We start from the raw sequence: 45,932 nt of genomic DNA on the forward strand, positions 1-45,932 counted from the left end.
CGCTGGGTTATCCGGCCGTGCTGCTGATAGGGCATCCGTCGTATTATCCGAAGTTCGGCTTCAAGCCGGCAAGGGCGTTCGGACTGGAGCTTCATCAGTATCAGGTGCCGGACCCGGTGTTTATGGTGTGCGAGCTGAATGAAGGGGCGCTTCAGAATTTGCGAGGGGAGCTGCGGTATCCGGCCGCTTTTTCGGAGTGAGCGGGAATTTCGCGCGTTTTGGATAGCGTCGTCCCGAAAAGGAGTGGAAGGGAAATGACCTTGCTTGGAATGGCTGCAGCCGTTGCTGCAGCTGTACTTATCTCATTATTCTTAGGTCCCTACGGTATGCTTGTTATTGTCTCGGTTACCTTCGGGTTGGCATTAAGCGCACATAGGAGAAACATAGAGATTCATTCCGATTTGCAGAGAATTAAGGAGAAATTGGGCATTAGCGATCAAGACGATTTCAATATGCCGGACGAGGAGATCGAAGAGGAACTGGAGAAGGAGATGCAGGAGGCGCAAAACAGTACGAAACGTTAAGAAGGGAGGGCCGGAGCTATCCCGTGAAGCCTGAAGAGATGGAGGAAGTTGCCGCTCAGCGTTATAACGCTACCGTCATTACATGCGGAGCCGAAGTTGTCGGGTACGGCAATCTGTATAATGTAACGGAAGGAAAGCATTGTTATCTGGGCAACGTCATCATTGCGCCGACCTATAGGGGGAAAGGGGCGGCAGCTTATTTCATTAACGTCATGAAGCAACTGGCCAAGCAAGAGCGTCAAGTGAAGCAGCTTCGTCTCATGTGCCATAACATCAATACGCGAGCGCTGCTTTTTTACCGCAGTATGGGCTTCAAGCCTTTCGATTTCAATGAGCTTCGGGATCGGGCGGGAAACAAGCTTGTTTTGTTGGAGCTGGCTATCGCGCTAGATTGATTTTTAGGAGGAGGATTGCAGTGAAACCTATTCGATTAGGTATGATTGGCAGCGGTCATGTCAGCAGCAGGTATTTTGAGCAGGCCGCCCTGATAGAAGGAGTAAGCTTTGTCGCTACGTACTCCAGACACTTAACCAATGCGGAGAACAAGGCTGCCGCCTACGGCATCCCAAGATGGTATGACGATTACCGGGTGATGATGGACAAAGAAGAACTTGATGCCGTCATCGTTACCACGCCTCATTCGCTGCATGCGGAGCCGGTTCTGGCGGCGCTGGAGCGCGGGCTGCACGTTCTGAACGAGAAGCCAATGGCTACAACGTTTGAGGATTGTCAGCGGATGGTATCGCTAGCGGAGGCACACAACGCCATCTTCATGAGCTTGCCGTTCGATTTGAACCCCGCGCTCCTCGCTGCCTCCGAATATGTGAATGAGCGATATATCGGCAAGATTACCGGCGCCGAGGCGCAGCTCTCGCTTCCCGGGCCATGGCGCGACAATTGGTATTATAATAAATCTATAGCCCATGGCGGTGCGGTGCTGGACTGCCTGGTTTATCCGGTCAGCAGACTGGTTGCTTTGCTGGGGCCTGCCGTCAGCGTGATGGCGGAAGTCAACACATTGATACCTAATCGGATCGTTGGCGACGGCAAGCGAGTCCAGAGCGATGTTGACGACAACGTGACGCTGATCGTCCAATTTGCCGGAGGGCAGCATGCCGTGATCCGCGTGCTATGGGGGATGTCGTTCAAGCAAAATAACACGATCATTTACGGCCGAAACGGCACACTGGCTTTGAATGACAGCGGGTATCCGTTCGTTATCCAAACGCTGGGGCAGCCTGTCCCGGAGGCGGAGCGGGTGGTCTGGCGCGGGTTAGAGCACTGTTATGTGCCCCATGAGAAAATAAACCGATACCCGCATGAAAGCGTGATCGCCCATTTTGTCCGCTGCCTTCGGAACGGCGAACAGCCTGTGCAATCAGGCCGTCAGCAGCTTCATGTACATGAGATTATGTTTGCCGCGTACCGGTCCGCGGAATCGGGGCAGCGTTATTCCTTAACGACAACGTTTACCCCTTGGTCCAAGTTGGATACGGGGATATTCGATACCCGAAGCGACTATATATGATGATTTTGATTAGGTACGATACGTCAAAAAGGAGCTGAGCGCTATAGAAACCTTTGTATATTTCGTGAGACATGCGGAGTCGATATATACTCCGGGGACGGAGAGAGCTAGAGGACTCACCGGGAAGGGGGAACGGGATGCCGCTCTTGTCCGGCAGCTACTCAAGGATGTGCCCGTCGATCTCGTCCTCTCCAGTCCTTACTACAGAGCCGTGCGGACCGTACAAGATGTGGCGGAAGCCGCCGGACTGGAAATTATTAGCGTAGAGGACTTGCGGGAACGGCAGCTGTCGGGCGAAGAGTTTATCGCTAGCCAAGAGCAGTTCCGCAGCGCGAAGAGACGCGTATACGAGGACAAAAGCTTCGCTTTTCCGGGTGGCGAATCAAGCGAGGCGGCGCAGCGGCGGGCTATCCGGGCTCTGCTGCCGTGGATCGGTCATGCCGATTACCGCCATATTGTCGTCGGCACGCACGGGGATATTATGACGCTGATGCTGAATGATTGGGATGCGTCGTACGATTGCGATTTCTGGGCATCGACGACGATGCCGGATATGTATAAGCTGCATTTCGAGGGGCAGCAATTAAACTCGGTGACAAGACTGTGGGCGGAAGAGACCGTTTCGCTGCCGGAGTAAACAAGCAACCCGTTTCGTACAACCGACTGCCAAGGAGATAACGTATGCTCATTATCGTAATTGTCTTGTTGCTCGTCATATTTATAACGTTAATTAGCATGGAAAACAAGCTGAGATTGAAGCTGAAAAACGATGAACGAATCATTGAGCGATTGGATGTATTGATCAACCGGACGCTGGAGAAGAAGAAAGAATCGTGAACCGGACCGGTTAGGCGAGGTCATTCATCCGGGTCCGGGGATTTCGATATGTCCGCGCCGTTTCTTATGGAATTATGGGATGTTTACGGCGTTGTTCAAGTTATTCGGAAAGGCGAAGTGCTTTTTGAAAACGCATACGGCTATGCGAGCATCGAATTTGGAATACAAAACGATATCCATTCGCGCTTCTCCATCGCCTCCATATCCAAACAGTTCACGGCTTTCGCCATTATGCTCCTGCACGATAGGAACATGCTGGACATCGATGCATCTGCGCAGTTATACCTGCCTGCCGATATGAAGCTGGATGAGTCGATCACTGTCCATTATTTACTGTCGCATACTTCCGGACTAACTAATTTTTATCGGTTTGAAGATGATTTTTTCGCCGGTTACAACCGATTGGATTATTCGCGGAGCGAGTTCTTCCGGCGCTATATCGATAGAAAGCCGGCCAATCCGCCCGGAACGGCATACGATTACAATAACGCGAACTATAACGTGCTTGCATGGATCATTGAGCATGTTTCAGGGGAAAGGTACGAAGATTATATTCGCAACCATATATTCCTGCCGCTCGGCATGGTAAATAGCGACGTCGATGACGGCTGCAAGCCTATTCGAAACCGGTCGTCCAATTATTCCCGAGATTTTGGTACGACCGTCAAAAGTCCGTATCATAACGAAAAATTTAGCGTCGGCGCCGGGGCCGTCGTTTCCAACTGCGCCGATTTGTACAAATGGTACCGCTGTTTGCGGGATCGCCTCATGCTGTCGCCCATGACGTATACCCGATTTTTCCAAGAGAACCAAAACCGTTACTGCTATGGTCTGGAGCATCATCATATTTACGGCACGGACAGGTATTCCCATGGGGGAGATCATTTAGGGATAAGCGCCTACATGCAAAATTATTTTGACGAAGATATTTGTATTATTATTCTTTCAAATAATGAATCGATCAATCAATACCGGCTAGGCAATGCCATTTCGGATATTTTGCATGATGTTGACGTAAAGGCTCCGGCCCGATACGAAGAGCTTCCCATGGACGAAAGCGAACTCAGAGAGTACTGCGGAACTTATTTGAGAGATAAAATTCAAATCGAGCTGATTAACGGAAAGTTATATTTCACGAGATTTTCCGGCAATCTTCATATTGAAATTTACCCGATCGGCGAAGGGCGATTTGCCCGCAGATTTTCCGATCAAATTGAGCCTTACATAATAGCCAGGAGCGAAGACGGCAAAATGACGTTTTTTGGGTTTGTTAAGGAAGAGGCATGCTAGCAAAGGAACTGCGTAATCGGAACTGAAGAAAATGGGAGGGGACCGTGAACAGGATCGTTTATGCCCTTGGTTGGCTGTGGATATATGGTTTTGTCATTGCAGCGAGGGTTGCGGATTCATTCGGCGGATTCCGGTATGAGCAGCTTTCTTTCGTGCTTATCGTGATACAGCTGCTGTTATGGGTTAGCGGCCGGGTTGCGACGACGAAGGTAAGCCCTCGTGACCTCTGCCTAATGTCGTGTGTACGCCGCATTACGCATTTTATACGGATCATACCCTAGCCATGATGAACGAAGCTCTGATCATTAATGTCATTAACTATTTCCGGGATCGGGAACAAGATGGAGAAGCCGAAGCTTGATTGAGGATGGATAAAGGACGCTGCTTTCCGACAAGAATGGCTCTGGAAGCGTGGTGAAAAAGTGGCCGAAGAGCCGATAGATAGTTGGAACAGCGTCAGCGGTCGCCCTTGTAGACGGATGTTCCCCGCTTAAGCGGTTCGAAATAAAAAAATCCGGCTACAAGAGCGAGTGGAAACCACTATCGACCGCAGGACACGACGAAATCACTACACTTCTAGCGTTCTGTCTGATTTCATGATAAAATGTTACCTCTAATTCAAAATATTGGATACCATTATAAGAGTATAAGAGGTGAACAAATGCTGTACCATTTCAGCGAAGAGCCGAATATTACCCGGTTCATCCCTCGCGAGAAACAGAATCGCGGTGATTTTCCGGCCGTTGTGTGGGCAATCGACGAGGAGAATGAGTTTACGTATTATTTTCCGCGGGATTGCCCGAGGATCGTCATTCGACCGTCGTCTTGCTTGAGCGAGGAAGATAGAAGATTGTTTTTCGGGCTTACGACGGCGGATTGCATCGTAGCGATAGAGAGCCGCTGGTACCGGGCGATGAAGGAGACGACGCTGTACCGCTACTCCTTCGACGAGGCGGGCTTTGAATTGTTCGATAAAACAGCCGGCTACTATATTTCCCGCGAGACGACATTTCCCGTAGAAGTGGAGCGCATCGACGGATTGCTGGACCGGCTTGTCGGCAAAGGGGTGGAGTTGAGGTTGATGCCGAATCTGCATCCTCTGAGGACGGCCATTCTGCAATCTTCGCTGGATCGCTTCGGTATTCACCGCTTTCGGAACGCCGCTCCTCTATAATGTTTTTTTGCGGCAGCAATCTCCGGTTTACGCCAAAGAAAGGAGCGGGGGCTATGAAAATTCGCATTATCGGCTGCTGCGGCAGCGGGAAGACGTATGCCGCCAAGCGGCTCTCGCTTATGTACGGATTGCCGTATCATGAGCTGGACAACGTCGTATGGGATCGAACCGTTCCTAACCGCAGACATACTACGGAAGAACGGGACGCCATTCTGCAGGCCCTCGTAGCGCAGGACGACTGGATTATCGAGGGCGTTCATTATAAATGGGCCGAGGAAACGTTCCGTCATGCCGATTACATTTTTATGATCAATCCTAACCGGCTGCTTCGTAATTACAGGGTAACGAGCCGATTCGTGAAGACGAGACTTGGCATGGAAAGCGGCAACTACAAGCAGACGTTCAAGGGACTGCTCCAAATGTACAAGTGGAACCGCAAATTTGACCGCGAGCATTGGAACGGGATTTTGTCGATGACCGAGCCGTTTGCGAACAAACGCTATAATGTCAGGAGCAACCGGGACATCATTGCGATGATCGGGCAGCGTATCGAACGTCCGCTTGCCCGGGATATCGACGGCACACGACACAATGGTTGAAGAAATGTCTACTGCTCGTTCATCTTAGCGATTTTTGCGCTTACCCGGGAAATGGAGCGTCATTGCGGGGAAATAATGAATGGGAAATGTGTGCGACAAAAAGCGCTTGTGCGCGGCAAAGAGCCCGGCGTCCTGACGGATACCGGGCTCTTTGGTGTGCCGCAGCTTGGGCTTGTAGGCCTCTCGATTCCCCGGGCAATTAGCCGTTCTCGGGATCGTCGCCGATCAGCCTGAGAAGCGCCTCCGGGATCTGATAATGCTGGTTGTTGATGCTGATTCGTTTCATCGTCTCGGCCAGCTCCAGCGGCTGGGCTTCCTTCACTTCGGCGATCTCATTGTGCAGCCGCTCCATCTTTCGGTCCAGCGCGGACGCCGAATCCGACGCTTCCTTCAATTCCTGCAGCAGTCTTGGCGGGACGGCTTTATCGTATTTATAATAGATTTTATGCTCCAGGCTGGCCCAGAAATCCATGGCGATCGTCCGTATTTGAACTTCGACGCATACATTCTCCTGCCGGTCGGACATAAATACGGGAATGGCGGCGAGCAGATGAAGACTGCGGTATCCGTTCGGTTTGGGATGCTGTATGTAGTCCTTTACTTCGAGAATCGTCAGGTCGCTTTGATTTTGCAGCATTTCGCTGATCCGATAAATATCTGAAATGAACGAGCACGTAATGCGTATCCCGGCAATATCTTTAATATGTTCGCGGATGCTGGGCAGCGAAATTTCGTGGCCTTTTTTATGCAGCTTGTTCAGTATGCTCTCAGGCGATTTCAGCCGGGATTTGGTATGCTCGATCGGATTGTAATCGTGAAGGAATTGGAATTCCTCCTTCAGAATTTCAATCTTGGTTTCGAAGGCGTCCAAGGCGAATTTATATGCCATCATGAAGCGGGTAATTTCATTTTTGAATTTACGGAATTGTTCGATTTGCAATGTGTTCATGAGTGTTTCTCCTTCCTGGCCCAAGAGTGCCTGGCTTAACTAAAGCCGACTATATGAAAAGCATAATATAAGTAGCGTACACAAAGCAAATATAGCGAAAGAGAAGCTCAACGGGCGGTGAAATGTTCGGCCGCTTTCTGCATGAACGCTTTGGCCGCGTGGCCCAAAAACCGGTCCGTACGGTAGATGATCCCGATGTTGCGTGTCGGAGGGTCATCGGCAATGCGGATCGTTCGCAGCGCGGGATCGTTCAGCGAGCGGATCAGCGGCAGCGGCTGAACGGTAGCGCCGATGTTGGCTTTGACCAAATGGATGACCGAAGTGATGGAGGTCGTCTCCATAATGGTGTTCATCGTAAAGCCGTATTTACGGCAGCAATCGTCCACAAGCTCGCGGCCGATCAAGCCGGAAGGAAACATGACGGTATCCAGACCGCGCAGTTCTTCAATTCCGATGGAATCTCGTCCGGCCCAGGCATGCCGTTCCGAGACGACCAGCACATATTCCTCGCGGCATAGCGGAATCCGGACGAGACGGTCGTCCGGGAAGGGCATGATGCCGATGCCGATATCGACTTCGTTCTCCAGCACTTGGGCCGCGATCTCGACAGAGGATACGATCTTAAGCCAGATCTTGGGGAACTCCTTATGATAGTCTATAAGAAGATTGGATATGCGGTAATCCAGATCGGACGGAAGCGCCCCTACAACAAACGATCCTTTCTTATAATTATGCAGCTCGGCAATGGAGTCTTTAACATTTTGCAGATTGCGGACGATTTGCAGGCTTTGCTCCAGCAGGATGGAGCCGGCTTCGGTGATCGCGATTTTTTTGCCGATCCGGTCGAACAGCGGGATATCCAGCTCGTCCTCCAGCGCCCGGATCTGCTGGCTTAGGGTGGGTTGCGAGATGCCCAGCTTCTCGGCGGCGCGGGTAAAATGAAGCTCTTCGCTGACCGCAATGAAATATTCCAGTTGACGCAGCTCCAAATCAGGAACCTCCTTAGATCATAGGATATACCAATGATAATAATAGAAATAATTGTATTGATCAATTGTTTGATTCCCTTTACACTACTATAATCGACCGGTGCCGAAGCTTCATTTAATACAAGTTAGGGGGAATTTTGCTATATGCAGTTTAAGTTCGGTTACTTATTATTAGCGCTATTTTTGGCGGCGCTGAACTTGCGCCCCGCCATTTCTTCTATTTCTCCTTTGCTGGAGACCGTGCGCGGGGAACTCGACATGAGCGGCTCCGTTGCAAGCCTGCTGACTTCCATTCCGGTGCTTTGTATGGGACTATTTTCGCCCATGGCGGTCAAGATCAGTCACAGGTGGGGGATGGAGAGGACGATTACGCTCGCTCTGCTGGTCATCGGATTAGGGACGATCATCCGCTATTTTGCGGCTTCGTCATTGTTGATGGTCGTCACGTCGTTTCTTGCCGGAATCGGCATCGCGGTGGCGGGTCCGTTATTATCGGGATTTATCAAGCGGCATTTCGCGGAGCGAGCCTCCTCGATGGTAGGCATCTATTCGTCGGCAATGGTCGTCGGCGCCGCGCTGAGCGCGGGATTATCGGTGCCGCTGCAGCATTGGTACGGCAGCTCGTGGCAGAGCTCGCTCGCCAGTTGGGCCGTGTTTGCTCTGCTTGCGCTGCCGGTATGGATACATCTGGCGAAGCGCGCGGCGCGTCCGGCAGGCGGTACCGCTTCGCAAGGCTCCGCGGCGGCGAAGCTTCCGTGGGGAAACAAGAGAGCATGGCTGCTTACACTATTCTTCGGGTCGATGGCGATGATGTTCTATTCGTTGACGGCGTGGCTCGCTCCCGCAGTGGAAAGCATGGGGTACAGCAAGACGGTCGCGGGCGGCATACTGACCTTGTTCACGTTCATTCAGGTTCCGGTGAGCTTTGTGCTGCCTATACTGATTGCGCGTTTTCCGAAAAGACGCTATTGGCTGATGGGCTGCGCGCTGCTCGAGCTGGTCGGCATGTTTCTGTTCATGCTTCATGCCAGCCCGTGGCTTGTGGCGGTATTGCTCGGCATCGGGGCCGGCGGTCTGTTCCCGATGGCGCTGATGCTGCCGATTGAAGAGACCGGCAATGCCGAGGCGGCAAGCGCATGGTCGGCGATGAATCAATCGGGAGGCTATATTATCGGCGCGTTCGGACCGATCTTCGTCGGATGGGCGCATGACAAGGCCGGAAGCTTCATCCCGGCCTTCGGCGGTCTGTCGATCGTCATCGTTCTGATGCTCGTTATGCAGTGGCGCATCGGCAATGCCGTACGGCAGCCTAAGCAGGCAGCCGTGCCGCGGCAAGCGGCCGTCGTCGTGCAAGGCGAACGCTCTTAATTAAAAGGCGGTGAAAAAGTGGCCGGAGAGACTGCTGCCTTCAGAAGAAGCATATTTTCGTAAATAGAGGCAATATTCTAAAAAAAGGTCAATTTCACAAGCGGTTCTTATGGGATATCATGGGGCTAAATCCAATGAAAGGAGAGGGATGAAGCCGCATGGATCGTCTCAATAGGAACCGTTTGTCGTTATCAGCCATTGTCATACTTTTGCTCGCCTGGGGGTTCGCCGCGTCCGATTCGAGCCAAGTCAGAGCAGGGGAGGAGGGATGGTCAATGCCGTTAACTATTATGACCTTTAACCTGCGGACCGCGGCAGCCAAGGACGATCATCCGTGGGAACAGCGGCGGCCGGTCATTAAGCAGATGTTGGCAAGCGAGAAGCCCGATCTGATCGGTACGCAGGAAGGAATCGCGGCGCAGCTGGCCGATCTGCAGGAAGATTTGCCCGGTTACGGCCGGATCGGCGTCGGCCGCGAAGGCGGAGATTTGGGGGAGTATATGGCGATCTTTTACAACCAGGAGCGATTGAAGCCGCTGGAGCAGGACCACTTCTGGCTGTCCGCTACTCCCGACGTCATCAGCTCCGCAACCTGGGGCAACCGGATTCCCCGTATGGTTAGTTGGGTCCGCTTTCAGGACACGGAGAGCCTGAACACATTTTATATGGTAGATACTCACTTGGACCATGAATTGGAGACGGCCCGGCTGGAGAGCGCGCAGCTGATTCTGGACGCCATGCAATCGTTCGCTCCGAATATTCCGGTGATCTTAACCGGGGACTTCAATTCGAATAGCGGCGGAGGAGTTTACCGGGTCCTGACCGGGCCGGAGGGCTTGAAGGACGCGTTTGCGGACGCCGCGGAGAAGGTGAACGGGGATATCGGCACGTTCCATAATTACACGGACCCGACCGCGGGAGGCAGCGGCAAGCGTATCGATTGGATTTTATACAGGGGGCAGGCGGACGTCTCCCGCGGCGAAACGGTGACGTACCATACTTCTGAACAATATCCCAGCGATCATTATCCGGTTACCGTACGGTTGACCTTGCATGACCCCGACCGGACGGCAGGAGAGACTACAGTAAAACGGCAGCATAGGACAAAGCTGCTGCTGACGGAGCTCGTTGCGAATTCGGCCAGCAGCGGCAACTACAATTATGTGGAAGTCTACAATCCGGGCGATGAGCCGATCGATCTGGAAGGCTACAAGCTGTATTATTACTACGATCCGGCCGCTCCGTTCGATAAAGCGAAGGCCAACAAATGGACGATCGCCAAAGACGCGTTCAGCACGAGCAGTGTGATCGAGCCGCACGGCACGAAAGCGGTATGGATCAAGAAGCAGCCTTGCTGCTATCAGCTGGGGATCGACGACTTCAGAAGCAATTACGGGTTGACGGAAGAAGAGCTGCCGAGCGACCGTCTGCTCGCCGTATTTACTCCCGGAGAGAATCAGGGCTTCAACGGAACGGCGACGACGGGCCGCTCGGTCAGCATCGTTTCCCCGGATGGGGCGCATCTGGTCGGCGCTTCCTATAACCAAGGCGTGCTGGATGTGAAGAGCAACGAATCGGTCGTCTTCTCTCCGCCTGCACCGTTGTCCAGCATCATGAAGAAGGAGGCGGCCCATCAGAAGCCGTCGCCGGGCATGCCGCCGTCCGGCATGTGACGGGGAGCGGCGGCGTACCCGGATCATCTTGACTTGACGGCGTGAATGGGGGAGTTCAACCATCGACTCGAACTCTCCCGGGCAGGAGACCGGAGCATCGCAGCGAAGCGGATGAACGTCCTCGCTCCTTTTTCGGTAAGCACCCGCGCTATCAGGTAGGAAATCGGGGGGATCGTGTCGAAAGTAATGGCATTCCCGTTATGGTGGTGATGCCTTATTTTCAAAGGACGTTTTTTTCGATACAGCCTCGTTTTAATATTGATCATCTCCAGCATTCCGGGCATTATTGTCGGCGCACTCGTTTATTGGATGGGAGGAAGCTGGCTGGAGAATGCGCTGCTCCAATTGCATACGAACCAGATTGTGCAAAGAGCGGCCAACATTGACGATCAGTTCTCCTATATGGAAACGTCGATCGCCCATTGGGCTTTCGATACGAAGTTCAACAGCAATTTGTACACGACCGACTTTTACCGCGATTTTGAAATTGCCCGTGACATTACCAAAACATTGGGCGTTATGCAGGGCTCCACTCCGTTAGCCAGACAGGTTGAGCTGTATTTGAACAGCCCTCAGCCGATTCGCTTTTATCCGGAATACGATCTGCCGGTCGACCGGCAAACCATCGACAGCTACAATCGGATTTTTTCGCAAAACAATTTGGCCTTCTGGACCCGCCTGGAGAACGATTCCGCGGTTTCCGGCAAACAGGATTTGGCGCTGGTCCATAAAATCCCCGGCGTGGATATTCATCCGTTCGGAGCCTTGATCGTCCGCGTGAATGATGAGAAGGCGGCCAATCTGATCAAGACGCTGACTCCGTACAACGTAGGGGAAACCTTCATCATGCAAAGCGGAGGCGACGTGCTGGTTTCCAGCGCCAAAGGTCCCAAATCGTCCGTTTTCGACGAGACGCTAAAGGCGGAGGTGGACCGGAGAGGGCAGGAGTCGGGCTCGTTCCTGTACGATTTTCACGACAGTACGTACACCGTGTCTTACGGCGTTCTTCAGCGCGTCGGGACGCAGTGGACCTACGTATCGGCATCGCCGATCGATGTAATTACGAAGCCTGTCGATTTCATCTCCAAGCTGATTTTGACGGTGAGCTTAGCCGCTCTGCTGCTCGCCTGCGCGCTCTCCTGGTTCGCTTCGCGCAAAATTTATTCCCCTGTCGGACGGCTCATTAAGACGCTTGCCTCGGCCCGTTCGATCACGCCCGGACTCGCCGAGCATAACGACGAGTTCAAGCTGATCGAGAAGGAATGGCTGCAGCTGTCGCGGGAGAGCGATTCGCTGCAAACCAAGCTGGAGCAGCAGCTGACTCATGTGCGCGAAGGCTTTCTGCTGCAGCTGGTCCAAGGTTTTCTGTATGCGTACAAGGAGGAAGACCTGCTGGAGAGGATGCGCAGCTACGGATGGGAAGTGGACGAGCGGCAATTTGTGATGATGCACATTCATTTGACCGGATTTACGAACTTGGAGGGCCGATTCTCGCAGGGAGACGAAGGGCTCGTTACTTTCGCCGCGGCCAATATGATCGAGGAGCTGACGCTGGCGCGGCTGGAGCAGGCGGACGTCATCAATTTTCACGATTTATCGATCGGTCTTATGATCATCCTGCCTTCCGGCGAGCCTTACAAGGAGAAGCTGCGCGCATTAAGCGATGAAATTATTCAGGCGGTCAACCGCATTCTGAAGCTGCAGGTTTCGATCGCGATCGGCAAGGCATCGGGCGATGTCGAGCAAATTCCGTCGCATTACGAGGATGCGAAGCAGGCGCTGAGCTACCGCAATTTCGAGAATGAGAACCAGATTATCGATCTGGAGTCGCTGGAGACGGAAGAGGGGGCGAGCGAGCCGCAGTATCCGTTCCTTCTGGAGCGCGAGGTCATTCAAATGATCCGCACAGGCCAGCGCCAGGAGACAGAGCAGCGAATCGCCTCGTTCCTTGACGCGCTGCTGGAGCGGGGAGCCAAGGAAATCGACGTTCAGCAGGGCATGCTGCAGCTGCTTGGCAGCATTCTTCACGCCATCCGCCAATTAGGCATGGACCCGAGCCGCGTATTCAAATCCGCGAATTTGTACGAGCAGCTGACGCAAATCCGCGAGCCGGCAAAAATGCTGAAATGGTTCAACGAACGAATTGTAGAACCGTTCATGAAGGAGCTTGAAGCGCGTTCGGACGCTCATCTCAAGAAGGTTGTCGAGTCGGCCATGATCTATTTGCAAAACCATTATATGAAAGAGGTTTCCCTCGATACGTGCGCCGATTTTACCGGAATGAACGCCGTCGCGCTGAGCAAAGCGTTCAAGCTCATTACCGGCAAAAATTTTATCGATTATTTGACCGAGCTGCGCATGGAAAAAGCAAAGGAGCTGCTTAGGGATACCGAGCTGAAAATTAATGACGTCGCCGTCAGCGTCGGCTACCAACACAGCTACTTCAATCGGATTTTCAAAAAGCATGTCGGCTATACGCCGAGCCATTACCGGGAAATTAGCCGGGGGCAGTAGAACAAGCTATACGCTTTTCATAACACGGTTGTCCGCAAGCGGCGGGCAGCCGTTTTTTGTGTTGGAGGCAAACGGCTCGAATCAGGCGGCCCAAGCCGTCTAAACCCGCGCTATATAAGCGATTCAAAAAAGTATAAACGCGGAAAAAAAAGTACAAACCGCAAAAAAGCGCTTCCAAAAAAGTGTTGTTGCCGGAAAATAGGGCGCCGTATATGTTGAATACAGGAAGCGTTTTCAACATACCAGAAGATCGATTGCGAGGAGTGAGACCATGGTCAAAACATCACAAACCGAGCAGCTCCCGGCACAGGCGACATCAGTGAGAGCCCGTAAGCCGGGCACGCTCATGAAGCGAATCATTCAGGATAAATACTTGCTGCTCTTGCTGCTTCCCGGTTTGGCCTACTTCATTATTTTTAAGTACATTCCGATGTGGGGCGTACTGCTGGCCTTCAAAAACTATCAGCCTTTTCTCGGTTTTTTTCAAAGCGAATGGGTCGGCATGGATAATTTCAAGCAGTTTTTCGGAGATCCGATCTTTTTCCGCTTAATGAAAAATACGCTGCTGCTCGGATTGTACGATATGATCTTTTTCTTCCCTGCTCCCATTATTTTGGCTTTGCTGCTCAACGAGGTTCGCATCGCCTTCTACAAACGATTTATCCAGACGTTGATTTACATTCCGCATTTCATCTCCATGGTCATTGTCGCCAGTATTACGTACCTGATGCTGACGACAGAGGGAGGGATCATCAACCAGATGCTGGGTGAGGCGATCGGCCGCAAGATTGAGTTTCTGACGAGCGAGGATTGGTTCAGGCCGTTAATTATTACCCAGAGCTTATGGAAAGAGATGGGCTGGGGGACGATTATTTTCCTTGCCGCCCTGGCCGGCGTCGATCAGGAGCAATATGAAGCGGCGATTGTGGACGGGGCGAACCGGCTGCGCCAGCTATGGCATATTACGCTGCCGGCGATCCGCGGCACGATTATCGTGCTGCTTATCCTCCGGATGGGCAATTTCCTCGACCGCGGCTTCGAGCAGGTACTATTGATGAGCAACGCGCTGAACCGCAGCGTGGCCGAGGTATTCGACACGTACGTGTATACGATCGGGATTACGCAGGGGGCGTTCAGCTACAGCACCGCCGTAGGCTTGTTCAAGTCGGTGATCGGCATCGTCTTAGTGCTCGGCTCCAACTATTTGGCCAAGCGCGCCGGGCATTCGGGCATATTTTAATTCGGGTTATCGCGAAAAAGGAGGCGGCCGATTTGAGGCATACCACGATAGGCGGCAAAATATTTGACGCCGCTAATTATATTTTCCTTGCGCTTGTCGCGCTCAGTATGATTTTGCCCATCATGTATATCGTCGCAGGCTCCTTCGCTACGGAGATCGAGCTGAGCAACCGGGCCTTCTTCATTATCCCGAAGACGGTGACCTTAAACGCTTACGAATACGTGTTCAAGGATAACGCCCTGCCGCGCAGTCTGCTCGTTTCGGTCTTTGTCACCGTTGCCGGAACGATCGTAAATCTGTTCTTCACGTTTACGATGGCGTATGCGTTATCGCGCCGCAATATGATCGGCCGCAATATGGTGATGAACCTGGTCGTCTTCTCGATGCTGTTCAGCGGCGGCATTATTCCGACCTTTCTTGTCGTCAAAAGCATGGGGCTGCTGAATTCCTATTTGTCCGTCATGATTCCTACCGCGATCAGCGCCTTCAATCTGATTGTCATCAAATCGTTTTTTCAGGAAATTCCGAACGAGCTGATGGAGGCGTCGAGAATCGACGGCTGCACCGATCTGGGCGTGCTCTGGCGCATCGTGCTGCCGCTGTCCAAGCCGGTAATCGCAACGTTCGCCCTGTTCTATGCGGTCGGTCATTGGAACGATTTCTTCAACGCGCTGCTCTATCTCAGCGATACGAAGATGTGGCCGATGCAGGTGCTGCTGCGGCAAATTATTTTGCTCGCTTCCGGCTCGCTCGACATGTCCACGATGGACCCGCAGTATGTCAAGCCTCCGGATCAGTCGATCAAAATGGCGGTTATCGTCGTAGGCACGCTGCCGATTTTGCTGGTCTATCCGTTCCTTCAAAAGCATTTTGCCAAAGGCGTTATGATCGGGGCCGTCAAAGGATGAGCAGAGGCTCCCGCAAGAAGCTGATTGCCGCATGAGCCTGCCTTCTTCCGTACGGCTGCCGAAGCCGGGCGGAGGGCGCCGGGAGCTTGCGAATATCATAGTAAGTTAATTCGTATTCCGATGAGAAAAGGGAGGAATAGAAACATGATGAAGATGAAGAAAAAAAGAGCGGCCGCGGCCGCAATAGGTATCGCTATGCTGGCAACGGCATTTGCAGGCTGCAGCTCGTCGGGTAGCAAGCCTGAGGCGGCGGGAACGGGGAGCGGCGGCGGGGCGCAAAAAGAAGAGCCCTACAAATTTTCCGTGATGATGAAAAGCTTCCAGAACGATGCGATCACGTCGGAGAGCAAGATTTGGAAGCAGGTCGAAGAATATACGAATACGAAGCTGGAGGTGCTGTTTACCCCCGATGCCGCATATGGCGACAAGCTGAACATTACGCTGGCCTCCGGCTCGATGCCGTCCGTTATTTTTACCGCGAACGCGAAGCTGCCTTCGATCGTTAATGCCATTAAAGGCGGCGCCTTCTGGGAAATCGGCCCTTACTTGAAGGATTATCCGAACCTGCGGCAGATGAACGAGACGATTCTGAACAATACGTCGGTTAACGGCAAGACATACGGCTTGTATACCGCAAGGCCGCTCGGCCGGTTCGCCATTTCTTACCGCAAAGACTGGCTGCAGGCCGTCGGCATGAGCGAGCCGAAGACGACCGACGATTTCTACAACATGCTCAAGGCGTTCAAGGAGAAGGACCCGGACAAGAACGGCAAGGACGATACGTACGGCATGGTCGTAACCAAATACTCGGGGCCGTGGGATATTATGTCCACCTGGTTCGGCGCGCCGAACAAATGGGGCATCGACAAGGACGGCAAGCTGGTTCCGGCTCACTTGACTCCGGAATATATGGATTCGCTGAAATATTTCAAAAAGCTGTATGACGAAAAGCTCATTAACCAGGATTTCGCCGTCTACGACTCCGCCAAGTGGAACGATCCGATTATTAACGGACAGGCCGGCGTAGCGGTGGACGTGGTCGACCGTTCGTATCAGATCGACGAGAAGATGAAGGCGGGCAACGTTAAAGGGGAAATGGACGTGATCGCCGCGATCAACGGGCCTAAGGGCGCTCCGGTTACCCCGGCAACGACGGGCTACGGCGGTATATTCCTGATTTCCAAATCGGCGGTAAAAACCGAAGCGGATCTGCGCAAGGTGCTGAACTTCTTCGATAAGATCGACGACAAAGACATGCAAATTCTGATTACGTACGGCATCGAAGGCACGCACTACAAAGTGGAGGACGGCAAGCTGGTGACGATTTTGAGCTCCGACTCCCCGCAAGCGCCGGACATTAACATCAAGAGCTTTAACCAGCTGCTGATCGGCGTACCGAACGTGCTGGATACCGCGTTCAAAGCGGGAACGCCGCTTCGCGCCAAAGCCAACGAAGTGAAAGCCGCCAACGAGAAGATCGCTCTGCCGAATCCGGGCGAGCCGTTAATTTCCCAGACCTACACGCAAAAAGGCGCGCAATTGGATCAGCAAGTGGAGGATGCCCGCGTGAAATTCATCGTCGGCAAGATCGACGAAGCCGGCTTCCAAGCCGAGATGGAGCTGTGGAAGAAAAACGGCGGCAACGAATACATTAAAGAAATGAACGACGCTTACGCGGAGAGCAAAAAGAAATAAGACGGCAAGAGCCCGGTCCGGCAGACGGATCGGGCTCTTATGCTTGCTCGGGTAAGCCGGCTTAGATCATGTAATCGTCGTAATCGCGGTCGCTGGGCGGTTTCCGCTTGCGGATCAACAGGGCGACCAGCAGAAGCGCGGCAAATAGCGCATAATAAACGGCGCACTCGATCCCGCTATTCGAGTTGATATAGTAGACGAAGGCAAATGGAAGCGGGAAAAGCAAGGAGAACCAAACGATCTTTTTCAATAAACCACCTGCCGATGTGTTGTTGCCATCATCATACCACTAAATGTTCACGAAATGAAGCAGGGCCAGCCGCCTAAAAGTGAAGCGGAAGGGATTACAAAGCCCTCTTTTTGCACGATTTTACAAGGTTTTACGCTTGCGATACAATGAAATCGAGGTGAGGGTATTGCAAAAGCGTTGGATCTGCTGGATCGCAGTGATACTATGGTGTGTTATGATCTTCTGTATAACTTCATCACCGGCGGCAACCAGCACAAGCACCAGCTCCGTCATTCGCTCCGAGATTCAAGCGAAGCCCGCCACGATTCATAAGATCGATTTTGGCGTCCGCAAGGCTGCCCATGTCACGTTATTCGGTGTTTTGGCCGTACTGCTCTACACTGCAATCGGCGAGCGGAAAGTCGCGGCGGTGACCGCCTGGATCGGGGCGACGCTGTATGGAGCGACGGACGAGATTCACCAAATGTTCGCTCCGGGCCGGACTCCCTCGGTCACAGACGTAGGGATCGATTCCGCCGGTGCGCTTGCCGCACTGATCTTGTTTTACCTGCTCCGACTGATCGCGAGCAGAAGCGGGCTGCTTCGGCGGCAGGGGCTTTGACCCCGGCCCGCGATTTCAACGGGCAGCAGGCCCGATTACGGCTGAGATGCGGCCGCTTGCAGCAAAAGTTTCCTCCTTCGAGTATATCTGCTATTATTTTAAATATTGCAGCATATCAAAGGAGCGATTATGTACAAGCGGATTATTGTTATCGGACTTATTATCGTGATTTGCGCTTTTTTCTTATTGAATCGCAGCGGCTCGGGCGACGATCATTTTCGGAATCAGGTCGCCGTGCTGACGTATCACCACATCGATCCCGTGGAATCCGAATATACGATCTCGCCGGAGCGGTTCCGCGAGCACTTGCTGGCGCTTACGGCCAGCCATTATGAAGTGATTTCCGCAGAAGAGCTGGTCCGGTTCATTAACGAAGGCACGCCGGTTCCGCCCAATGCGGTGGTTATCACCTTCGACGACGGGTATGAGTCGTATTACCGGTACGCTTATCCGGAGCTGAAGCAGCAGGGGATGACGGCGACGAACTTCCTGATCGTCCGTTCGGTCGGCGACCGCGAGGCCGAGACTCCGTTTCTAACGTGGGATGAAATTAAACTAATGCATAAGGATGGTTTCAGCTTTTATTCCCATACATACGATTCTCACGGCTTCAACGTCAACGAGAAGGGCAAGCAGGTATCTCCGCTGACGAATCGGATCTGGCTGGAAGGCGAGCAGCGGATGGAGACGCAGGAGGAATACGAGACGAGGGTGAAAGCGGACTTGTCCCAAGCCGAGAACGCGCTGCGCGAGCAGCTCGGCAACACGCTGTCGATGCTCTGCCTGCCGCACGGCCGCTATAGTCAGACGCTGGTCAAGCTCAGCAGCCAGGTCGGTATCGATACGATCTTTACCGGGGATTACGGGCTGAACTCGGTCGGAGACCATCTGGTGAAGCGGGTGACCGCCGGAGTGCCGACCTTATCCGGACAAGGGCTCATAGACAAAATCAATAAAGAAACGACTCTGCTCGGCAAAGGCGAAGACCTGCTGAAAAATTTGATTTTACAAATCCGGTATCGCTTTTTCTAAAGCGAACGTTATAGCAGCTGCAATGATTTCGAACCGCGCGAAGGCGCGGTTTTTTCGTATACCGCTTCCGCAGAAGCCGATTCCGGCACTTAGGCCGCACGCAATCCGGTCAAATCAAAAAAGTCCAAAAGAAGAAAGAAAGTGCAATCCCCTCCGGGCACCGAAACAAAAAAGTGGCGTTGTCCGAAAAGAGACGATCCTATAATCTGGTTGTAGCAAGATCAGACTAATGAATGGGGTGGCACGATGAGTTCTAACGGAAAAGGGAAAACATGGCCTGCAGAATGGCGGGAGACCAAGGATCTGATTACAGGGCTTCCGATGAAACAGCTGACGAATTATATGGCGCACAGCTTCCATCTTTACTTTACGAATGACGGCTGGTACGACAACGGCACGAAGCTGCTGTTCGGGTCGGACCGGCTCAATGCCACGAATTTGTACAGTTTGGATTTGACGAACGGAGAGATTACCCAATTGACCGATTTTCCCGCCGGGACGGCCGTCGGGCTGCAAAACGCCTTTATTAATCCGAACGGCACGGAAGCGTATTTTACGAAAGACAAGCAGCTGCTCTCCATCCATCTGACGACGCTCGAAGAGAAGGTGCTGTATACGGCGCCGGATGGATTCAATCTCGGCAATCTGAGCTGTACCGCCGACGGGGCATGGGTATGCACCTGCATCAAAGAAGATTTGTCGGACCGGATTCCGACTTCGCTCGGCGCCGGATATATCGGCTTCGAAGAGACCGCGAGGGCCAAGCCTCATTGCAAAATCGTCAAAATTCCCGCTGCCGGCGGTGAATCGCAGATTATCCATGAAGATAAAGTCTGGATCGGGCACGTCAACACGTCGCCGACGCAGCCGCATCTGCTCAGCTTCTGTCACGAAGGCCCGTGGGATTTGGTCGACCACCGCATTTGGTGCCTGAATATCGAGACCGGCGAATATTGGAAAATCCGCCCATCGGAGGATAACGTCTTCGTAGGGCATGAATATTGGCATGCGGACGGAGTGACGATCGGCTATCACGGATATACCGAATCGCTCAGCAATAAGGACGGCAAGTTTATCGGCTCGACCAAATACGATAATACGGACAAGGTCGAAAGCGCCTTCCCGTTCCAAAACATGCACGTACACTCCAACGACGCTTCGCTGATCGTAGGGGACGGGCAGCAGACGAGCGCCTATCACGGAGATCAATTCCAGGATACGATCTGCCTGTGGAAAAACAATCAAGGCGTTCTGGAAGGTCCGCGCATTTTGTGCAGGCATCGCGGCAGCTTTCAAGCGCAGAAGCTGCATGTGCATCCGCGGTTCAGCCCCGACGGCAAGCAGGTGCTGTTTACGAGCGATATGACCGGATACGGGAATTTGTACTTGATCGACGTTCCGGATTTCGACAGCTTGCCGAAGCAGCCTTTACTGCCCGGCAGCCATTAACGCAGGCATCAGACAGCGCTTGCAAATCCCGTTATGGGACCGGCAGGACTGGACAACGGACGCAGGCTCCTTTACAGTAAAGAGTATAAACATCATATGACTAAAGGAGATTTGCAATGAAGAACAAACTGAAGGCGGCCGTTATGCCTGCGATAGCTCTCAGCCTTATGTTCCTGCTGCCTGCTGCGGCGGTAGAACCTTCGGCGAGCGAGCGTCAGCAGCTTGCGCTGCCCAGCGAGATGGCCTTTTCCATTCCTATGAACAATTTCTGCAGCACCGAACAAAATATGGACTTCGCGCTGCAGCTGTCCAACACTTCCGCATCGCCTGCGCAAATTACGCTGCATTTGTATCAGCAGGACGGCAGCGAATTCAAAGAAGAGGGCTCGTCTTACCGCGATATCGGTTCGACGCTGGTCCCGGGGAAAGCCGCGAGCTTACCAGGCCATGCGACAGGGCTGTACCATATTAATTTCGGTAATCACAAACAGTGCAACGAACGCGTCTATATGGGCACGGTGGAAGTGAATACCGGAACGGCGTCCCTCTTGGCAAGCGGTTGGGTCAGCAATAACGGTGCGTTCCAGAACATCGTCGTTAACGAGAATAAAACATTCGACCTGTCGGCTCCGGCCGTGAAGACCGAGACGACAACTTCTCCGTAAACGATGCCGAAATTACATAAAATGTAAATATATGATATACTTGAACCCGGAAGCATCGATAGCGTCCTTAACAGACCCTATCATGCTTCTTTTTTTCGCCGAATCCCCTGTCGAAAAAGGAAATGTCAAGTCGCGATTCCAAATCGGCGTTTGCTCAAGAAAATTCATGCGATGATCCATGTCAATGAAGCTGGCGGCAGGCTGTCAGATTTTTTGACTTATAATCGCGCAATTCGGCAGTTTCAATTCATTTACTTAAGGAAATAAAAGAAGTATCATACGATTCATGAAAAAAATTTAACGCTGAGTTTTCTTAGGAAAAACGGGGGAACCAACCGATTTTGGGGTGAATCTATCGTTCGACGATGGAAGAGCGCTCTTCTCACGCTCTAACCCGCCAGCTAACCTCGTAGGCGCTTCTGGGAAGGAAAAATGCACAGGCGTTTATCCTTGTGTATTTTTTTGTTTTTGGGCATAGTAAGAACGCCTTATTTTTCTTGAAGATGAACTTTCAGCCAAATTGAGGGTGTAATCATGACATCGGATTCTATCAAGAGAATCGTATTTGGACGACCGCTCAAATCCAATGAGCTGGAGCAGGAGAAAATGCCGGTATGGAAAGCGCTGCCGATTCTTTCTTCCGACGCGCTATCCTCCGTAGCCTACGGCACCGAGCAAATTCTGCTTGCCTTGGCCGTATTCGGAGCCGCAGCTTTTGCGTATTCGCTGCCCATTGCCGTCGGAATTATCATCCTGATCACGCTGCTGGTCGTCAGCTATCGTCAAGTGATCGACGCATATCCCGGCGGGGGCGGGGCCTATATGGTGTCGAAGGAAAATCTCGGGGTCCCGTTCGGGCGGCTGACGGGCGTGTCGTTGTTAATCGATTATACGTTAACGGTAGCGGTATCCGTATCGGCCGGCGTTCAGGCGATCACCTCCGCTTTTCCGGTCACTATCCCATATATCGTGCCGATCGCGCTGCTCCTTGTCTGGATTATGGTCTGGCTCAACTTGCGGGGAACTTCCGAATCCGGCACGGTGTTCGCTTTCCCGACGTATTTCTTTATTCTGTGCGTACTGGTGCTGATCGGAAAAGGCGCCTTTGATCTTATTACCGGCTCCGAGCATGTCAGGGAATCCCAGCTGATTCCTACATCGATGCCGGCGGGCTTAACGCTGTTCGTACTGCTTAAGGCGTTCTCGTCAGGCTGTTCGGCGGTGACGGGCATCGAGGCGATCTCCGATGCGGTGCCGCATTTCAAAACCCCGTCCCAGGCGAATGCCAAACGAACGCTCGTATCGCTCGGCACGCTGCTGGCCATTATATTTGGCGGGATTACCGTTCTAACGATCGCTTACGGCATCGCTCCCGACCCGAAGGGGCATACTTCCGTTCTGTCGATGGTCACGGAGCATGCTTTCGGCCGCGGATGGATGTATTACGCCACGCAAATCGCGACGATGATGATTTTGACGTTGGCGGCCAACACCAGCTTCAACGGTTTTCCGATATTGGCCTCCATTATGGCTGTCGATAAAAATTTTCCGAGAATGTTCGCCAACCGCGGGGACCGCTTATCGTTCCATTTCGGCATCGTCACTCTGGGCGTGCTGGCCAGTCTGCTGCTGATCATCTTCAAGGGAAAGACCGATGCGCTGATTCCGCTGTATGCGATCGGAGTATTTCTTTCGTTTACGCTGGCGCAAAGCGGGCTCGTTCGCAAATGGCTGCGCGAGAAGCAGAAGGGCTGGCAGGGGAAGCTGGCGATCAACGGGCTCGGCGCTATCGTCTCCTTCGCGGTGCTGATTATTTTTTGCGTGACCAAATTTGCCCAAGGCGCCTGGATCGTGATCGTGCTTACTCCTGTGCTGCTGTGGTTTATTACCCAAATTTACGAGCACTATGAAGATGTGGCCAAACAGCTGCGCTTCGATCTGGGAGAACCGCTGCCGCATAAAGAATCGATCATCATCGTTCCTATCGCGGGCATTCACCGGGTCGTGGCCTCGACCATCTCCTATGCGAAGACGCTGTCGCCCAATGTGATCGCATTCTATGTGTCCTACTCGGACGAGGACGAAGACCGGATGGAGGAAAAATGGGAGCAGTGGAACCCGGGAGTGCGGCTCGTCATCTTCAAATCGCGCTACCGGACGCTGATCAAGCCCTTGGTCGATTTCATCGCCCGCATCGATGCGCATGTGCAGGAGAAGCAGACGATTATGGTGCTGCTGCCGGAGTTCGTTCCGAAGCGCTGGTGGCATCGGCTGCTGCATAACCAGTCCGCCTACCGCATCCGTTCCAGATTATTGCGGGAAAAAGATATTGTCGTCGCCACATTGCCGTTTCATTTAAGCGAATAACTCGAAATCATGAAGGCCATTCTCCGGCGGGGAGGATGGCTTCATGCGCCTTTCGGCGCTTTGATCGCATGAGGGGAGTGCGGCGCTTCGAGAGGTGCGGCGAGCAGGCGCAAGGAAAATAGCGGAAAAGGCGCATCTCCCGGTGAAACGGGAAATGCGCCATTTTCCGCGCGGTCTTAACGGGATTGCTGGCCGTCAAGCGAGCGGGGCAATTAGGAACGAAGCAGGGCAAGGTCGAACTCGGGAACGAGGCCTTCCTGCGCGGCCCGGTGCAGCAGCGACGTAATCGCCGCATAGCCGTCCTCGCCGAGATCGGCCGTAAACTTGTTGACGTATAAGTCGATATGCGCCTGAGCGACCTCGGGAGCGAGCTCCTGGGCATGGCTCATAATATAGTCGCGGGACGCTTCCGGGTGGGCCCACGCGTATTCGACGGATTGGCGGGTCCACTTGGCCAAGGAAGCGATATCCATCGATCGGCGGGCGATAATGGCGCCGAGCGGGATCGGCAGTCCGGTGTCGCTTTCCCACCAGCTGCCCATATCGGCAAGCAGCGTAAGCCCGTAGGACGGATAGGTGAAGCGGGCTTCGTGAATGACGAGCCCGGCGTCGATCTGCCCGTCGCGTACGGCCGGCATAATCTCATGGAACGGCATGACGACGATCTCGCCGACGCCGCCGGGAACGTTCTTGGCGGCCCAGAGCCGGAACAGCAAATAAGCGGTGGAGCGCTCGCTCGGCACCGCTACGCGGCGTCCGCTCAGCACGGACGGGTCGCTTGTCGTCGTCAAGCGGCCCGAAGTGAGAACCAGCGGCCCGCAGCCGCGGCCCAAAGCGCCTCCGCACGGGAGCAGCGCGTAGTCGGACAATACCCATGGCAGCGCCGCGTACGAAATTTTGAGCACCTCGGGGCCTTGGCGTTCGGCGGCGAGATGGTTCGTTATATCGATATCGGCATAAGTCACTTGAAGCTGCGGTGCATCCGGCAGAAGCCCGTGCACCCATGCATGAAAGACGAACGTGTCGTTGGGACAAGGCGAAAATGCGATATTCATTATAATACCTCCTGAAGTACTTTGCTGGCGGATTGCAGGGCTTGCAGCGCATCGCCGATGCGCCAGGCGGCGCGGTCGCGCGGACCGACCGCGTTCGAGACGGCGCGCAGCTCCAGCACCGGCACGCCGCGGTCCAATGCGGCTGCGGCGATGCCGAAGCCTTCCATCGCTTCGGCGGCGGCGCCCGGCACCCGCTTGGCCAGCGCGGCGGCCGTCTCCGCCGTGCCCGTCACGGTGGACAGCGTCAGCACCGGGCCGAGCCGGGCGGAGAGACCCGCTGCGGCCAGCGCCTCGGCCAGCCGTTCGGCGCGCGCCAGGTCGACCGCGATGCGTGCCGAGCCGAAGCCGAGCTCGTCCAGGCTGCAGAAGCCGTCCGGCGTCTCGGCTCCGAGGTCGGCGGCGATGATCTCGCTGGCGACGACGAGCGAGCCGATCGCGGCCTGCTCCGCGAAGCCGCCGGCGATCCCGGCGATAACGACGAGGCCGTACGGAGCCGCGGCCAGCGCCTTCGTAGCTCCTACGGCGGCCGCCACCGGCCCGACGCCCGCGGCGATCACATCGAATCTGGGGTCGTTGCCGAGTCCGCGCAGTACCGCCTCTTTCTCCGCTTCGACGGCCGTTGCTACGAGCACCCGAAATTGCGTTTGCGTATTCATGGTCAAAAACTCCTTTACTAGCCCTTCATACGGGCTGGGCTTCCGACAAGAAAAGACATAGAAAATTATAGTACACTTTGTTTAAAAAGCAAAGTTGTTCGGCTCTTAAAGGGGCCGATGCTCCTGCCCGTACACTTCGTTACGAAAGGGGATTGCCGCCCTCGCCGCCTTGTGATACCATAGTGCAAATTCCCTTATAATGGCGCTTGCTTGGAGTTGGGACATCGGGGGAGAGACGGAGGAGGAAGGCGGAATGAAGCTTTGGTATGGCGAGAAGCCGGAGGCGTTTCTGCGGCGGGTCGAATCGTTTCTGGAAAACAATGAAGCCGTGAACAATTTGCTGCTCGGTCTGCTGCACATGCTGGTGAAGCGGGAGAACCTGGGGATGGCGGCGGGAAGCCGCGATACGCATCTGTTGGCCGTGGAAGACGATCACGGCTTGGCGCTTGTCGTGCTGCTGAACGATAAGAACGCCGTTCTGTACGCCGATGGGGAGCGGTGGCGGGAAGCGGTCCTGACCGCCGCAGCTGATCTGTTTGAACGCGGGCTGGATGTGCCCGGAGTCGTGGGGCCTCCGGAGGCGGCGAAGTTATTCGCCGAGGAGTGGGCCCGGCTTCACCGGTATGAGCCGGTGCTCAAGATGAATCAGCGCATCTACCGGCTCGACCGGGTCGTGCCGCCGGCTTATTGCCCGGGGCGGCTGAAGGCGGCGACGATGAAGGAGCATGAGCTTGTAGCCGGATGGATTCGGGAATTCGTCGAATCCATCGGCGAACGAATCCGGCCGGAGGAAGCTTCGAATAAGGCGCTGGAATTTATTCGCGACGGCTCGCTGCATCTGTGGCACGACGGGGAGCCGGTCAGTATGGCGAAGTCGGCCAGACCGACCAAGCGCGGCATCGTCTTGAGCTATGTCTATACGCCGCCGCAATACCGGAGGAGGGGTTATGCATCCTCTTGCGTAGCCGCTTTGAGCGGGCTGCTCCTGGAGCAAGGCTATTCCTTCTGCAGTCTGTACACGGATCTCGCCAACCCGACCTCCAATCACATTTATTCGCAGATCGGGTACAGGCCCGTTCAGGATTCGGTCATGTACCGTTTCCGGTAAGAGCCTGCAAGGAACAAATCCCCCAAAGGTGACGCGATGCTCTGAAGCTTATTTCGTCCGCATCCAGCTTTCGGGGGAGCCCCGCAGCCTGCAGCCGGCCGGAGTCTCCTTGCCGGAATCGGAGCATTTGAACGTGAGCGAGGCGGCTGTTGCGGTCGGCTACAGCAATATGAGCAAATTTACGGCCGCCTTCCGCAAGCAGTACGGCTGCACCCCGAACGACTATAGAAAAAATAGGCTGCAAGAACATAGCTTCCGTAACCCGATTTCTTAAGGTACGGAAGCTTTTTTAGTCCATTCGATCTTTTCTCCTTCTACAGGCAGGAAAGCTCCCCCGGCAGGTAGCGGCGCCGCAAGCTTTGCATGATAATGATGATCATATCAAGCGCTGATCCGGCGAGAGGAGTAGATCGATTTGAAGCAAAAATTCATCATGATTTTTTTAACCGTATTGTTCGCGATGATATCTATCGCCACATTCAACCCGATACTCGGACCATTGTCCAGAAACATGGGGCTGAGCGAAATCCAAACCGGCAGTCTGGTGACGGTTACGGGCATCTGCTGGATACTCGGAAGCTTCGTCTGGGGAAGGAAGCCGCAGCTCAACCGCAAACGGGTCATGGCCTTCTCTTTGCTGGCCTATACGGTCACCGTGTTTCTATTTGCTTATATGGCGGACCAAGCTCAATCCGCGAAGTCGGCTTCTCTGGGGCTGTATTGGGGGTTATTCGGGCTCAGGGCGATAGCGGGCTTTTGCTTCGGCGCCGTGCCGGCGATGGCTCAAGGTTATTTGATGGAATGGACGACGGCGGATAATCGCACGTCGGGGATGGCTTTGTTCGGCGCGGCCAACGGGCTCGGCTTCGTGCTCGGTCCCGCCATGGGAGCAGGGCTCGCATCCGTCGGCTTGACGGCCCCGATGTACGTTTCAGCCGCGCTGATTGTGCTCATTACGGCCGCTTTCTGGCTTGTTATTCCCGCCGAACGATCGGCCGGAGGGGCGAAACGGGCGAGCCGCCTGTCGCCTCTGGACCCTCGCGTCCGCTTATATTTATCCGTCGGGCTGCTGCTGTCTACGGTCATGATCATTTTTCAGGTGACGGCGGGCTTTTATATGCAGGACAATCTGGCCGTCAATACGAAGCAGGCCGCCCAAATGGTCGGCATCGGCCTGACGCTGGGCGGCGTCATCGTCGTCCTGGCGCAGCTGATCATCAGCCGTTATATGAACCGCAAGCCCGCCGGCTTGTTAAAGCTCGGACTGCCGTTTCTCGCGCTCGGCTTCCTGTTCTTCCTTCTTTATCCCGCGTCTTATTTGCTCGCGTTCGCCTTGTTCGGGCTCGGCATCGGCTTCACGATGCCGGGGTATGCCGCTGCGGCGTCGCTGGCCGTAGAGGAACGGGAGCAATCCGGCGTCGCGTCGTTCGTTGCCGCCGCCCAAGGCGTCGGCTCCGTCATCGGACCGATCGTCGGAACGAGCTTGTATTCCATGTACAAGGGGCTGCCTTACATGCTGTGCATTTTGCTGGCCGCGCTGTTCACGGTTCTGGTGCTTTGGCATGTCAGAGGCGGCAGAATGAAGCAGGCTGATAGCCTGAATCGGCCTTGATTCGTTCCAAGACGTTATTCGAACATTTCTCCGGCCAGCCTCGAATTAATATATTCGATGGCTTCTTCATGCCCCATCATTCGGTTGATGACATTTCTGACGCCGAGGCCGATAATTTTTTCCACTTTACGCAAATTGAGATTATGACCCGGCCCGAACGAGGACTCGCGGATGCCCTGGTCATCCAAATCTTTGGCGAATTTGAGCCAAGGGTACTGCTCCATAATATTTTGGTTGCCGTAAATGACGTTATGGACGGAGCTGCCGCCTAACAAGGCGATTTGCTCGGCGATTTCGTTATGGTAGAACCACTTAAAGAAGGCCGCCGCTTCGCGGTCTTTTTGGCTATGCCTGGAAACTCCGAGCGATCCTCCGCCGAGCAGCGGAGAATGCCCCGGCACCTGCGAGAAACCGATCAGCGGAGCTATAGGACTATGCGCCACATGAGAAAATAAATTCATATAGACGATCAGCATGGCCAAATCGCCGCGTTCGAATAAGGAAATGGATTCGTCCCACCATTTGGCGTGCAGCTCTTTGGCGATGGACAAATGGTCCATATAGCTCTGCAAAGCTTTTACCGCCATCTCGCCCGACAAAGCCAGCTTATGATCGGCCTGGATCAACGAGCCGCCTTCGGCATAGTACCTTAGCAGAAACTCCGAGGCGATAATTTCCGCATTGCCCGTTGTGACAGCCGAACCGAAGAAATGCGGAGCCTGCTGGGTTCGGATGGAGGAGAAAAATTCGGATATCAAATTGAATTCGTGAAAGGTGTTCGGCGGGTTAAGCTCCAGCTTGTACCTCTCGTAAAACATTCTCCGTATTTTCGTATCCTCAAATAAATCTTTTCTGTAAAAAAGCAGCTGAACGCTCGGATCGAAAGGAACGGCGTAAGGCGTGTCGTCCACATAGGAATAGCGGTCTGCGAGCTGCCGCGGATAATAAGCGAGCAGCTCCGTCAGTTCGGGCGGCAAAGGCTTTAAAGCCTGCCGGGCAACCCAAGATAAGCCGGCCAGATCGACCCGGATAATATCGTAATGCCGGTGATTATCAATATCGAGCAAAATATCGTAAATCTCTTCGAACGAATAGACGGCCAGTCTGAATTCAATGCCCGTCGTTTTTTTGAAATGGGGCAGCAGCTTTCTTAAGGCTTCCGTGGTCGGGCTCGGTATCGTCAAAATGTTCAAGGTCGTATCGGACGGCGAAGGAGAGTGAGCCGCATCCTCAAACAAAAATCCGCGGTCTTGAACCATTATAGGCGAGACAGGAGGAAGGTCTTGGCCCGCAGCCGTCCGTTGTACGATATGCTCGGCAATTTCCTTGCCCAGCAATTGATAGTTCAAATGATATTTGACGATCCCATCCTCTGCCAGAAACTCGGAGTCCGCCAAGCTGTAAATAGTGGGGCAAGATCCTGTATTGCCTAAATAATGGGCGTTTTTAATATACCGGGCCCGCTCCATATCGGTCGTTACGATGCAGTCGAATCGTTCTTCGGAGAAGAAATCGAAGGCATGGGAGTAAGCGGTCGAATGAGAGGAGGCGACGTGACGGAATCTTGGATTCAAATGGGCGACTCCGTGCAGCAAGGCGTCCTTGAACTGCACCGTGCACGAATATTCCGCAGAATCGGTGAACAGGCCGATGCTGGGATGTTTTTTTTCGGCGATTTTACGCGCTATCGCTTGTCCCGCTTGGGCGAAATCGAAGCTTGCGAACTGGTTGGAATGATCCAAACGGCGGTATACGAAAAAGATATTATCCGCATCGGCGCCGAGCGCGTCGTAATAGCTCCGGGCGTCGGGGAGACAGGATACCGCGATGACGGCGCAGTCGCGGTTAGCGGCGATGCTCTGCAGGATCGAAAGCTCGATTTCCTGTTGATCCTGGGTCAAGTACAGGCTTGTGTGGTATCCGGCCTGCCGGAAGAAATGATAGACGGCCAGGTAAAGCTTGTTATATTGTTCAAGCGCAATATTCGGCAGGATGACCGAAACGGTGGTCGTGCTGCCTTCGCGCAATGATTTGGCTTGGGCATGAATTTGGTAGCCCATTTTTTTGGCCGCTTCTTCGACCAGTTTGATTTTCTCCAAACTTACGTTTCCCCGGCCGTTCAAAACGTTGGACACCGTTCCGTGAGAAACTCCCGCCGCTTTGGCGATATCTTTAATTGTGGGCATTGTCGTTTCTGCCTCCATTTATTATGCAGCAAATTATCTTTATTATATAAGGTCTTGAAGCGAGAATCCACACGGCCGGAATTAACAGGAAATTATTGAAACGTTCCAATTTATAAAATGGGGTATTTCCGCTTTTACCATAGGATAGACGCAACTTTTAAGTGTTTTATAAAATATAACGCCAAAATAATTATTGACACGTTCCAATAATATGATACAATCCTATTGTAGTAAGCGTTGTCAAAGAAGAATGAATGGACTCTATTGGTTAATGGCGGAAAGGCGACTTCAAAGAGAAAGGAGAGACGAGCATCATTCTATGGACTCATTAATGATCAGCCAGGCTGTTGGAGATCTGCAGATGTACGTTAAGATCACGGTTAGCGCCGTGCTGGGCCTGTTTATCGGTTGGGACCGATCGTATAACCATAAACCCGCGGGTTTAAAAACATACACATATACTTGCGTAGCCTGCACGTTAATTACAATTGTATCCATATACACGGCACACACTTACAACATCCCGGGGCAGCAGTCTACGGCAGATCCGCTGCGCTTGACTGCGCAAATCGTATCCGGACTTGGCTTTATCGGGGCCGGCGTTATATTGAAGGACGGCGAGAAGGTGAAGGGACTGACCTCTGCCGCGATGATTTTTTTCTCCGGAGGAGCAGGCATCGGCATCGGAGCCGGGTATTACGGCATCGTGATTTTTTCCGTGATGATCACGTTTTTGCTTGCCAAATGCAGCCGGTTTCTTCAAGCGAAGCATTCGACCGACGCTGCCAAAATGGAATCGACGGACGTTCAGTAACGACAACGAGAGGGACTGGTCCTAAGTCCCGCATACTGGTGTTTTAGACAAAGGAGACATGCATGATGAAAGTTCATTTCTTAGGGTCCGCCGCTTCGGAAGGCGTGCCGAATCCGTTTTGCCGGTGCGGCGTTTGCGAGAAGGCGAGAGCGGCGAAAGGGAAAGATATACGAACCCGCTCGGCCGTTATCGTCGACGATACGATGCAAATCGATCTGGCGCCCGAATTCAGCTGGCAAATGATGCGGGATCAAGCGGATGCGACCCGGATTACCGATCTGCTGTTCACCCATACTCACCCCGATCATTTCAATGTCGGTGACTTATTCAGCAGGATGGAAGGCTACGGGCATCGCATCGAGCATCCGCTGCGCGTGTACGGCAACGATCTGGCGATCGGCGGCTGCCGGGACGTACTGCCCGGTTACAGTAAGGAGCGTTTCGCATTTACGCGGCTGATTCCGTTCGTCACGGAGTGTGCGGGCTCCGCGAAAGTCACTCCTTTATTGGCCAATCATGCCGAATGGGAGATGTGCCTGCTCTATTTTATCGAGAAGGACGGAAAAACGCTGCTGTACGGGCACGATTCCGGCTGGTTTCCGGAGTCTACCTGGGAGTGGCTGGCCGGCCGGCGCATCGATTTGACGATTTTGGAATGCACTTATGGCTATACTAATAATCCTCGTTCCAATAATCATATGAGCATCGAAACCGTTTTGGAGACGCAACAAAGGCTGATCAAAGACGGTATGCACGACGCATCGAGTCAGCTGGTCTTATCGCATTTATCGCATAATATGGGACTTATGCACGATGAATTGGTGGAGCTGTTCGAGCCTTACCGTATCGAAGTCGCCTATGACGGATTAATCAAGTTCATTTGATGAGGAGAATGTGAGTATGAAAACAATCGTCGTTCCAAGACTGCTGGTCATGATGTTTCTTCAATATTTCGTTCAAGGGGCATGGAACATGACCTTGGGGCTTGTATTAAGCACATTCGGGCTGTCGTCCATCATCGGCACCACGTACGCTTTGCTCGGCATAGCTACCATCTTGTCTCCGCTGTTCATCGGAATGATCGCCGACAGATTCATCGCATCGCAAAAAATTATGGGCATCCTTCACATCTTGAATGCATGCGTTCTTCTTACGATTCCGGCCCAGATCGCAGCCGGGCATTCGACGACGTTTCTGATCCTTATTTTTGTCGTAGCCATTCTGTTTTATCCTACTACGGGTCTATCCAACAGCATCAGCTTCCGGCATATTAACGGGGCGAAGACCTTCCCTTTAATTCGCGTGTTCGGTACGTTCGGCTTTATGATCATCGGATTTTTGCTGGGCCAGCTCGGCTTTTCCGGTAGCATCATGACCTTCAAGATCGCAGCCGTGTCGGCTATCGTGCTGGGCTTGTACTGCTTTACGCTTCCTAACACGCCTGCGGCGGGCAAAGGGAAGAAGTTCCTCGTCCGCGATCTGCTTTGTCTGGACGCGCTGTCGCTGTTCAAGGACAAAAACTTCTCCATCTTCATGGCTTGCACCATTTTTCTGATGATTCCGAAGACGGCTTACAGCGCGTATTTACCGGTATTTCTAGGGGCGCTCGGCTTTAAGAACGCTGCGACGATCATGCAGATCGGGATTGCGACGGAAGTTATTTTCATGTTCCTGCTCTCGTTCTTCCTATTAAAATTCGGGTTTAAGCGAATTATATTGTGGGGAGCGCTGACCTGGATCGCTCGTTGTCTGCTGTTCTCGTTTGCGGTGAACGACACCGGAATGATCGTCATCGTCATTGCGCTCGCTTTGCAGGGAATATGCTGGGACTTCTTCTTTACGGCCGGAGACATTTATGTGGACAACAAAGCGGATATTACGATAAAAGCGCAAGCGCAAAGCTTGAAATTTATGATCTCCAACGGTTTGGGCCTGCTGTTCGCTTCATCGGTCACCGGATATTTGTTCAATCATACGGTAACGGCTCAAGGGGCTGAGGCTTTAAGACAATGGCAAAGCTTCTGGATGTATCCGGCGGCCGTAGCTGCGGTCGTGTCCGTCGTATTCTTCATCAGCTTCAAGGACAAAGGCATTTTGTTCCAAAAGAAAGCGGCAGACAAAGAGGCGCTTCAAGAACCGAGTTCGGTTTGAGTCCGGCAAGTCAACAAGCTGCGGCTTGCAAAAGAGAACGCATACAATGCGAAAAATTAGTTGACATCGCCCGTCATCCCTCTATAATTACTACTAAGTTATGAGTCTGTCCGATACTTATGGGGAGGAGCGGTATGACGATGTCGATAGAAAGCAGATTGCATGAGCTGCAAATCGTACTTCCCGAGGCGAGCGAGCCTGCGGCCAAGTACGCCAATTATGTTATCGTTAACGGACTGATGTTCGTGTCCGGGAAAGGTCCTTCGGGCAATCCGAAAGGGAAGGTTGGAGAGGAGTTCTCTACAGAAGAAGGGTATCGCTTCGCGAGAAACACCGGGATCGAGGTGCTGGCGGTAGTCAAGTCGGCGCTCGGTTCCCTCGATAAGGTGAAGCGCGTCGTGAAGGTTCAAGGCTTTGTTAACGCGCATCCCGATTTCGAAGAGCCGCATAAAGTATTGAACGGTTTTTCCGATCTGATGCTGGACGTCTTCGGCGAACGGGGCATTCATGCCCGGTCGGTCCTCGGCGCCAGCGCCTTAAGAGACAATTTGCCGATTGTCGTCGACTCCATCTTTCAAGTGGAGGAATAATCCGAATGCAGACTGGCCTTTCGCAGGGAGGCCAGTCTGTTTCTTTGTTGTTTACTCGATAGGTACGCCGTCCAGTTTCTCATTCGGCTTGCCGTAATTGCGAAGCTTAGTAGTGTCATCGGCCCTGAAGCCGATGCGTTCGTGGGATTTCGTATCCTCATAGATCGTTTCGGGGTTGCCGTCGGTTTCTATCTCAATCCGTTCATTGGGCATCGCGATACCTCCGTCGCTCTTTTTTCACGCTTCTATCGTCTTCCTCCGTCAAATACGGCCGTTCTGCCTTGCGATCGAACCAAGGGTCAAGTTTTTGTCAAGACTCCAGTCGGTGTCCGAGTGCTCTTCCGCATGGTTCACCACAGGCGTATTTTTAATTTCGGCGGCCTCGCCCTCGGTAAGCTCCCGGTCAAATTGATCTTCAAGCCGTTGAATCTCTTCCGAATCCATAGCTTCTCCTCCTCGTATAGTATTTCTAGAACCAAGTTTTAAGCCGATTTCCAGTTCCCATGGGAACTGGCCGCAAACTTTTCGATTTCCAGTAAATCGCACCTTGAAAATTGCAAAAGGGACTGGACTTTCCCGCATGCCTCTGGACAATAGATCATAGGGATCTATCGGGGAAATTCTTTCTCCTCCTGTAGCACGTCTACATTTCTAAGTCTGTTTCTCCGGTACGTGTCTGAGCTTCTGACCCGCTGGCCGTTCCCTTCGGCACCCCATGCCTGGCCTAGCAAGCCAGGGCAGCTCATGGACCGAAGCGTGTTCTTATAGGCGAGGGTGATTGATCTGCGCGTGCGCCGGAGGCATCCCGGAGAGTCTATTCCCTGCATCCCTCATCGAAAGGAGGAAATTCCATTTGACGCTTTTTGTCGGTATTGACGTCAGTTCGAAAGAACTGGAAACGTGTTTCATGAACACAGACGGGGATAAGCTCGAGACCCTCACAGTGAAAAACAATCTGGAGGGGGCTGCTCATCTGCGAGATCGCATCGTTGCCCTAGCGGACAAGCACGCGGTCTCCGAGATTCACATTGGGCTTGAATCGACCTCGGTCTACAGCTGGCATCCCGCCATGTACCTGCATAGTGACCCTACACTCCAGGAGCGCCATACCAAGGTCTTTACCATGAATCCAAAGTTGGTCAGCAAGTTCCGAGAAACCTATCCCGACCTGAATAAAACCGACCGGCTTGATGCCTGGGTGATTGCGGACCGTCTGCGCTTCGGGCGGCTGACAACCACCATTGTCATGCAGGAGCAGTATGTTGCGCTCCAGCGTTTAACGCGCATGCGGTTTCACTTGATCCATAACCTGACGCGCGAGAAACAGTACTTCTTGCAAAACCTGTTCTACAAGTGCAATGCCTTCACGACCGAAGTCGAGAGCTCGGTGTTCGGCCATGCCATCCTTGAGATGCTCTCCGAAAAGTACAGTCTGGACGACATCGCGACGATGGATGTCGGCGATCTGGCCGACTACTTGCGGGACAAGGGGCGCAATCGCTTCCCGGATCCCGAGAACGTCGCGCGCTGCATTCAGAAAGCGGCCAGAGCCTCTTACCGGCTGTCCAAAGTCGTCGAGGATTCCATTGATCTTGTGCTGGGTACATCCATTCAAGCAATCCGGAGCATCCAGGCTCAGCTCAAGGATTTGGACAAGGCGATTGAGCAAATTCTCGAGACGATCCCTGGCTCCCTGTGCCTGCGTTCTGTTCCCGGCATTGATCGCGTCTATGCCGCTGGCATCCTTGCCGAGATCGGTGACATCGAACGCTTTAGCGACCAAGCCGCTGTCGCCAAGTATGCTGGCCTCACCTGGCGCAAGAGCCAGTCTGGCGCCTTTGAAGCCGAAGACACCAAACGGATTAAATCCGGCAACCGATTCCTTCGCTATTACCTCGTTGAAGCTGCCAACTCGGTAAAGAACCGCGATGAAGAATTCGGCGAGTACTACCGGAAGAAATACAAGGAAGTGCCCAAGCACCAACATAAACGCGCCCTCGTCTTAACCGCAAGAAAGCTTGTGCGTCTGGTCGATGTGCTGCTACGCAACGGCCAACTCTATACGCCACGGAAGAAGGTGACGCCTGCGAAGGATTAACGCCTCCTTTGCTAAAGTCCCTGGCATAATTCCCAGTTAAAATCTGGATATTATCTCGATTTTTCGCTGGGTTCAGTTTGAGCTGTCCTTTTTTCGGCACTCCCAGCTGTTACAGCCAAGAAAATTTCCAATTCGACCGATTCGGGGACTTGACATCATACCGCTGGACTTTCCTTTATATAGTGGACTAACGCGGAACTTTTATACCGGTTTTCACCGGCCGTTTCGTCTTCATGAAACCTTCATTCGGTCTTCATCAAATCTTCATGCAATAGGGTAGTCTGAATGGTATGATTTGTTACAAGAAATATTTATACTTAGTTTAAATATAAAGAAACAGGAGGTATATATACGATGTATAAAACAGTGATTATCGGAACGGGTCCGGGAGGATTGACCGCCGCTATTTATTTGGCCAGAGCGAATTTAAATCCGTTGGTGATCGAAGGTCAAGAACCCGGGGGACAGCTTACGACAACGACGGAGGTGGAGAACTTCCCCGGATTTCCCGAAGGCATTATGGGACCGGAATTAATGGATAATATGCGCAAGCAGGCGGAGCGTTTCGGAGCGCAGTTCAAATCCGGCTGGGTCAACCAGGTCGATTTGTCCAAACGTCCGTTCACTCTGCAGGTTGAAGACTTGGGCGAAATTCAAGCTGAATCCGTTATCGTATCTACCGGAGCTTCCGCCAAATATTTGGGCATTCCCGGGGAAAAAGAAAACGTCGGCCGCGGCGTCAGCACCTGCGCTACTTGCGACGGATTTTTCTTCCGCAACAAGAAGATTATCGTGATCGGGGGAGGCGACTCCGCGATGGAGGAAGCGAATTATTTGACCCGCTTTGCCTCCGAGGTCGTGCTGGTCAACCGCCGCAGCGAGCTGCGCGCATCCAAGATTATGCAGGACAGGGCGCGCGCGAACGGCAAAATCAGCTGGAGCCTGAACCGGACGCCGCTGGAAGTCGTTAGCGGCGAGCAAGGCGTTACCGGGTTGAAGGTACGCAACAATGACACCGGAGAAGACGAAATTATTGAGACGAACGGCGTGTTCGTGGCCATCGGCCATACGCCGAATACCGGCTTTCTGGGCGGCCAGCTGACGACGGACGACCACGGCTACCTGCTCGTGAAACCGGGCACGACCGAGACGAACATTCCTGGCGTCTTCGCCTGCGGCGACGTTCAGGACAGCCGTTACCGCCAGGCCATCAGCGCCGCGGGCACCGGGTGTATGGCCGCTCTCGACACGGAGCGCTACCTGGAGAATGCGGAGGCGGCTGCCGCCGTCTAAGCTGGCGAAGCTTGAACACCCTACGTGACTTCGTTATACTAAGAAGTGTTCCTGAAGAAAAAAATGTAAAATGGGAGGAGAACCTGACATGAGCACACAATTGCACACTGTTTTGAATCGTCAAATCTCTAACTGGTCTGTTCTTCATATTAAACTTCATAACTTCCATTGGTACGTCAAAGGCCATCAATTTTTCACCCTGCACCTCAAGTTTGAGGAGCTGTATACGGAAGCGGCCCTTCATGTGGACAACCTGGCGGAGCGCCTGCTGGCGCTGGGCGGCAAGCCGACCGCTACGATTAAAGAGATCGTCGAGCAAGCCAGCGTACGCGACGCCGAGGGCGGCGAATCGGCGGAGGAGATGGTCGCGGCCATCGTCCAGGATTTCCGCATCGTCATCCAAGAGCTGAAGGAAGGCATGAAGCTTGCGGCGGAATTGCAGGATGAAACGACGGGCGATATGCTGCTCGGCATTCATTCCGGACTTGAGAAGCATGTATGGATGCTCAATTCCTTTCTTGGCAAATAAGCGGGGCATCCGTCGTTAGTAAATAAATCAGCAGAGGCTGTCCTCATGCCGTTCCCACGGCAGAGCGACGGCCTCTTGCTTGTGCGCCCCGATCTGCGGATCTAACACAAGGGAAGGGCGCTCTGATCTCAGCCGCAGGCAGGCGTCTATTTGACATGAGCGTATCGGAGCAGTACCATACGTGTAAGGTGTTCGAATTCGAGCAATATCGGACCGTACATCGTCTAATGAGGTGATTCGAATGGTGAAGAAGAGAAAACCGCTTGCCGCTTCGGCTCAAGCATCGTCAGACAAGCCGGCTACGCTCAAGGATTTATTGAACCCGGACGTTCTCAATCAATTGAAATCGCAGGCTGATCAGATGAGAGCGGCCGAAGCGGAGCAGCGCGAGAAGAACAGGAAGCAGGCGGAGGAAGCGCGCAAGACCGAGCAAAAACGGCTGGAGAAGGACTTCGGTTATTTGCTCGAGCAAAGCTCCATGGATTGGCGTAAGTATAAATAATGGATTTTCGGCTTGACGCTATTGACGTACGGGGCTGCGGTCTGTAAAATATAGCGCACAAGTAAACGAACATACGGTATTGCGGCAGCGTAATTCAATTGGCATCATTTCATATGTCCAACGGCCCGGAGACCTCGTCAGAGGTCTTCTCGTTTTGTCGCCCTATTTACCGAAAGTAAACGGAGGCAAAGAAATACATGCATCACGCGAAAACATGGAAAGAAAAAGCCGTTCAGTTTCTTGCCATATTGGGCCCGATCCTCGTAACCCAGGTTAGCTATAACGCGATGACGTTATTCGATACGATGATGTCGGGGAGGGCCGGAACGAATGACCTGGCGGGCGTAGCCATAGGGGCCAGTTTATGGATGCCCGTCTCGATAGGCTTGAACGGAATTCTAATGGCGGTTACGCCGATGATCGCTCAATTATACGGGCGAGGAGAGTACAGGGGAATTTCGAAAACCGTCAATCAGGCGCTTTATTTATCCGTCGTTTTGGCGCTTATCGTGCTTGCCGGAGGGGCGGCAATATTAAACCCGGTTTTGCAGGCGATGCATCTTGATCCGGGCGTGTACCATATTGCGAAGCATTACCTTATCGGGTTGTGCCTAGGGATTATTCCTTTATTCGCGTCGAATGTGCTCCGCTACTTTTTCGATGCGCACGGCTATACAAAGATTACGATGACGATCATGCTGTTTGCCGTACCGTTTAACGTAGCTTTGAACTATATGCTTATTTTCGGGCATTTCGGCTTTCCGAGGCTCGGAGGGATCGGCACGGGCTATGCGACGGCAACGACGTATTGGCTGATCTTCCTCGTCAGCACCGCGATGACGTTCAAGGCGGAGGCCATCCGGCGGTACCGGCTGTTCATCGATTGGTACGCTCCATCCTGGAAAGCATGGAAGGAACAGCTCAAAATCGGCGTCCCGATGGGGCTTTCCGTATTTTTCGAAGCGAGCATCTTCTCGATGGTTACGCTGCTGATGGGGATGATGTTCGATACGGTCACGATTGCCGCCCATCAGGCTGCGATCAGCTTCACGACGCTGCTGTTCATGATGCCGCTCAGCATCTCCATGGCGTTAACCATCCTCGTTGCCTACGAGATCGGCGGCGGCCGTCCCGAAGACGCCCGGCAGTACGGCCGGCTCGGCGTATTGTCGGCCATGGGCATTCTGGGCGTCAGCTCGGTCTTCCTGTATATGTTCCGCGAGCCCATAGCTTATTTGTACACGGACAATGTCGATGTCGTGGCGCTTGCCAAGCAATTTCTCATCTTCGCGATCGTGTATCAGCTGTCCGATGCGGCTCAAGCGTCGCTGCAGGGCGTGCTGCGCGGTTACAAGGACGTAACGGTGCCGTTCGTGACGGCGCTTGTCGCTTATTGGGGCGTCGGTATCCCGGTCGGCTACGGACTCGCGGCCCATACGGGGCTCGGCCCCTTCGGGTTCTGGGTCGGCATTACGATCGGCCTGACGCTGGCCGCGGCGGGATTTTACACCCGGCTGAGCGCGATCCAGAAGAAGCGGCTTCCCGCTGCCGGCGCGGGTTCGGTGCTGGAGCATTAACCTAATGCACGGCAAGGAGCCGATACATCGCTCGCCATCTTCCTTAAGGCTTTATGGCTTAGGAGGTGCGGGCGTTTTTTTGATCCAGTCATCTAGTCGCTGAGATTCGAACGGCAATCGTTCCGTCTTTAGCCATTTTTTGGCCTGAATGACCAGAGGAGAGGAATTGGCAGAATTGATGTCATTGATTTGTACCCAACACGCTCCTAAAGAATCTTGCCCTTCGAATTTTTGCGGAGTCTTTATTGCAGTTCCAGAAATGTGTTCGACCGAATAAATAACGGCAACATGATGAATATGCGTAGTGCCTCTTTTGGGGAGTTCATAAGGGATTAGCAAATCGCAAACACCGAGATTTTTCCGAATATTTACGGTAATTCCCGTTTCTTCAATAAACTCTCTTTTTACAGCTTCTGTTACCATTTCATTTTGTTCAATCGTGCCTCCTGGAAGGTCGTATCGCCCAATGTACGGGCCGTTGCCCTTTTGGATGACTAATAGTTTTTCTTCAAATACACAAATCCCGTATGCGCCTAAATGACGATGCCATTTCTCGCTTGAGTTCAATATAACACCACCCGAATTTTTTTAACCGTTTTGAATCCATTTCGCTCAGCGAACAAACGAGCTAACTGAGATAACCGTCCATGTTCTATCTGTAAAATGAATCCATTTCCTTATTCGGCGTTGTATTCTCATATTCATTGTCCTTTGGTTTGTATCCGCATACAACGAAAAATCACTAACTAATTTTAAGTTAGTATCTTGTGTAATGTCGAATCGTGTGATAAAATGCAAACTAATTGAATAAGGATCTTCGGGGCAGGGTGAAATTCCCGACCGGCGGTGAAAGGCTGCTTGCAGCTTCAAGCCCGCGACTCGTCAGATGCCGCTTTAAGGCGGCTTCAGGCGACTGATTTGGTGAAAATCCAAGGCCGACGGTACAGTCCGGATGGGAGAAGGTCAGAACGAGCTTGCTTTTCGAGTGCGTTGTTTTCTTTGTGAAAAAACGGCTTGGAGACATGCCTGTTTTCTTATGCCCCGTTATCATTTTTATTTGGTAACGGGGCTGACTTCTTTTCGAAGCTTCCTTTTCAAAATAAAGGAGGTTCAAGATTATGGAACGTACGTTATCATCTCAATCATCTGAACATGCCGGGGCAGGGACCCGCAGCGGCGTGTGGCTTATCGCGCTGGGTGCCGCTTTATGGGGTGTGGACCCCTTATTCCGGATTTTGCTGCTGAAATTTTTCACATCGTCGCAAATCGTGCTCCTGGAGCATGTGCTGCTGATGGTTTATTCCGTACCGGTATTATGGATATACCGCAAAACGTTAAAAGGACTGACGTGGAAGCATATCGCGGCGCTGCTGTTCATCTCCTGGGGCGGCTCGGCCATTGCAACGATCATGTTCACCTCCGCCTTCGCCCACGGCAATCTGAACGGGGTGCTGCTGCTGCAGAAGCTTCAGCCGCTGTTTGCAATCTTGATGGCCAGATGGATTCTTAAGGAGCTGCTGCCGGGACGCTTCTTCATCGTCGTGATCATGGCGCTGGCCGGGACGTATTTGCTTACGTTCGGGGCGTCGTTTCCTTTCGACGGCGCATCCAGCTTCGGCGTAGCCGGCGGATTATTGTCCATCGGAGCAGCGGCGCTGTGGGGCGGTTCGACCGTGATGGGACGGCTATTGCTCGATAAAATGCCGTTCGAAACCGTTACGGCGCTGCGGTTTCTTCTGGCGCTGCCGCTGCTCTTGGCCACAACCTGGGTGAATGGCGACAGCTGGCATTGGCCCGCTCAAACCGGCGACTGGTTCGCCGTGTCCGTCAACTTGCTGCTGCAGGCATTTTTGCCCGGACTGCTCAGCCTGCTTCTTTACTACCGCGGGCTCTCCGGCACGAAGGCGTCTTACGCTACGCTGGCGGAGCTGTTTTTTCCGGCGGTCGGCGTGCTGGTGAACTGGGTGGTCTTCCATCAAGGCATCACATTCGCGCAAATCGTAGGCTTCGTATTGATCTGGTTTATGCTGTTTTATTTGTCGCGGCAGCAGGACGGGAAATCGGTCGCTTCCGCGGCGGTGCAGGTGAATTAAATAAAGGCGCGGAAAACGGGAAGAGCGGCGGGAGCCGCTCTTTTGTTGCTATCAAGCCTTAAATCGGGAAGCGTGTTTCGAAGTGGAAGCTTCGACGAGTATTTGACTTCCTTAGCGGACATCGCAGCGCTAATTGGACTCCGGCTGATTATCAGGAAATAAGCTTCAATCCGACGGCGGCCACAAGCACCATCGCAATGAACAACAGCCGCCTCCATTCCTTCGACTCCCCGTAAAGCAGCATGCCGAGCAGCGCGCTGCCGACGGTGCCGATGCCGGTCCAGACAGCGTAGGCGGTTCCCATAGAGATCGATTTCATCGCTACGGACAAGAAGAACAAGCTTAGCAGGAAGCCTCCGACGAGAGTAACATAAGAAGAGAGCGATTTTTTGCGGTTCACTTTACTAATGCCGGATACGCCGACGATTTCACATAGCCCGGCGAGAATAAGCGCAATCCATGCCATGATTTACACGCCTCCTTGGCCTTGGCCGTCTTTGGCCGGTTTCGTAATCATCTTCAAACCGATAACGCCGCCGATCAGCAGAAGAATAAGCAGCAGCTTGGCGATGCGGAACGGCTCGCCGAAGAACAGCATCTCCGTTACGACGGTGCCGGTCGTGCCGATCCCCGTAAACACGGCATACGCCGTGCCGATGGGCAGCCGCTTGGAGGCGCGGATGAGCAGGTCCATGCTGATCAGCACGGCGGCCGCCGTACCGCACCAAGCCAGCGCATGATGCGAATGCTTCAAGCCGATCACCCAGGCGATTTCGAACAAGCCTGCAATAAACACCATCCACCAATTTCGATTCATAACAACAACAGCTCCTTTGTAAAATGCTGCTTGGGACTAGGATTCCCAAGACGAGACAAAAGCCCGGAAAGATATCGGTAGATATCCTCCCGGGCTTTTGTCCCTCCGTGTACGCAAGCTTCTAAAAGCTATGCGCGTTTTCTCTCGGACCAGGCCAGCCGGCTGCAAGCAAGCTGCGGAACCCTAGAAAACGTCGATATGAAATTAATCCGAACAATTCCTTTAATCATAGCGCACGATGGCGCAATAAGCAATAGCTTGCCGAAGCTTGCCAATTCGTGACGCTTTCCATTAAGATGAAGCTATGTCGATAGGAAAGGAGCGCATCCATGCTGTTGGCGATCATCTTATTCATACTGGCCGGTTTGGCCGAAATCGGGGGCGGCTACCTCGTATGGCTGTGGCTTAAAGAATCCAAACCGGTAGGGTATGGCATTGCGGGCAGCTTGATCCTTATCCTGTACGGTATTTTGCCGACGCTGCAAAGCTTTCCGAGCTTTGGGCGGGTGTACGCGGCCTACGGCGGCGTTTTTGTCGTGATGGCTGTGCTATGGGGATGGCTCGTCGACCGCAAGACGCCGGATCTGTACGATTGGCTCGGCGCCGCAATCTGTATCGTCGGCGTATCCGTCATGCTGTGGGCGCCCAGAAGCTAGAACTGCTTGCAGCAGCTCGGTTGAAGTCGATTTTCGGGGCGAATTGTCCGCGCCGTTCATTACAAAGGCAAGTTTTCGGAGAAAATATCGATAAAATGCCGCGCGCTTTTGGACAGGTAGCGGTCCTTCAGCCAAAGGAGGCCGACCTCGGATTGAAAATCGGCGTCGACGAGCGTTAGCACTTGAATGTTCGGCAGAGGAAACGAGGCCATGACGGACTTCGGGAACACGGTAATCCCGATGCCTGCTTCGACGAGGGCCATAATAATGGCGACGCTGGAGCATTCGCAAATGACCTGCGGCTCAAAGCCGTGCCGCTTGCATTCGTTCATCACTTTCTCATGCAGTCCCGTCGTTTTGTCCGTCTTCAGCGTCAGCAGAGGAAACTGAGCGAGCTCCTGCACATGCATCGTTTCTTTGTGCGGATCGCTGCTCCACTGCCGCGGGATTACCGCCACGAAAGGGTCCGAGGGCAGCTTAAGGACCGAAAAGTTCGTTTCGGAGGCGGACTCGAACGGCAGCCGCGCAACGACCAGCTCGATATTGCGCTTCTCCAGATGATAGCCGAGCAGGAAATGATCGCCTTCCAATATTTTGAAGGTGACCTCGGGATATTTGGCGCGGAACAGCTCGATGCCTTTGGGCAGAAGCGAGATGCAGGAGACGACGGAACCGATCGAGAGCATGCCTTGCATGCCTTCCTCCAGCTCCCTAACCTCCTGAATCGCCTCGTCGAATTGCTGGAGCAGCTTCTCGGCCTTTTGCTGGAGCAGTTCGCCGGCATGCGTCAGGCTGAGCTTATTCCCGTTGCGGTCGAAGAGAGTGACGTTCAGTTCTTGCTCCATTAACTTCAATTGACGGCTGAGGGGGGGCTGCTCCATATTGAGCACCTTGGCCGCTCGCGTAATTTGCCCTTCTCTGGCAATAGCGAGAAAATAGCGCATTTGTCGAATATCCATAATAGCCTCCAAGTTTGGTGATACCTAAAAGGTATGGGAACCCCATAAAACAGATATTTTTAATATACCTAATCAAGTGATACGATTCAACTAAATAAGTATTTTTCATAAGGGGATGTATCGGAATGACAGCTAACTCTATCAAAATCGAACGCACTACCGCTCCAAAGCAAAAACCGGATGAAAATCAGCTCGGTTTCGGCAAATATTTTACCGATCATATGTTTATTATGGATTATGAAGAGGGAAAAGGCTGGATTAATCCGCGTATCATTCCTTACCAGCCGATCATGATGGACCCTGCGGCCAAAGTGTTTCATTACGGCCAAACGGTGTTCGAGGGGCTCAAAGCGTACAGAGCGGCGGACGGCCGTATCTTGCTTTTCCGTCCCGAACAAAACTTCTTGCGTTTGAATCGTTCCAATTCCCGCTTGAGCATTCCGGATGTCGACGGAGAACTGGCTCTGGAAGCGCTGAAGCAGCTGATTCTGGTCGATCAGGACTGGGTACCTTCGCAAGAAGGCAATTCGCTGTACATTCGCCCGTTCGTTATCGCTACCCAAGCAACGCTCGGGGTTGCGCCGTCGCATAACTACCACTTCATGATCATTATGTCTCCTGTCGGCGCTTATTACGCCGAAGGCATTCATCCGGTTAAAATTTATGTCGAATCCGAATATGTGCGCGCGGTTAGAGGCGGTACGGGCAACGCCAAGACGGCCGGCAACTACGCGGGCGGCTTGAAAGCCCAAGAGGAAGCGACCAGCAAAGGCTATTCGCAGGTGCTCTGGCTGGACGGCGTTCATCAAAAATATATCGAAGAAGTAGGCAGTATGAACGTGTTCTTCAAAATCGGAGGCACTGTCTATACGCCGGAATTGAACGGCAGCATTCTCGACGGCATTACGAGAAATTCGATGATCCAATTGCTCAAGCATTGGAATGTTCCTGTGGTTGAGCGTCAAATCAGCATCGATGAAATTTACGAAGCGTACACGAACGGAACGCTGGAGGAAGCGTTCGGCACAGGTACGGCCGCGGTCATCTCGCCGATCGGCGATTTGTACTGGAACGGACATCAAATGCTGATCAACGGAGGACATACCGGCGAGCTGTCGCAGAAGCTGTACGACACGCTGACCTCCATTCAGCAAGGGGCTCAGGAAGATCCGTTCAGCTGGATGGTCGAAGTTCAGCAGAAAGCGATTCTTTCGTAAGACAGGTGACTTCCATGATCCGGGTGTTATTCGTATGCTTGGGCAATATTTGCCGGTCGCCGATGGCGGAAGCGGTGTTTCGCAGCAAGGTGAAGGAAGCCGGGCTTGAGGACCGGATTGCCGCCGATTCGGCGGGAACCGGAAGCTGGCACGTCGGACAACCTCCTCATGAAGGAACGCGCCGCATTTTGCAGCGCAACGGTATCGATTATGCGGGCATTCGCGCCAGGCAGACGACAGCGGCCGACTTCGAGTCGTTCGACTACATTATCGCTATGGATTCCAGCAATATCGATAATCTGCGGGTTTTGCCGGGGAGCGGGCAGGAGCACCGCGCCGTGCTGAAGAAGCTGCTCGATTTCGTCCC

At 53.2% G+C, this 45,932-nt stretch carries 48 protein-coding genes and 3 riboswitches (1 of these 51 only partly in view); of the genes, 36 read left to right on the forward strand and 12 right to left on the reverse strand.

What is annotated here, in order from left to right; all coding sequences use genetic code 11:
- The 9 genes from SK3146_RS34715 to SK3146_RS34755 form a co-directional block, all read left to right on the forward strand.
- A protein-coding gene (locus SK3146_RS34715; protein WP_249863081.1) for a GNAT family N-acetyltransferase crosses the window boundary here: on the forward strand, positions 1-200 show its 3' portion. It extends 319 nt beyond the left edge of the window; 200 of the gene's 519 nt are visible here — the last part of the coding sequence; the start codon falls outside the window, past its left edge; its stop codon occupies positions 198-200.
- A 69-nt stretch (positions 201-269) separates the two neighbouring features.
- Entirely contained in the window at positions 270-524 is a 255-nt protein-coding gene (locus SK3146_RS34720) for a hypothetical protein (RefSeq protein WP_249863082.1), read from the forward strand.
- A 23-nt stretch (positions 525-547) separates the two neighbouring features.
- Complete coding sequence (locus SK3146_RS34725) at positions 548-919, forward strand: GNAT family N-acetyltransferase (protein WP_249863083.1); 372 nt, start codon at positions 548-550, stop codon at positions 917-919.
- A gap of 20 nt (positions 920-939) precedes the next feature.
- Positions 940-2,052, forward strand: coding sequence for a Gfo/Idh/MocA family protein (locus SK3146_RS34730; RefSeq protein ID WP_249863084.1), 1,113 nt, complete (start codon positions 940-942; stop codon positions 2,050-2,052).
- Between the two features lie 64 nt (positions 2,053-2,116).
- Positions 2,117-2,689 (forward strand): histidine phosphatase family protein, encoded by a 573-nt coding sequence (locus SK3146_RS34735; RefSeq protein ID WP_249863085.1) that lies wholly within the window; start codon positions 2,117-2,119, stop codon positions 2,687-2,689.
- Positions 2,690-2,733: 44 nt separating this feature from the next.
- Entirely contained in the window at positions 2,734-2,889 is a 156-nt protein-coding gene (locus SK3146_RS34740) for a hypothetical protein (RefSeq protein WP_249863086.1), read from the forward strand.
- Positions 2,890-2,955: 66 nt separating this feature from the next.
- Positions 2,956-4,179, forward strand: a complete 1,224-nt coding sequence (locus tag SK3146_RS34745) for a serine hydrolase domain-containing protein (protein ID WP_249863087.1) — start codon at positions 2,956-2,958, stop codon at positions 4,177-4,179.
- A gap of 661 nt (positions 4,180-4,840) precedes the next feature.
- Positions 4,841-5,353: a DUF6886 family protein gene (locus SK3146_RS34750; protein ID WP_249863088.1), complete on the forward strand. Its 513-nt coding sequence runs from the start codon at positions 4,841-4,843 to the stop codon at positions 5,351-5,353.
- 53 nt (positions 5,354-5,406) lie between these two features.
- Complete coding sequence (locus tag SK3146_RS34755) at positions 5,407-5,952, forward strand: P-loop NTPase family protein (RefSeq protein ID WP_249863089.1); 546 nt, start codon at positions 5,407-5,409, stop codon at positions 5,950-5,952.
- A gap of 199 nt (positions 5,953-6,151) precedes the next feature.
- Here the strand turns inward: SK3146_RS34755 and SK3146_RS34760 are convergent, their stop codons facing one another.
- Together SK3146_RS34760 and SK3146_RS34765 are read right to left on the reverse strand one after the other, a co-directional pair.
- Positions 6,152-6,901, reverse strand: a complete 750-nt coding sequence (locus SK3146_RS34760; protein WP_249863090.1) for a GTP pyrophosphokinase — start codon at positions 6,899-6,901, stop codon at positions 6,152-6,154.
- A 107-nt stretch (positions 6,902-7,008) separates the two neighbouring features.
- Complete coding sequence (locus tag SK3146_RS34765) at positions 7,009-7,890, reverse strand: LysR family transcriptional regulator (protein WP_249863091.1); 882 nt, start codon at positions 7,888-7,890, stop codon at positions 7,009-7,011.
- Positions 7,891-8,034: 144 nt separating this feature from the next.
- Here SK3146_RS34765 and SK3146_RS34770 point away from each other — a divergent pair, with 144 nt between their 5' ends.
- The 6 genes from SK3146_RS34770 (at position 8,035) to SK3146_RS34795 (ending at position 17,288) form a co-directional block, all read left to right on the forward strand.
- Positions 8,035-9,258 (forward strand): MFS transporter, encoded by a 1,224-nt coding sequence (locus SK3146_RS34770; RefSeq protein WP_249863092.1) that lies wholly within the window; start codon positions 8,035-8,037, stop codon positions 9,256-9,258.
- Positions 9,259-9,533: 275 nt separating this feature from the next.
- Entirely contained in the window at positions 9,534-10,931 is a 1,398-nt protein-coding gene (locus SK3146_RS34775; protein WP_249863093.1) for an endonuclease/exonuclease/phosphatase family protein, read from the forward strand.
- 258 nt (positions 10,932-11,189) lie between these two features.
- On the forward strand, positions 11,190-13,445 hold the full coding sequence (locus SK3146_RS34780) for a helix-turn-helix domain-containing protein (protein WP_249863094.1): 2,256 nt from the start codon (positions 11,190-11,192) through the stop codon (positions 13,443-13,445).
- A 346-nt stretch (positions 13,446-13,791) separates the two neighbouring features.
- Positions 13,792-14,685, forward strand: coding sequence for an ABC transporter permease (locus tag SK3146_RS34785; protein WP_249866532.1), 894 nt, complete (start codon positions 13,792-13,794; stop codon positions 14,683-14,685).
- A 32-nt stretch (positions 14,686-14,717) separates the two neighbouring features.
- Entirely contained in the window at positions 14,718-15,593 is an 876-nt protein-coding gene (locus SK3146_RS34790; protein ID WP_249863095.1) for a carbohydrate ABC transporter permease, read from the forward strand.
- 144 nt (positions 15,594-15,737) lie between these two features.
- Complete coding sequence (locus tag SK3146_RS34795; protein ID WP_249863096.1) at positions 15,738-17,288, forward strand: extracellular solute-binding protein; 1,551 nt, start codon at positions 15,738-15,740, stop codon at positions 17,286-17,288.
- A gap of 61 nt (positions 17,289-17,349) precedes the next feature.
- On the opposite strand, the gene SK3146_RS34800 is transcribed toward SK3146_RS34795, so the two are convergent.
- Positions 17,350-17,538: a hypothetical protein gene (locus SK3146_RS34800; protein WP_249863097.1), complete on the reverse strand. Its 189-nt coding sequence runs from the start codon at positions 17,536-17,538 to the stop codon at positions 17,350-17,352.
- 214 nt (positions 17,539-17,752) lie between these two features.
- Here SK3146_RS34800 and SK3146_RS34805 point away from each other — a divergent pair, with 214 nt between their 5' ends.
- From SK3146_RS34805 to SK3146_RS34825, 5 genes are all read left to right on the forward strand, one after another.
- Positions 17,753-18,139, forward strand: coding sequence for a VanZ family protein (locus tag SK3146_RS34805; protein ID WP_249863098.1), 387 nt, complete (start codon positions 17,753-17,755; stop codon positions 18,137-18,139).
- A gap of 129 nt (positions 18,140-18,268) precedes the next feature.
- Positions 18,269-19,171, forward strand: a complete 903-nt coding sequence (locus SK3146_RS34810) for a polysaccharide deacetylase family protein (protein ID WP_249863099.1) — start codon at positions 18,269-18,271, stop codon at positions 19,169-19,171.
- Positions 19,172-19,417: 246 nt separating this feature from the next.
- A complete protein-coding gene (locus SK3146_RS34815; RefSeq protein ID WP_249863100.1) occupies positions 19,418-20,620 on the forward strand; it encodes an oligogalacturonate lyase family protein in 1,203 nt (400 codons plus the stop codon).
- A gap of 116 nt (positions 20,621-20,736) precedes the next feature.
- Positions 20,737-21,285, forward strand: a complete 549-nt coding sequence (locus SK3146_RS34820) for a hypothetical protein (RefSeq protein WP_249863101.1) — start codon at positions 20,737-20,739, stop codon at positions 21,283-21,285.
- 291 nt (positions 21,286-21,576) lie between these two features.
- Positions 21,577-21,716: riboswitch (cyclic di-AMP (ydaO/yuaA leader) on the forward strand.
- 103 nt (positions 21,717-21,819) lie between these two features.
- Positions 21,820-23,652 (forward strand): APC family permease, encoded by a 1,833-nt coding sequence (locus SK3146_RS34825; RefSeq protein ID WP_249863102.1) that lies wholly within the window; start codon positions 21,820-21,822, stop codon positions 23,650-23,652.
- A 212-nt stretch (positions 23,653-23,864) separates the two neighbouring features.
- On the opposite strand, the gene SK3146_RS34830 is transcribed toward SK3146_RS34825, so the two are convergent.
- On the reverse strand, positions 23,865-24,707 hold the full coding sequence (locus SK3146_RS34830; protein ID WP_249863103.1) for a 1,4-dihydroxy-6-naphtoate synthase: 843 nt from the start codon (positions 24,705-24,707) through the stop codon (positions 23,865-23,867).
- Positions 24,707-25,363 carry a futalosine hydrolase gene (locus SK3146_RS34835; protein ID WP_249863104.1) on the reverse strand — a complete coding sequence of 219 codons (657 nt, stop codon included), beginning with the start codon at positions 25,361-25,363 and terminating at the stop codon, positions 24,707-24,709. The genes SK3146_RS34830 and SK3146_RS34835 overlap by 1 nt, the downstream gene beginning before the upstream one ends.
- 253 nt (positions 25,364-25,616) lie before the next feature.
- Between SK3146_RS34835 and SK3146_RS34840 the strand changes: the two genes are divergently transcribed.
- The 3 genes from SK3146_RS34840 to SK3146_RS34850 all read left to right on the forward strand — a co-directional run bounded on the left by SK3146_RS34840 (position 25,617) and on the right by SK3146_RS34850 (position 28,083).
- The gene (locus SK3146_RS34840) at positions 25,617-26,471 is read left to right on the forward strand and encodes a GNAT family N-acetyltransferase (protein WP_249863105.1); all 855 of its coding nucleotides are present in this window, start codon (positions 25,617-25,619) and stop codon (positions 26,469-26,471) included.
- Between the two features lie 28 nt (positions 26,472-26,499).
- A complete protein-coding gene (locus tag SK3146_RS34845) occupies positions 26,500-26,745 on the forward strand; it encodes a helix-turn-helix domain-containing protein (protein WP_249863106.1) in 246 nt (81 codons plus the stop codon).
- A gap of 141 nt (positions 26,746-26,886) precedes the next feature.
- Entirely contained in the window at positions 26,887-28,083 is a 1,197-nt protein-coding gene (locus tag SK3146_RS34850) for an MFS transporter (RefSeq protein WP_249863107.1), read from the forward strand.
- Positions 28,084-28,097: 14 nt separating this feature from the next.
- On the opposite strand, the gene SK3146_RS34855 is transcribed toward SK3146_RS34850, so the two are convergent.
- On the reverse strand, positions 28,098-30,269 hold the full coding sequence (locus tag SK3146_RS34855; RefSeq protein WP_249863108.1) for an extracellular solute-binding protein: 2,172 nt from the start codon (positions 30,267-30,269) through the stop codon (positions 28,098-28,100).
- A gap of 319 nt (positions 30,270-30,588) precedes the next feature.
- Between SK3146_RS34855 and SK3146_RS34860 the strand changes: the two genes are divergently transcribed.
- The 4 genes from SK3146_RS34860 (at position 30,589) to SK3146_RS34875 (ending at position 33,824) form a co-directional block, all read left to right on the forward strand.
- Positions 30,589-31,083 (forward strand): MgtC/SapB family protein, encoded by a 495-nt coding sequence (locus SK3146_RS34860; RefSeq protein ID WP_375295551.1) that lies wholly within the window; start codon positions 30,589-30,591, stop codon positions 31,081-31,083.
- A 62-nt stretch (positions 31,084-31,145) separates the two neighbouring features.
- Positions 31,146-31,967 carry an MBL fold metallo-hydrolase gene (locus SK3146_RS34865; RefSeq protein WP_249863110.1) on the forward strand — a complete coding sequence of 274 codons (822 nt, stop codon included), beginning with the start codon at positions 31,146-31,148 and terminating at the stop codon, positions 31,965-31,967.
- Between the two features lie 16 nt (positions 31,968-31,983).
- Entirely contained in the window at positions 31,984-33,234 is a 1,251-nt protein-coding gene (locus SK3146_RS34870) for an MFS transporter (RefSeq protein ID WP_249863111.1), read from the forward strand.
- 134 nt (positions 33,235-33,368) lie between these two features.
- Positions 33,369-33,824 carry a RidA family protein gene (locus SK3146_RS34875; protein WP_249863112.1) on the forward strand — a complete coding sequence of 152 codons (456 nt, stop codon included), beginning with the start codon at positions 33,369-33,371 and terminating at the stop codon, positions 33,822-33,824.
- Positions 33,825-33,875: 51 nt separating this feature from the next.
- On the opposite strand, the gene SK3146_RS34880 is transcribed toward SK3146_RS34875, so the two are convergent.
- Positions 33,876-34,037, reverse strand: a complete 162-nt coding sequence (locus SK3146_RS34880) for a hypothetical protein (RefSeq protein WP_249863113.1) — start codon at positions 34,035-34,037, stop codon at positions 33,876-33,878.
- Between the two features lie 48 nt (positions 34,038-34,085).
- Positions 34,086-34,268, reverse strand: a complete 183-nt coding sequence (locus SK3146_RS34885; protein WP_249863114.1) for a hypothetical protein — start codon at positions 34,266-34,268, stop codon at positions 34,086-34,088.
- A gap of 409 nt (positions 34,269-34,677) precedes the next feature.
- Here SK3146_RS34885 and SK3146_RS34890 point away from each other — a divergent pair, with 409 nt between their 5' ends.
- The 5 genes from SK3146_RS34890 (at position 34,678) to SK3146_RS34910 (ending at position 39,823) form a co-directional block, all read left to right on the forward strand.
- Positions 34,678-35,922, forward strand: coding sequence for an IS110 family RNA-guided transposase (locus SK3146_RS34890; RefSeq protein ID WP_249860219.1), 1,245 nt, complete (start codon positions 34,678-34,680; stop codon positions 35,920-35,922).
- Positions 35,923-36,276: 354 nt separating this feature from the next.
- Positions 36,277-37,215 carry a thioredoxin-disulfide reductase gene (gene trxB / locus SK3146_RS34895; RefSeq protein ID WP_249863115.1) on the forward strand — a complete coding sequence of 313 codons (939 nt, stop codon included), beginning with the start codon at positions 36,277-36,279 and terminating at the stop codon, positions 37,213-37,215.
- A gap of 88 nt (positions 37,216-37,303) precedes the next feature.
- Positions 37,304-37,744 carry a Dps family protein gene (locus SK3146_RS34900; RefSeq protein ID WP_249863116.1) on the forward strand — a complete coding sequence of 147 codons (441 nt, stop codon included), beginning with the start codon at positions 37,304-37,306 and terminating at the stop codon, positions 37,742-37,744.
- Positions 37,745-37,985: 241 nt separating this feature from the next.
- The gene (locus SK3146_RS34905) at positions 37,986-38,246 is read left to right on the forward strand and encodes a YqkE family protein (RefSeq protein WP_249863117.1); all 261 of its coding nucleotides are present in this window, start codon (positions 37,986-37,988) and stop codon (positions 38,244-38,246) included.
- 197 nt (positions 38,247-38,443) lie between these two features.
- Positions 38,444-39,823 carry an MATE family efflux transporter gene (locus tag SK3146_RS34910; protein WP_249863118.1) on the forward strand — a complete coding sequence of 460 codons (1,380 nt, stop codon included), beginning with the start codon at positions 38,444-38,446 and terminating at the stop codon, positions 39,821-39,823.
- Positions 39,824-39,874: 51 nt separating this feature from the next.
- On the opposite strand, the gene SK3146_RS34915 is transcribed toward SK3146_RS34910, so the two are convergent.
- Positions 39,875-40,390: an NUDIX hydrolase gene (locus SK3146_RS34915; protein WP_249863119.1), complete on the reverse strand. Its 516-nt coding sequence runs from the start codon at positions 40,388-40,390 to the stop codon at positions 39,875-39,877.
- A 242-nt stretch (positions 40,391-40,632) separates the two neighbouring features.
- Positions 40,633-40,791: riboswitch (FMN riboswitch) on the forward strand.
- Between the two features lie 150 nt (positions 40,792-40,941).
- Here SK3146_RS34915 and SK3146_RS34920 point away from each other — a divergent pair.
- On the forward strand, positions 40,942-41,916 hold the full coding sequence (locus SK3146_RS34920; RefSeq protein WP_249863120.1) for a DMT family transporter: 975 nt from the start codon (positions 40,942-40,944) through the stop codon (positions 41,914-41,916).
- Positions 41,917-42,067: 151 nt separating this feature from the next.
- Here the strand turns inward: SK3146_RS34920 and SK3146_RS34925 are convergent, their stop codons facing one another.
- Both SK3146_RS34925 and SK3146_RS34930 read right to left on the reverse strand, forming a co-directional pair.
- Positions 42,068-42,382: a DMT family transporter gene (locus SK3146_RS34925; RefSeq protein WP_249863121.1), complete on the reverse strand. Its 315-nt coding sequence runs from the start codon at positions 42,380-42,382 to the stop codon at positions 42,068-42,070.
- A 3-nt stretch (positions 42,383-42,385) separates the two neighbouring features.
- Complete coding sequence (locus SK3146_RS34930) at positions 42,386-42,733, reverse strand: DMT family transporter (RefSeq protein ID WP_249863122.1); 348 nt, start codon at positions 42,731-42,733, stop codon at positions 42,386-42,388.
- An 84-nt stretch (positions 42,734-42,817) separates the two neighbouring features.
- Positions 42,818-42,931, reverse strand: a riboswitch (guanidine-I (ykkC/yxkD leader).
- A gap of 131 nt (positions 42,932-43,062) precedes the next feature.
- Between SK3146_RS34930 and SK3146_RS34935 the strand changes: the two genes are divergently transcribed.
- Complete coding sequence (locus SK3146_RS34935; protein WP_249863123.1) at positions 43,063-43,389, forward strand: YnfA family protein; 327 nt, start codon at positions 43,063-43,065, stop codon at positions 43,387-43,389.
- Positions 43,390-43,448: 59 nt separating this feature from the next.
- Here SK3146_RS34935 and SK3146_RS34940 read toward each other — a convergent pair whose 3' ends face one another.
- On the reverse strand, positions 43,449-44,348 hold the full coding sequence (locus SK3146_RS34940) for a LysR family transcriptional regulator (protein ID WP_249863124.1): 900 nt from the start codon (positions 44,346-44,348) through the stop codon (positions 43,449-43,451).
- Positions 44,349-44,473: 125 nt separating this feature from the next.
- Between SK3146_RS34940 and SK3146_RS34945 the strand changes: the two genes are divergently transcribed.
- Positions 44,474-45,565, forward strand: a complete 1,092-nt coding sequence (locus SK3146_RS34945; RefSeq protein WP_249863125.1) for a branched-chain amino acid aminotransferase — start codon at positions 44,474-44,476, stop codon at positions 45,563-45,565.
- Positions 45,566-45,579: 14 nt separating this feature from the next.
- The coding region (locus SK3146_RS34950; protein WP_249863126.1) for a low molecular weight protein-tyrosine-phosphatase at positions 45,580-45,932 on the forward strand (353 nt) is incomplete at its 3' end.

This window comes from Paenibacillus konkukensis, assembly GCF_023523925.1.
Lineage (GTDB): Bacteria > Bacillota > Bacilli > Paenibacillales > NBRC-103111 > Paenibacillus_S > Paenibacillus_S doosanensis.

Coding starts and splice junctions, on each gene's coding strand:
- SK3146_RS34720 (WP_249863082.1), top strand. CDS start 270: ATGGCTGCAGCCGTTGCTGCAGCTGTACTTATCTCATTATTCTTAGGT.
- SK3146_RS34740 (WP_249863086.1), top strand. CDS start 2,734: ATGCTCATTATCGTAATTGTCTTGTTGCTCGTCATATTTATAACGTTA.
- SK3146_RS34745 (WP_249863087.1), top strand. CDS start 2,956: ATGGAATTATGGGATGTTTACGGCGTTGTTCAAGTTATTCGGAAAGGC.
- SK3146_RS34750 (WP_249863088.1), top strand. CDS start 4,841: ATGCTGTACCATTTCAGCGAAGAGCCGAATATTACCCGGTTCATCCCT.
- SK3146_RS34755 (WP_249863089.1), top strand. CDS start 5,407: ATGAAAATTCGCATTATCGGCTGCTGCGGCAGCGGGAAGACGTATGCC.
- SK3146_RS34760 (WP_249863090.1), bottom strand. CDS start 6,901: ATGAACACATTGCAAATCGAACAATTCCGTAAATTCAAAAATGAAATT.
- SK3146_RS34770 (WP_249863092.1), top strand. CDS start 8,035: ATGCAGTTTAAGTTCGGTTACTTATTATTAGCGCTATTTTTGGCGGCG.
- SK3146_RS34775 (WP_249863093.1), top strand. CDS start 9,534: ATGCCGTTAACTATTATGACCTTTAACCTGCGGACCGCGGCAGCCAAG.
- SK3146_RS34785 (WP_249866532.1), top strand. CDS start 13,792: ATGAAGCGAATCATTCAGGATAAATACTTGCTGCTCTTGCTGCTTCCC.
- SK3146_RS34795 (WP_249863096.1), top strand. CDS start 15,738: ATGATGAAGATGAAGAAAAAAAGAGCGGCCGCGGCCGCAATAGGTATC.
- SK3146_RS34805 (WP_249863098.1), top strand. CDS start 17,753: ATGATCTTCTGTATAACTTCATCACCGGCGGCAACCAGCACAAGCACC.
- SK3146_RS34810 (WP_249863099.1), top strand. CDS start 18,269: ATGTACAAGCGGATTATTGTTATCGGACTTATTATCGTGATTTGCGCT.
- SK3146_RS34815 (WP_249863100.1), top strand. CDS start 19,418: ATGAGTTCTAACGGAAAAGGGAAAACATGGCCTGCAGAATGGCGGGAG.
- SK3146_RS34820 (WP_249863101.1), top strand. CDS start 20,737: ATGAAGAACAAACTGAAGGCGGCCGTTATGCCTGCGATAGCTCTCAGC.
- SK3146_RS34825 (WP_249863102.1), top strand. CDS start 21,820: ATGACATCGGATTCTATCAAGAGAATCGTATTTGGACGACCGCTCAAA.
- SK3146_RS34830 (WP_249863103.1), bottom strand. CDS start 24,707: ATGAATATCGCATTTTCGCCTTGTCCCAACGACACGTTCGTCTTTCAT.
- SK3146_RS34835 (WP_249863104.1), bottom strand. CDS start 25,363: ATGAATACGCAAACGCAATTTCGGGTGCTCGTAGCAACGGCCGTCGAA.
- SK3146_RS34840 (WP_249863105.1), top strand. CDS start 25,617: ATGAAGCTTTGGTATGGCGAGAAGCCGGAGGCGTTTCTGCGGCGGGTC.
- SK3146_RS34855 (WP_249863108.1), bottom strand. CDS start 30,269: ATGCCCACAATTAAAGATATCGCCAAAGCGGCGGGAGTTTCTCACGGA.
- SK3146_RS34860 (WP_375295551.1), top strand. CDS start 30,589: ATGGACTCATTAATGATCAGCCAGGCTGTTGGAGATCTGCAGATGTAC.
- SK3146_RS34865 (WP_249863110.1), top strand. CDS start 31,146: ATGATGAAAGTTCATTTCTTAGGGTCCGCCGCTTCGGAAGGCGTGCCG.
- SK3146_RS34870 (WP_249863111.1), top strand. CDS start 31,984: ATGAAAACAATCGTCGTTCCAAGACTGCTGGTCATGATGTTTCTTCAA.
- SK3146_RS34875 (WP_249863112.1), top strand. CDS start 33,369: ATGACGATGTCGATAGAAAGCAGATTGCATGAGCTGCAAATCGTACTT.
- SK3146_RS34880 (WP_249863113.1), bottom strand. CDS start 34,037: ATGCCCAATGAACGGATTGAGATAGAAACCGACGGCAACCCCGAAACG.
- SK3146_RS34885 (WP_249863114.1), bottom strand. CDS start 34,268: ATGGATTCGGAAGAGATTCAACGGCTTGAAGATCAATTTGACCGGGAG.
- trxB (WP_249863115.1), top strand. CDS start 36,277: ATGTATAAAACAGTGATTATCGGAACGGGTCCGGGAGGATTGACCGCC.
- SK3146_RS34900 (WP_249863116.1), top strand. CDS start 37,304: ATGAGCACACAATTGCACACTGTTTTGAATCGTCAAATCTCTAACTGG.
- SK3146_RS34905 (WP_249863117.1), top strand. CDS start 37,986: ATGGTGAAGAAGAGAAAACCGCTTGCCGCTTCGGCTCAAGCATCGTCA.
- SK3146_RS34910 (WP_249863118.1), top strand. CDS start 38,444: ATGCATCACGCGAAAACATGGAAAGAAAAAGCCGTTCAGTTTCTTGCC.
- SK3146_RS34920 (WP_249863120.1), top strand. CDS start 40,942: ATGGAACGTACGTTATCATCTCAATCATCTGAACATGCCGGGGCAGGG.
- SK3146_RS34925 (WP_249863121.1), bottom strand. CDS start 42,382: ATGGCATGGATTGCGCTTATTCTCGCCGGGCTATGTGAAATCGTCGGC.
- SK3146_RS34930 (WP_249863122.1), bottom strand. CDS start 42,733: ATGAATCGAAATTGGTGGATGGTGTTTATTGCAGGCTTGTTCGAAATC.
- SK3146_RS34935 (WP_249863123.1), top strand. CDS start 43,063: ATGCTGTTGGCGATCATCTTATTCATACTGGCCGGTTTGGCCGAAATC.
- SK3146_RS34940 (WP_249863124.1), bottom strand. CDS start 44,348: ATGGATATTCGACAAATGCGCTATTTTCTCGCTATTGCCAGAGAAGGG.
- SK3146_RS34945 (WP_249863125.1), top strand. CDS start 44,474: ATGACAGCTAACTCTATCAAAATCGAACGCACTACCGCTCCAAAGCAA.